General features: G+C 52.8%; 37 protein-coding genes and 5 pseudogenes. 22 read left to right on the top strand and 20 right to left on the bottom strand.

Annotated features, from left to right (window positions below; all coding sequences use genetic code 11):
• Positions 1-128: 128 nt before the first annotated feature.
• Together EVX52_RS08735 and EVX52_RS08740 are read right to left on the bottom strand one after the other, a co-directional pair.
• Positions 129-389 (bottom strand): helix-turn-helix transcriptional regulator, encoded by a 261-nt coding sequence (locus tag EVX52_RS08735; RefSeq protein ID WP_129953371.1) that lies wholly within the window; start codon positions 387-389, stop codon positions 129-131.
• A 574-nt stretch (positions 390-963) separates the two neighbouring features.
• Complete coding sequence (locus EVX52_RS08740; RefSeq protein ID WP_129953370.1) at positions 964-1269, bottom strand: DUF1471 domain-containing protein; 306 nt, start codon at positions 1267-1269, stop codon at positions 964-966.
• A 293-nt stretch (positions 1270-1562) separates the two neighbouring features.
• Between EVX52_RS08740 and EVX52_RS08745 the strand changes: the two are divergent.
• The 5 genes and pseudogenes from EVX52_RS08745 to EVX52_RS08765 all read left to right on the top strand — a co-directional run.
• Positions 1563-1936 (top strand): annotated as a pseudogene (locus EVX52_RS08745) (LysR substrate-binding domain-containing protein); the annotation flags it as partial.
• Between the two features lie 558 nt (positions 1937-2494).
• Positions 2495-2902 carry an H-NS family nucleoid-associated regulatory protein gene (locus EVX52_RS08750; RefSeq protein WP_129991103.1) on the top strand — a complete coding sequence of 136 codons (408 nt, stop codon included), beginning with the start codon at positions 2495-2497 and terminating at the stop codon, positions 2900-2902.
• A 209-nt stretch (positions 2903-3111) separates the two neighbouring features.
• Positions 3112-3645, top strand: a complete 534-nt coding sequence (cybB, locus tag EVX52_RS08755; protein ID WP_129953368.1) for a cytochrome b561 — start codon at positions 3112-3114, stop codon at positions 3643-3645.
• Between the two features lie 161 nt (positions 3646-3806).
• Positions 3807-4267: pseudogene (locus EVX52_RS08760) on the top strand (STM2901 family protein).
• The gene (locus EVX52_RS08765) at positions 4252-4596 is read left to right on the top strand and encodes a DUF1493 family protein (RefSeq protein ID WP_129953367.1); all 345 of its coding nucleotides are present in this window, start codon (positions 4252-4254) and stop codon (positions 4594-4596) included. Before EVX52_RS08760 ends, EVX52_RS08765 begins: the two are co-directional and overlap by 16 nt.
• A 21-nt stretch (positions 4597-4617) precedes the next feature.
• Here EVX52_RS08765 and EVX52_RS08770 read toward each other — a convergent pair.
• Both EVX52_RS08770 and panE read right to left on the bottom strand, forming a co-directional pair.
• Positions 4618-4788 (bottom strand): annotated as a pseudogene (locus EVX52_RS08770) (type VI secretion system tube protein Hcp); the annotation flags it as partial.
• A 301-nt stretch (positions 4789-5089) separates the two neighbouring features.
• On the bottom strand, positions 5090-6013 hold the full coding sequence (gene panE / locus EVX52_RS08775) for a 2-dehydropantoate 2-reductase (RefSeq protein ID WP_129953366.1): 924 nt from the start codon (positions 6011-6013) through the stop codon (positions 5090-5092).
• Between the two features lie 82 nt (positions 6014-6095).
• Here panE and EVX52_RS25535 point away from each other — a divergent pair.
• Positions 6096-6203, top strand: a pseudogene (locus EVX52_RS25535) (Fic family protein); the annotation flags it as partial.
• A 192-nt stretch (positions 6204-6395) separates the two neighbouring features.
• Here the strand turns inward: EVX52_RS25535 and EVX52_RS08785 are convergent.
• From EVX52_RS08785 to rhaS (EVX52_RS08800), 4 genes are all read right to left on the bottom strand, one after another.
• Positions 6396-7358, bottom strand: coding sequence for an ABC transporter permease (locus tag EVX52_RS08785; protein ID WP_129991131.1), 963 nt, complete (start codon positions 7356-7358; stop codon positions 6396-6398).
• 56 nt (positions 7359-7414) lie between these two features.
• Positions 7415-8428, bottom strand: a complete 1014-nt coding sequence (locus tag EVX52_RS08790; protein ID WP_129953365.1) for an ABC transporter permease — start codon at positions 8426-8428, stop codon at positions 7415-7417.
• Positions 8425-9939, bottom strand: a complete 1515-nt coding sequence (locus EVX52_RS08795) for a sugar ABC transporter ATP-binding protein (protein ID WP_129953364.1) — start codon at positions 9937-9939, stop codon at positions 8425-8427. The genes EVX52_RS08790 and EVX52_RS08795 overlap by 4 nt, the downstream gene beginning before the upstream one ends.
• Before the next feature lie 68 nt (positions 9940-10007).
• The gene (gene rhaS, locus EVX52_RS08800; protein ID WP_129953363.1) at positions 10008-11000 is read right to left on the bottom strand and encodes a rhamnose ABC transporter substrate-binding protein; all 993 of its coding nucleotides are present in this window, start codon (positions 10998-11000) and stop codon (positions 10008-10010) included.
• 391 nt (positions 11001-11391) lie between these two features.
• On the opposite strand from rhaS (EVX52_RS08800), the gene rhaS (EVX52_RS08805) reads away from it, so the two are divergent.
• From rhaS (EVX52_RS08805) to EVX52_RS08820, 4 genes are all read left to right on the top strand, one after another.
• Positions 11392-12210, top strand: a complete 819-nt coding sequence (rhaS, locus tag EVX52_RS08805) for an HTH-type transcriptional activator RhaS (protein ID WP_129953362.1) — start codon at positions 11392-11394, stop codon at positions 12208-12210.
• A 187-nt stretch (positions 12211-12397) separates the two neighbouring features.
• Positions 12398-13837, top strand: a complete 1440-nt coding sequence (gene aldA / locus EVX52_RS08810) for an aldehyde dehydrogenase (RefSeq protein ID WP_129953361.1) — start codon at positions 12398-12400, stop codon at positions 13835-13837.
• A gap of 72 nt (positions 13838-13909) precedes the next feature.
• On the top strand, positions 13910-14491 hold the full coding sequence (locus tag EVX52_RS08815) for an LUD domain-containing protein (RefSeq protein WP_129953360.1): 582 nt from the start codon (positions 13910-13912) through the stop codon (positions 14489-14491).
• Between the two features lie 140 nt (positions 14492-14631).
• A complete protein-coding gene (locus EVX52_RS08820; protein WP_129991104.1) occupies positions 14632-15708 on the top strand; it encodes a hypothetical protein in 1077 nt (358 codons plus the stop codon).
• A gap of 19 nt (positions 15709-15727) precedes the next feature.
• Here EVX52_RS08820 and EVX52_RS08825 read toward each other — a convergent pair whose 3' ends face one another.
• Positions 15728-16486 (bottom strand): alpha/beta hydrolase, encoded by a 759-nt coding sequence (locus EVX52_RS08825; RefSeq protein ID WP_129953358.1) that lies wholly within the window; start codon positions 16484-16486, stop codon positions 15728-15730.
• 797 nt (positions 16487-17283) lie between these two features.
• On the opposite strand from EVX52_RS08825, the gene pqqU reads away from it, so the two are divergent.
• Positions 17284-19437 (top strand): TonB-dependent receptor PqqU, encoded by a 2154-nt coding sequence (pqqU, locus tag EVX52_RS08830; protein ID WP_129991105.1) that lies wholly within the window; start codon positions 17284-17286, stop codon positions 19435-19437.
• A gap of 199 nt (positions 19438-19636) precedes the next feature.
• Positions 19637-22036, top strand: coding sequence for a glucose/quinate/shikimate family membrane-bound PQQ-dependent dehydrogenase (locus tag EVX52_RS08835; protein WP_129953356.1), 2400 nt, complete (start codon positions 19637-19639; stop codon positions 22034-22036).
• A gap of 79 nt (positions 22037-22115) precedes the next feature.
• Here EVX52_RS08835 and EVX52_RS08840 read toward each other — a convergent pair whose 3' ends face one another.
• On the bottom strand, positions 22116-22304 hold the full coding sequence (locus EVX52_RS08840; RefSeq protein ID WP_336369507.1) for an SH3 domain-containing protein: 189 nt from the start codon (positions 22302-22304) through the stop codon (positions 22116-22118).
• Positions 22286-22744: an acyltransferase gene (locus tag EVX52_RS08845; protein WP_129953355.1), complete on the bottom strand. Its 459-nt coding sequence runs from the start codon at positions 22742-22744 to the stop codon at positions 22286-22288. The genes EVX52_RS08840 and EVX52_RS08845 overlap by 19 nt, the downstream gene beginning before the upstream one ends.
• A gap of 214 nt (positions 22745-22958) precedes the next feature.
• On the opposite strand from EVX52_RS08845, the gene EVX52_RS08850 reads away from it, so the two are divergent.
• Complete coding sequence (locus tag EVX52_RS08850) at positions 22959-23321, top strand: DUF596 domain-containing protein (RefSeq protein ID WP_129991106.1); 363 nt, start codon at positions 22959-22961, stop codon at positions 23319-23321.
• Between the two features lie 6 nt (positions 23322-23327).
• Here the strand turns inward: EVX52_RS08850 and EVX52_RS08855 are convergent, their stop codons facing one another.
• Positions 23328-23972 carry a hypothetical protein gene (locus EVX52_RS08855; RefSeq protein WP_129991107.1) on the bottom strand — a complete coding sequence of 215 codons (645 nt, stop codon included), beginning with the start codon at positions 23970-23972 and terminating at the stop codon, positions 23328-23330.
• Between the two features lie 137 nt (positions 23973-24109).
• Here EVX52_RS08855 and EVX52_RS08860 point away from each other — a divergent pair, with 137 nt between their 5' ends.
• Positions 24110-24490, top strand: coding sequence for a DUF4440 domain-containing protein (locus tag EVX52_RS08860; RefSeq protein WP_129953352.1), 381 nt, complete (start codon positions 24110-24112; stop codon positions 24488-24490).
• Positions 24491-24496: 6 nt separating this feature from the next.
• Here EVX52_RS08860 and EVX52_RS08865 read toward each other — a convergent pair whose 3' ends face one another.
• Positions 24497-24736 carry a DUF1272 domain-containing protein gene (locus tag EVX52_RS08865; RefSeq protein ID WP_129953351.1) on the bottom strand — a complete coding sequence of 80 codons (240 nt, stop codon included), beginning with the start codon at positions 24734-24736 and terminating at the stop codon, positions 24497-24499.
• Positions 24737-24766: 30 nt separating this feature from the next.
• Positions 24767-26185, bottom strand: a complete 1419-nt coding sequence (locus tag EVX52_RS08870; protein ID WP_129991108.1) for an MFS transporter — start codon at positions 26183-26185, stop codon at positions 24767-24769.
• Between the two features lie 134 nt (positions 26186-26319).
• Between EVX52_RS08870 and EVX52_RS08875 the strand changes: the two genes are divergently transcribed.
• A complete protein-coding gene (locus EVX52_RS08875; protein WP_129953349.1) occupies positions 26320-27228 on the top strand; it encodes a LysR family transcriptional regulator in 909 nt (302 codons plus the stop codon).
• A 78-nt stretch (positions 27229-27306) separates the two neighbouring features.
• On the opposite strand, the gene EVX52_RS08880 is transcribed toward EVX52_RS08875, so the two are convergent.
• Positions 27307-28380: a hypothetical protein gene (locus tag EVX52_RS08880; protein WP_129991109.1), complete on the bottom strand. Its 1074-nt coding sequence runs from the start codon at positions 28378-28380 to the stop codon at positions 27307-27309.
• 162 nt (positions 28381-28542) lie between these two features.
• Complete coding sequence (exoX, locus tag EVX52_RS08885) at positions 28543-29205, bottom strand: exodeoxyribonuclease X (protein ID WP_129953347.1); 663 nt, start codon at positions 29203-29205, stop codon at positions 28543-28545.
• A 388-nt stretch (positions 29206-29593) separates the two neighbouring features.
• On the opposite strand from exoX, the gene EVX52_RS08890 reads away from it, so the two are divergent.
• From EVX52_RS08890 to EVX52_RS08920, 7 genes are all read left to right on the top strand, one after another.
• On the top strand, positions 29594-30748 hold the full coding sequence (locus EVX52_RS08890) for a mandelate racemase family protein (RefSeq protein ID WP_129991110.1): 1155 nt from the start codon (positions 29594-29596) through the stop codon (positions 30746-30748).
• Between the two features lie 98 nt (positions 30749-30846).
• Positions 30847-32442: an ABC transporter substrate-binding protein gene (locus EVX52_RS08895; protein ID WP_129953730.1), complete on the top strand. Its 1596-nt coding sequence runs from the start codon at positions 30847-30849 to the stop codon at positions 32440-32442.
• Positions 32443-32483: 41 nt separating this feature from the next.
• Complete coding sequence (locus EVX52_RS08900) at positions 32484-33500, top strand: ABC transporter permease (RefSeq protein WP_129953729.1); 1017 nt, start codon at positions 32484-32486, stop codon at positions 33498-33500.
• On the top strand, positions 33497-34402 hold the full coding sequence (locus tag EVX52_RS08905) for an ABC transporter permease (protein WP_129953345.1): 906 nt from the start codon (positions 33497-33499) through the stop codon (positions 34400-34402). Before EVX52_RS08900 ends, EVX52_RS08905 begins: the two co-directional genes overlap by 4 nt.
• Positions 34374-35240 carry an ABC transporter ATP-binding protein gene (locus EVX52_RS08910; RefSeq protein WP_129991132.1) on the top strand — a complete coding sequence of 289 codons (867 nt, stop codon included), beginning with the start codon at positions 34374-34376 and terminating at the stop codon, positions 35238-35240. Before EVX52_RS08905 ends, EVX52_RS08910 begins: the two co-directional genes overlap by 29 nt.
• A 24-nt stretch (positions 35241-35264) precedes the next feature.
• Entirely contained in the window at positions 35265-36035 is a 771-nt protein-coding gene (locus EVX52_RS08915; protein WP_129991133.1) for an ABC transporter ATP-binding protein, read from the top strand.
• A gap of 444 nt (positions 36036-36479) precedes the next feature.
• Positions 36480-36731: a hypothetical protein gene (locus EVX52_RS08920; protein WP_129991111.1), complete on the top strand. Its 252-nt coding sequence runs from the start codon at positions 36480-36482 to the stop codon at positions 36729-36731.
• A 105-nt stretch (positions 36732-36836) separates the two neighbouring features.
• On the opposite strand, the gene tssG is transcribed toward EVX52_RS08920, so the two are convergent.
• The 4 genes and pseudogenes from tssG to EVX52_RS25285 form a co-directional block, all read right to left on the bottom strand.
• Positions 36837-37871, bottom strand: a complete 1035-nt coding sequence (tssG, locus tag EVX52_RS08925) for a type VI secretion system baseplate subunit TssG (protein WP_129953343.1) — start codon at positions 37869-37871, stop codon at positions 36837-36839.
• Complete coding sequence (tssF, locus tag EVX52_RS08930) at positions 37871-39646, bottom strand: type VI secretion system baseplate subunit TssF (protein ID WP_129991112.1); 1776 nt, start codon at positions 39644-39646, stop codon at positions 37871-37873. Before tssF ends, tssG begins: the two co-directional genes overlap by 1 nt.
• Positions 39647-39659: 13 nt before the next feature.
• Positions 39660-42758: an ImcF-related family protein gene (locus EVX52_RS08935; RefSeq protein ID WP_129991113.1), complete on the bottom strand. Its 3099-nt coding sequence runs from the start codon at positions 42756-42758 to the stop codon at positions 39660-39662.
• Between the two features lie 2 nt (positions 42759-42760).
• Positions 42761-42957: pseudogene (locus EVX52_RS25285) on the bottom strand (hypothetical protein); the annotation flags it as partial.

Below are 42957 nucleotides of genomic sequence, written 5' to 3' on the forward strand. Positions count from 1 at the left end.
AACTACCTTCCATGCACATCAGCCATAAGCCACTTTGTGATTGATATGGTAAAAGGTCGCGGTGGCAGACTAGCAAATTTTTAAAACGGCCACTAAAAAGGGCGCATTCCGCACCCTGATATCAATTTCTATATTCTGTGCGACGATCTCACCGTCCGCTGAATACGTTCACGGGTCTTGGGATCAAAATACCGGCTTGGCCAGATGGTGCTTGGGTGTATTTCCAGTGCCTGGGCAATCAGGAGCTCGCCTTTCGGCCAGGGTCTTGAAAGTGCGTTAGACAGCGTCGAGGAACTCAGACCGGCAGCACGGGAAACGGCGGCCAGTGTGGTGCCTTTCTTACGCAATGCGGCAATGATATCAGCCTGATGCCAGTCGTGATTATTCATGACGGGTTACTCCTGTTTTTGACAGCGCAGGAACAGCAGGGCAGAAGGGCAGAAACGTAGGGCTATGTGATAGTTTCATCTTTGGATTCTCTGGTTTGTGAATTTAACCACCACCAGAGCTGCGAAACTCTTATTGGTGGTAGCTCAGACAAGGTTCGCAGTACCGGCACAAACCAGAAACCCGGCCAACCCGAAGGTTGCCCTGCCTGAGCCACCATTGGATGTACAAACACGATATCTCTGAGTTTGCAGGTGCAAGGGAGCCCAACACATAATTATGACATATGTGTTTCTGGTGTGGTATTCAGGCTGCGAAACCCGGCAGCGGATTTTGCCGCGGCGCACGCACTATAGCGTAATTGAGTGAGCTAAACCAACGGGTTAACTGCGGAAATGACGGGTGCTTTCCAGAGAAATTTCAGGCGTTGCAGCGGGTTACATGATTGACCCAGATGTAATTTGGTTTCATGCCAAGAGGTTGCAGAAATCCCCATCCGCCGAAAGGTGGGTGGGGGATTATTAATGTCTAAACGCCGCATGCACACGGCATTTTTATAGCGCCCTTCCATACACATCAGCCATAAGCCACTTTGTGATTGATATGGTAAAAGGTTGCGGTGGCAGCCATGACGTGTTGCTGTTCTTTACCTGGTTTGTGCGATTCCACATGGGTAATGTGGTAGCCGACGGCACCGGCATCCAGCGCTTTTTTAACAAATGCGTTATTGAGTTCTTCCATGGAGGTAGCCCAGGACACCGTGGTCACACCGACGGCCTGCAGCGAGGCAATCTCGCGATGTGATAACCCCGGGCGGACCAAAACAGGCTTAACCGCTTTGGGTGAGAATATAGACAAGACATCATTCACTAAGCCTTTCATGGATTTACCCCTCATCAGGTCATTTTTCTAAATCGGATCTTGAGTTGCACCGTTAATGAATAAAGAGGTTAACGCACCTGAAATATTCAGCGGGCAATGCTAATAAATACCTTTTCATGTAATCACCTTTAGCTTTAATTGCTAATTCTTTGTTAATTAATCTCCTGCCACAATTAACGCGAAAGTAAAAGAGGATATTTTCACCTGGTTACAGGTTAGGTATTTTTGAAATGAGTACAAAAAGGGGCACATGTCCCCCCCATGTCTGCGGAATGTGCACTTCACTTTTCATCCACGGTCCTGTGACACGCGGTCAGGATGTTAACGGGGAGATTCTCTATGCATTCCGGTCGAACTGCTCTTATCGCCGTCATTTCGAAAGCTGGTTTGCGGATGATGGCGCTGCACCGGGGAAAATTTACGCAATGGAGTCCTATCACGGCATGCTGGCTTGTGTGATAGCCGGAGGCGGTCTGGCGCTGATGCCACGTAGTATGCTGGAAAGTATGCCGGGCAGCAGCACGGTGAGCATCTGGCCGCTGGCCGATAATTATCGTTTTTGACCACATGGCTGATATGGCGACGCGGCGTGTTAACCCGCAATCTGACAGAATTTGCGGCTCTGGCCCGTCAGCTGACGGTTAACCTTCCGCAACCTGCAAAATAATCTGCCAGTCCAGCGCGAGTTTCAGTACCACGCACGCCGCGCAAACAACAAAAATTGTCTTAAACATGGAGTCAATAAAATCCCTATGTGATGTAAATCACATTTTAATGGGCCGCAGCATAAACTTCATTTCATTTTTTGTGCAGAAAATGCTTTTTGGCGGTTTCGGCAGGGAGTTAGGGTTTATGGCAAGGCGTTATTTAGCGAAATGAATAAGCCAGGTACTAAGGGCCGCGCCAAAAGAAAAGAAGTGACCCTGTTTGTACATAATAGCACCGCATGTTATTCACGCAGCGATACTATTATAAAGAGGGGAAAATTTAGCTTAACAATTTTTTTCTGCTTATTTTGGGCTGCTCAGGGAGGTTTGTGTGGGGAGATTTATTAATCCATCATCTGTTCTTATAAAATAATGCATTAAAATTCAATAAACCGAAGCGACTCACACAGGAATTGTGTAATAAGGTGTAATATTATCCTGACGCAATTGATATCATTATTTGTTTGTGTAGAATCAGAGTGACTAATTTAATGAAACGCCTCTAAAGTGAGCACATCATGGACAATGCATTAAACGTTTTGAATAATATCCGTACACTTCGGGCTCAGGCTCGCGAAATGCCTTTGAGTACCCTGGAAGAAATCCTTGAAAAACTGACCGCCATTGTGGAAGAAACTCGCGAAAATGCAAAAGCGCGCAGTGCACAGCAACAAGAGCGCGACGAAAAATTACTGAAATATCGCGAAATGCTGGCAAACGACGGCATCGCGATTGATGATCTTCTGGGTCATCAGAGTGCGAAAGTCACCACCAAAGCCAAACGCAAGCCACGTCCTGCTCTTTATGAGTACACTGACACTGACGGTTCTAAAAAAACCTGGACTGGTCAGGGTCGTACACCTTCTGCCATTAAAGCAGCACTGGATGCTGGCGCTACACTGGAAAGTTTCCTGATCGCGCGCTAACCGAACGGTTGATGTGCTGAGTTTCTTCTGCCCTGCTTTTTAGCCGGGCAGGAAATGCGGTTCACTGTCAGTTTTTATTTTCTTATTTCCTCTCTTAAACGTTTCACTGTTCTGTTTTTTTACCCTTTCATTGCTATCCCGCATTGTTCTTAATGTAAGCTTAAGTCTTGGGAAGTAAGGTTAACGTATCTTCGTTTACCGGAACTTCTATGCGTAGCCGATACTCCTCTGTGCAAATTGTGATTCACTGGTTGGTGCTGGTTTTAGTCGTTTTTACTTATACTACGATGGATATCAAGGGGGCGTTCGCCAGGGGCTCTCAGGTACGCGAACTATTAACACTGACGCATTACAGTCTGGGTTTTTGCGTATTATTTCTGATGTGTGTACGGGTGTTTGTGCGTGCAATGTATAGCACGCCGCCTGTTAAACCTGCGCCACCCCGCTGGCAACATAATCTTGCGGTGCTAACGCACACGGTGATTTATCTGATGTTTATCGGATTACCCGTACTGGGTATTTTATCGAAATATTACGCCGGTCATGACTGGACAATGTTTAACATCATGATGCCAAAAAGTGTTTTCCCGGATATGGAATTGCAAAGGCAGCTTAAAACAGTGCATATGTGGCTGGCCAATACGGGTTATTACCTGATTGGTTTACACGCTCTGGCGGCGCTCTGGCATCATTATCGTCTGCGTGACAATACACTGGTGCGGATGCTACCGGGGAGAAAATAGCGCAGGGAATGGCGGACATGAAAAACCGTTACGAGATGTTAAGTCAGACGATGTGATTAAAGTGACGCGCCGGGCAGAAAGGGGATTCGGTGTCAGGGAACAATTGTCTGCGTATGAAAGCGGCGGTATTCTAAAACCCCTCTAATCAAAAGGATATTGAAATGGATACGACTGAAGAGCTGAGCGGAACGTACTTTTATCACGGGCATGCCAATCTGAGTGACCAAGAGTTATTTGGTCTAATTTTTATTGAAAGCTTATCAAACCACCTTGGGTTGGATACTACGGCTACAGTTCTCATTATTACAGGGCAGCCTTACATTCCGGTTCCGGGCAAGATGGTAACTGCAATACCGGGAACCAGCGTAGCGTCAAAGCTATCGAGGGCCCTTTTAAAGCAAGCCAAACTGCCCTTTGGCCTTAGAGCGTGGACGCCGGTTGGTAAGTCGTTCAATACCTTGACTATGCGAAAAACCACGAAATGGGCTGCACTGATAGATATGTCCCCTTTGTTGGATATGCAATGGCAGTCATATTAATTCAGCAGGTGGCCGCCGAAACCAGATCAAAATATAATTTAATAGCACGTCCAGAAGATCGTATTGCATGGACGTACTTTTAATGGAAGAAAAAGTCTTATTAATGTTCCGCGAGGAAATACCTGGTTACTACGATTTCGATTTGAAAAGGGAAGTGCCGCTTGAGTTTGATACAGAGCTACAAGATTTTGCTCCGGGTGATGATTTCGTATATGCCCTCGAAGCCTATGAAAAAACCTTTAAAGTGGATCTGTCAGTTGTAAATTGGTCCTTCTACTTTCCTTGGGAAAACCTTCCGTTTTTCACTCGCTGGTTTAAGGTTAAGCGTAAGGACATAGAAAAGACCAGAAAGCCCTTAACGGTAAGAATGTTCGCAGAATCGGCGAAGGCGGGTAAATGGCTTTATGATTAAGGGGTTTTCGCCCCTTTTTAATCATGCAGTTTGGCGATCATTCCACGAATCAGCAAATATAATGTTCCCATCATTATGCTTCCAGGTAATTTTCTCGTAGCGTAAATCAACACTCTCAAGATGGCCCGTGCCGGGACAGTTGCGGGTATCGTACATCATAGGAGAAACGGAAATCACCTTCACCACTTCCAGGTGGTTCCGCTTTTCCCCGTACTGAGATTTGACGTCATACATGATCGGCCCCGCGCCCATTTCCCCGAGCTTTCAAACAGTCCAGAATTGATCACCTCCCCACATGATGGCGGTTTTTTTGTTTTAATGGATGACAGATTGTCTGCGCCATAGATAAGGCAATGTGTGGCAGCTTGAGCATTTCTGCTCTTGGTGCATTTTGGGGGCAATCGTAGGAGTGATGCTGCGCAATAATGGGAAATCACAGATTTTGAATACGCCCGTTCTGCATGTAAAAAATGCGCGAACAGGCGGATGGTAATTAGTTTAATTCTCGGTTTTTCTGATAAACACAAAGGTGCGTATACGCCGCCTGTAATAGTGGAATATTTATCCCCACACGCGTCGCGCGCCCGACCAAATCACCAATAATCTGGTCGGCTTCAATCGGATATCCCTGCGTCATATCGCGGTACATGGAAGAGGTTTGTGGCGAGTTTTTATCAGTGACCGCTTCCCTGACTTTTGCCACGGCCGCCGCGCGTTCCGCGTAGCCAAAGGCTTTCATGGTGGTCAGTGCCTCGGTGACAATAGCCTGCGCGAACTCTGTTCCGCCGGGTGCAGAAGCCACCTGGCCGATGTTTCCGCGCATGGTGCAGGTGATCGCGCCAAAGCTCGACAGCAGCAGCCACTTTTCCCACAAATCGCTGATAATGGTTTCAGAAAGCACCGCGTCGATACCCGCACTCTGGAATGCCTGATCGACTTTCAGAATACGTTCGGTTTTTTCGCCGGAGAGTTCGCCATAAATAATCTGGTGCAAAGGCGTCATCTGATGAATATGTCCTTCAGCATCCAGCGTCGCGTTGATCTTGCACAGACCACCGATTAACGCATGTTCACCGAAACGCAGACTCAGTGTCTCCATATGTTTCATCCCGTTAAGTACCGGCATGACCATCGTATTTTCACCCACTACCGGTGCGATATCTTTCATTGCGGCTTCCAGTCCGAAGCTTTTTACTGTCAGCAAAATCAGATCATACGGGCCGGTCAGCTGAGATGCCTGTATTACATTGGGCTGCACATGGAAATCACCGTGCGGGCTGTGGATCGTGAGCCCGTCCTGTTGTACCGCGCGCGCGCGTTTTTCACGTAAAAGAAATGTCACGTCCTGCCCGGCCTGCGCCAGCCGTGCCCCGAAATATCCGCCGGTCGCGCCAGCGCCCACGACTAAAATCCGCATTTTTTTCCCCATCGTTCAAGACATTCAGAAATCAACCAGTGGGTTTTAAACTACGGGAAGAGGGCAACAGGAAGCAAGAGGGGATGATGTATTAAAAGCACACCGGTTGCTGATGGCGGGACTGGTTGATGCACCCGGACAATTGCGCAGCGGCGATGTGGGCGTTTATCGAGATAATCAGCTTATTCATAAAGACGCCTTTATTACCATTCCAATACTGGCTGAAAAATTGATGGTCAGTCGCAGATCTATCGAACGTAATAGTAAACAACTTCAGGATAGCCATCGGATTGAAAGGGCGGGGCCAACCAAGAAAGAATTCTGGAAAATACTGGGACTCCCCGCCCGCCGCCAGGGAGCCATAACAGAGGATATAACCGGGTTATTTCCCCCGCGCCAGAACCTTGCGGTAAAGCACCGGCAGTGAAATCACCACGATCAACATCACACCGACAATCACTGACATCACAATCCCCGGCACATTCAGCAGGCTGAGGCCGAATGTCAGCAGTCCCATCAGGAACGCGGCAATAATCACGCCGGTCATGCTGCCGGAACCGCCGAGTACACTGACACCACCGAGTACAGCCATGGTAATCACGCTCAGCTCCCAGCCGAGCGCCAGTGTCGGTCGCGTACTGCCGAGGCGCGATGTCAGCAGAACTGCCGCCAGCCCGGACATCACGCCCACCAGCACGAACAACGTCAGGTTGTGTCGCTTGACGTTGATACCGGAATACCAGGCGGCAACCGGATTATTACCGATTGCATAAGTGCGGCGGCCAAAGTTAGTTTTGTGCAGCAGGAAATAAAATACCGCGCCCAGTACCAGGAACAACGCGAATTCAAACGACAACGGCCCCCAGACATAACCCTGACCAAACCACGCAAAACTGGCGGGATATTTATTCAGCGACTGATCACCCAGCAGTACATAGGTAATACCACGGAACAGACTCATGGTCCCGATGGTAATCACGATAGAAGACAGATTCAGCCGTGTCACCAGCAGTCCGTTGATCAGCCCGCACAATAAACCCACGCTGAGCCCCACACCCACCAGCGCCGGTGTGGGTAAACCAGCCTGAGCGCAGAATCCCATGATGGTGGAACTCAGTGCCATGGTGGAAGCTACCGACAGGTCGATCTCGCGGGCGATAATCAGCATCGCCATGGGGAGCACAATGATGGCTTTTTCGGTGAAGTTAAATGTTGCGTCCGACAGGTTCCATATATTGAGGAAATAGGGTGAAGCGAACGCATTCACCACAAACACCAGCAGCGTCACCAGCAGTAAAAAACCTTCCCAGCACATCAGGCGGCGGAAAAACGGCGTGACGGCCATGGTGGTTTTTTCGCCGGAGGCGGAATGTGGCGTGTTGCGTGACGTTAAGGTTTTGTTCATGAGCTTACCCCGGTTTCAGTTCGCACAGGCCGGACGGCAGGCGAGTGGCGCAGAATCAGCCGTCCTTTACGTTTATTGGCACGTTCATTGAGGATGACGGCAATCACAATCACGCCGCCGGAAATCGCCATCTGCCAGAACGGCGACACTTCAATCACCGGCAGGGCATTATTGATGACGCCGAGGAATAGTGCGCCCAGCAGGCAACCGATCACCGAACCGATACCCCCCATGGTGCTGATTCCGCCAATAACGCATGCCGCGACAATTTGTAATTCAAAACCGTTGGCGACATCCACGTAAGCCACGGCAAAGCGTGAGATCCACAGATAGCCGCAGAAACCCGCCAGCGCACCGGAGAGACAGAAGCTGACGAATTGCATTTTGCCCGCGTTGATGCCGGTGTAATACGCTGCGGTGGCATTGCCGCCAGCTGTGTATAGCGCACGTCCGGTACGGCTGTAACGCAGAAAATATGCCACCAGAATCAGTGCGGCAATCGCACACCAGCCCAGTAGCGGCAGGCCGATAAAGGTGGTGCGTGGCAGACTGAGAAAGTCAGGGCTCATCTGGTGAGCGTTGATCCAGCCACCGTTGGAGAGCAGAAAGATAATGCCGCGATAAATGCTCATGGTTCCGAGCGTTACCACAATCGGCGGAATACCGACTTTCCACACCAGCAGACCATTAATCGCGCCCATCACCAGTCCCAGAACAGTGGCCAGTAACACCAGTGACCACACCGGGATATCCGGATGGTGGAAGTTAATCAGTGCGACAATCATGCCGGTCAGCGCCAGATTGGCGGCCATCGATAAATCGATACCTTTGGTCAGCAACACCATCATCTGCCCGAGCGCGAGGATGATTAAAATCGAGGTGTCGTTAAACATCTCAAGCAGGTTTCCGGCACCGACAAACTCCGGCGAACGCGCGCCGACGCTGAGCACCATCAGCACTATCACCACCGCCAGCAGCAGCTCGCGATATTTCAGCAGGTTTCTGATCATGCTGCCTCCTCGCCCGCGCCACTGGCCGCGCTGACAATCCTTTCTGCGGTGGCTTCGCCGGCATTGAATTCTGCGACCATCAGCCCTTCATGCATGACGATAATGCGATCGGCCATGCCCATGACTTCCGGTAATTCGGAAGACACCATAATTACCGCCAGCCCGCGCCCGACCAGCTCAGACATGAACTGATGTACCGCCGCTTTCGATCCGATATCAATACCCTTTGTTGGCTCATCGAGAATGATGATATCCGGTTTGGTCGCCAGCCATTTCGCGATGACCACCTTTTGCTGATTACCGCCGGACAGCGTGCCCACGGCCTGTTTCCAGCTGGACGCTTTCACCTGCAACCGTCTGGCGTAATCATCGGCCAGCGCCCACTCTTTTTTATCATTGAGGACGCCGCGCGGATTAAGCTGGCTGAGTTGCGGCAAACTGATATTCTGGCTGATCGGCAAATCAATGATCGCTCCCTGTTTCTGCCTTTCTTCCGGCACGTACACAATCCCGGCGCGGATGGCCTGCGACGGGCGGGAGAAATGCTGTTCTTTGCCGTTGATGAGGATTTTTCCGCCGTTTGGCTGTGTGACACCAAACAGCGCCTGCATCAGCTCGGTACGTCCCGCCCCCACCAGCCCGTAAAAGCCGAGGATTTCGCCTTTGCGCAGCGAGAAATTAATGCCCGCAAATTCGGTCGGATGGCTCAGGTTTTGCACTTCAAGCACGGTTTCCCCAGGCTCGCAGTTCACTTTCGGGTATGCCTGACTGACTTCACGGCCCACCATCATGGTCACCATCTGCTGCTCGCTGATGTCACTGATTTTGCCGGAGCCGACATAGCTGCCATCGCGCAAAACGGTGTAGTAATCGGAGAGGGTGAAAATCTCGTCGAACTTGTGTGAGATAAACAAAATAGCTTTACCTTCATGTTTCAGGCGTTCGACAATCTGATAAAACTCAATAATTTCGTGCTGAGAAAGGGCGGCGGTGGGTTCGTCGAGAATCACCACCTGGGCATCAAACGACAGTGCGCGGGCGATCGCCACCATGTGGCGTTGCGCGATACTCAGTTCTTTGAGGATAGCGTGAGGGTCAATATTCACTTCAAGTCGCGTCAGGATATCGCGCGCCTGCTGATGCATCGCCTGCCAGTTCAGACGCTTGAAAATGCCGTGATAAAGATAGTGGCCGACAAAGATATTCTCGGTGACAGAAAGTTCGTCAAACAGTACGGTTTCCTGATGGATAGCGGTGATGCCAACTTTGTGGGCGGATTCGGGATTCGGCAGTTTTATCGGAATAGCTTTATAGTGCAACTCCCCTTCCTCCGGCTGATAAATGCCGGTCATGACTTTCACCAGCGTTGATTTTCCCGCGCCGTTTTCGCCAATCAGGGCGGTTACTTTACCCGGATACAAATCCACGTGAACGTTATTTAACGCCCTGACACCCGGAAAGACTTTGCTGATGCCCTGCAATGACAACAGCGGTGTCGCTGAATCACTCATGTTGTTTCCCCAGTCTGACTAAGTACAACAAAACGGCTGACCGGTAATCCGGCCAGCCGCGTTCAGGATCAGAAGATTTTAGAGAATTTATCGATATTACTGGCGTCGTAGACAAAGGGTTCAGCCATAGCACCGCTGCCGTCTGCATCAAGTTTCACTTTACCTAAACGGCCCATGCTGGCTTCCGTCTTAGTGGCGGTGCCTTTCACCAAATCATCAGCCAGATAGGTGGCGGCGTAACCCAGATCTATCGGGTTCCAGATGGCAAAACTTTTCGTTGCACCGGATTTCACTGCGCCTGCCATTTCAGACGGCAGCCCGAGTCCTGTTACGTAAACCTTACCGATTTTGCCCTGATCTTTGACCGCCTGCGCCGCTGCCACGATACCCACGGATGAAGGGGAAATAATCACTTTCAGATCCGGATAGGATTTCAACAGACCAATGGTTTCGCGGTAGCTTTTATCTGACAAATCATCACCATAAGCGACGGTCACCAGATTCACCGAAGGGTATTTCGGCAGCACTTTTTTCATTTCCGCAATCCACAGATTCTGGTTGGTGGAGGTAGGGGTTGCGCTCAGGATCGCGACATCACCTTTCTCCACATTCAGCGCTTTCAGCGCGTCGGCAGCCAGTTTGACGTTGGTTTCACCAATCAATGCATTGTTGGAGGGATTGAGATGGATCTGGCGGCCATCTTTGGCGACACCGGAATCCCAGGACACCACTTTAATGCCGCGCTGCATGGCTTTTTTCAGCACCGGCACCAGTGCATCGGGGTCATTGGCCGAGACGGCGATGGCGTCGACGCCCTGCGCAATCAGGCCATTTAGCACTTCGATTTGCGCTTCGGCGGTGGTCGTTGTCGGGCCGGTATAGATTACTTTTACATCACCCAGTTCTTTGGCAGCCTGCTGAGCGCCGACGTTTGCTGCTTCAAAAAAACCGTTGCCCAGCGACTTTGCCACCAGTGCAATTTTCACTTCTGCCGATGCCGCGCCTGCCAGCAGAATACTGCCCGCCATCAGGGTGAGGCTCAGTACGTGTTTTAATTTCATTGTTTGTACTCCGCATAAAGTTTAACGACTAAAAAATTGCCGACGCGCCAGGCGCATGATCACGACTCTAGGAGGTTGCTGACAGGCTCACCTTTCCGCGAGTGCCAGTTCAGCGCGAACTATGGCAAAGATGCAAAGGTTTAAGCGAACAACCTCACAATTTGATAACAATCTTGTTTCGGTCATGCCAAACGGTCAGAAAAACACACATTACCGGTCTTAGAAAACCGCACTGAAATTGGGCATAAAGCTACGCAGGGTGCCGGATTGCAAAGGATTTAATAAGGAAGGGAATGTTTTGTTCAAAAGCGGCTGGCGGATCACAGTTTCAACCCGATGGACACTCCGGCGCCGACTAAGATATTACGATAATGTTAATAAGGAGTCGGAAATGACCGTGTTACGCAGTAGTGAGTATTTTCTCTCAGGAGATTTCCCGGTCGCTATTGAACCCCGTTATCCGCAGGAAACCTTTCCTGAACATCATCATCAGGATTTCAATGAAATTGTGCTGGTTGAGCATGGCACCGGCACGCACGTTTTTAATGATCAGCCGCTGATCCTGAGTTCGGGCAGTGTGTGTTTTGTACGCCACTGCGACCATCATCTCTATGAAGATACCGACCACCTGCATCTGACCAACGTGCTGTATCGCAGCCCGAATGCGTTTCGTTTTCTCAACGGCGTCGGTGATTTACTGCCGCAGGAAGTGGACGGGGTCTATCCTGCGCACTGGCGCATCAGTCCGAATCAGATAATCCAGGCTAAAATGCTGATTGATTTGCTGGCGCGATCCCCTGCTATGCAATCTCCGCAATCGCAGGCGCAGCAGGAATTATATTTTATGCAGCTGTTATTGTTACTGCGCAAAGGCAGCCGTGAGGTGGGTTATCGCGGGCAGGGCGGTGATCTGAACAATCTGCTGGACTGGTTGAATGAGCATTACAACGAGGACGTCGACTGGCCTGAACTGGCTGCGCGGTTCTCAATGTCGCTGCGCACCTTGCATCGCCAGATGAAACAGCAAACCGGCTGCACACCGCTCAATTACCTCAACCGCCTGCGTCTGCTCAATGCGCGTAACATGCTGCGTTTCAGCGACAGCCCGATAACCGAGATTGCGCACAACTGCGGTTTCTGTGATAGCAATTATTTCTCCACATTGTTTAAACGCGAATTTGGTTATGCCCCCCGAAGTGTGCGCCAGTAGCCCCGTAATTTGCAAAAATGTTATGTCAGTCAGTCCGACCATGACATTTTTGCCATTTCTCAAAATTAAATGGCAACCACGGAAAGGTAATGACTCCCCGGATAGAACAGGCTGTTAAAACTTCACAAAAAAGAGCTTTTTTATTAACAATTCGTTCATCACCTCTATCCGTATTTGGAGACGCTACATGAGCACAGTTCAGAAACGTATGTACATCAACGGCGAGTTCGTCGAAAACACGGGCGGTAAATGGATTGACGTTGTGAATCCGGCGACAGAACACGTGATTTCGCAGATCCCCGAAGGGTCGGCTGAAGATGCTAAAAAAGCCATTGATGCGGCCGAAGCGGCGCAACCGGGCTGGGAAGCCTTGCCTGCAGTAGAACGCGGCGTGTGGCTGCATAAAATCGCCGACGGTATCCGTGAGCGCGAAGCCGAACTGACTGAAACCATTATTGCGGAGGGCGGTAAAACCTACGGCCTGGCGCAAACCGAAGTGCTGTTCACCGCCGATTATCTTGACTACATGGCGGAATGGGCCCGTCGCTATGAAGGGGAAATCATTCAGAGCGACCGGCCAAATGAAAACATCTTTGTGTTCCGCAAAGCCATCGGCGTGACCACCGGTATTTTGCCGTGGAACTTCCCGTTCTTCCTGATCGCCCGTAAAGCAGCACCGGCGCTGATCACGGGTAACACCATCGTGATCAAACCGAGTGAAATCACGCCAAACAATGCGGTGATCTTCGCGGAAATTATTCACAAAATTGGTCTGCCAAAAGGTGTACTGAATATTGTCACCGGCTACGGTCCGACAGTCGGGCAGGAACTGGCGGCGAATCCGAAAGTCGGCATGGTCAGCCTGACCGGCAGCGTAGCAGCAGGCATCGCCACCATGACCGCAGCGGCGCAGAATGTCACCAAAGTCTCGCTGGAACTGGGCGGCAAAGCCCCGGCTATCGTAATGAATGACGCAGACTTGGATCTGGCGGTGAAAGCCATCGTCAGTTCGCGCGTCATCAATACCGGGCAGGTGTGTAACTGCGCGGAACGCGTTTACGTGCAGGAAGGGGTGTATGACGAATTTATTTCCCGCATCAGCGAAGCGATGAAGAAAGTCACATTCGGCAATACCGCTGAGCAAAAAGAGCTGGATATGGGGCCATTGATCAGCGGTGCAGCATTGCAGCGTGTGGAAGAAAAAGTGGCGAAAGCCGTGTCACAGGGCGCAAAAGTATTGCTGGGTGGAAAGCGTCATGGTGATAAAGGTTTCTTCTATCAGCCGACAGTGCTGGTGGATGTAAAGCAGGATATGCCGATTATGCATGAAGAAGTGTTTGGCCCTGTACTGCCGGTTGCCACGTTCAAAACGCTGGATGAGGCGATTGCCATGGCAAACGACAGTGAATACGGGCTGACGTCATCGATTTACACCAGCAACATCAATACGGCGATGAAGGCGCTTAAGCAGCTGAAATTTGGCGAAACGTACATCAACCGCGAAAACTTCGAAGCCATGCAGGGCTTCCACGCGGGCTGGCGTAAGTCGGGTGTCGGCGGCGCCGACGGAAAACACGGTTTGCAGGAATATCTGCAAACACATGTTGCATACCTGCAGTTCCATTAATGAACACACTGTGGCCGGAGCAGGGTAACCTCTCTCTCCGGCTGGCTGACTTTCATCTGACAAGGAAACCCCGTGAGCCGCAATGATTTCCTGACCGGCATTCGTCAGCATAAATTTATGCAAACGCTGTTCCCGTCGCCCGCTGAAAAATCTACTCCGTCAGAAGATTTTGGACGTGCGCTGACCCTGATGGGGGGGATTTGGGATGACACTTTCCTGCGGACGTCGCCACACGGTTATATGACCCTCAACGCCTATCTGCGCGGGTTATATCCGGCAGATTCTCTGTTTTGTTCCGCTACGCCGGAGATTATCGCAGAGAGGAATCTTGACGCCCGGATGCAGGCCGCATCGCTGAAAGATGTCGATGTCGGCGTGGTCCGCGCCTGTTTTGGTGTCGCAGAAACCGGCGCTGTATTTCTCAGTGATCCGCAACTTTGTGTGAATTCCCTCAGTGCGATGGCTAAAAATCTGGTGGTGCTGCTCGACATTAATCACATCATCGAACACCTGCACCTTGCCCACCGCCAGCCGCAGCCATTCAATGCCCGCTACGCGATCCTGGTCACCGGCCCGGCGGCGATGGCCGACAGCGAAAGTGCGCTGATGCTCGGCGCGAAAGGCGTCAAAAGCCTGCGGGTGATCGCGATTTAAGTCAGAAAATCCACGGATCCTGCTGTACTCACCTCGCGTAAAATAACTCCTGTAAATAAAATAAATCCTATCTGATACAATGAGTAAACAGGTGCACAACGGGCGTGTCCTGACTTTTACGGCAAGTGAGTGCGTTAACCATGAGCGTGATACAGAGCCTTATCAAACAAGCATTTGGAACCGGTAACGGCAACGAAGCGGCCACTTTCCTGGCCAGCGCGTGCAACCGTATGAAGGCCATGGATAAAATGACCATTGCCCGTGAAGTAGAGAGCGCACTCAGAGGCGTCAGTTTCAGCCGCGCCGAGTCAGAGAAAACAAAAGTAAAAACTGTTTACAAAGACACCGCCGTCACGCTCGAAAAACTCCTTTCACTGGAAAAACAGGTCCGCAGCCTGACGCATGAACTGGCCGTTGCACGCAACCAAACACATGGCGGCAATACAGAAGACGTTGAGCGGATGAAAGGGGAATTATCACGTCTTAATACGCGAATCAGCGAACTGCTGCGCCAGGCCGATATACAGAAAAAGCAGCACGCCGATGAACTGACCTTGTTGCGCTCACGCCAGCGGGCGACTGGCAATTCCACCTCCGCAGAACTGGACGCCGCAAACCGGCTGATTGCTTATACCGGCAGTCAGATGGCTGCGATGGCGGCAGCGCGCGATACGCTGCAACAGCGTTTAAGCCAGCTGGAAACCGAGTCGGAACGCCAGATGCGTGAAGAAGAGGATAAACGCCACGCTGCTAACCGTCGTGCCGACGGGAATTACGCCCTGCTCGGGCAACAGAAAGAACTGACGGCTGAGGCGAACCGTAAAATCACACAGCTTCGTGCCAGCCTGAAACTCGAAGAGTATGAAGGGCAGAGTGCGAAAAACGAAAAGGCAAAACTGAAGAAGCAAATCGCGGACCTGGAAGAGGAAAACAGCTGTCTGGCCGAGCGTTTGCGTGATAACGAAGAAGACTGTGAGCGTCTCAGCGACGCGCTTGACCGGACAAATCAGGAATTTGCCGCCTACAAGGCGCAAAAGGAACGCCTGACCCGCTGGATCCACGTACCGGGTGCCATGATGGGAATTTCCGTCGTGGCACTGGTATTGTATTCAGATGCCCAACCCGGACATCTGTTTGACAGCCTCGCCCCCGCTGCATTTCTGGGCTGTGTGGTCTATGCCCTATCCCTGATGATCGCGTTTACCCGCAGGGCGTAGAGGAGCACGTTTCCTGCCTTTACTTCACCGCCCCTGTTGCCGCCTGCTCAATCAGTGCGGCCACTTCTTTTGGATGTGATTCATAAACCGAATGGCTGGCACCTGCGATTTCGACGGTGTGGCTGTGCGCGCGTTTGGCGTACATACGTTCTAAATCAGGATTAATGATCTTGTCGGACTTCGCCACCATGTACCAGCTTGGTTTCACTTTCCATGCCGGATCAGGAATGTTTGCCGTGAATACGCTGGCGGACGTCAGCATCTGTGCCTGCGCTTCAAATTCAGCCTGTTTGCGCGGCAGGTCTGCGGCGAAATCAGACGGGAAATTGGCCGGATTGATGTACAGGAAACCGTCTGGCGTTTTCACAAACGGATGCGCAGAGTTCGGGTATTTCTTGCCGTTAATCGCTTCCGTTTCACCGTTATCCAGCGCATGTGCTGCGATGTAAACCAGCCCCGCGACGTGCGGATCATTCCCTGCTTCCGTAATGATAGCGCCGCCGTAGCTGTGACCGACCAGGATCGCCGGACCGTTTTGCCTGTCCAGAATACGTTTGGTGGCGGCGACGTCATCCGGGAAAGACGTCAGTGGCTCCTGCACCAGTGTCACTTTATAGCCGTCATGCGTCAGGATGTCGTACACCGGACGCCAGCCTGAACCGCCGACAAACGCGCCGTGAACCAGCACAATATTTTTCACCGGCGCAGCGTTGGCTGCCTGAGAACCGAACGCCGCTGTGGCGGCAAACAACAATGTTGAAACTAAACGTAAACGCATGGCATGACCTCTTTTACTGTGATCAGAAATGAAACTCAGTGTGTGAGGCCACTTTGAGCGCGGTGCTCTGACAGAGGAATGACGTGCGGATGACAAAAACGTCATAAAGCCGCAGAAGCCGCAGGCCCCGAAAGGCGCTGTGAAAACGTTTCCCCGGCATTATTTGCGGGTATTTTAGGCGTGGCGGGAATTTTCCATTTTATATGTTTTGTAAAGAGGTCGGGTTTCATTATGCGAAACGGATCGTCTGAAAAAACGGCGATGAATATGTCGCCGTCTTAAAAGAATGGTCTATATTTATTCTGTAGCCTGCATTTTCGCGTGGGTTTCGAAAGACGAAGCGGAATTAGCCCACTGAAAGTCTTCTCTGATAAATACGTGTCTGGTGTCTTTTTCGTTTTTCAGAGATATGATAATAATCAAGTGGTTATATATTATGTAATCGTTGCCACCGGGGCGCGGATAAATAACAGGCGAGGGTAGGGCGATTTTTCGAATGAAAGCAGATTCTTATTTTTTGTGGTAATAAAAACGGGTACAGGCGAATAAAACCCCGTATTTTGCGCGGAGATGGAATGTGAAATCGGGCCCAGATGTACACTGCGTGCGGTATTTTGTTAAAAAGTTATATTTGTAAAGTTGCGTATGTACTAACAGGAAGAAAAAATCTATAGTGAGCCCCTTCACGGCTCTCAATCAGATTGGTCGATTTATGTCTACTTCTTATGTCCAAAATTGAGAGATGCGTCGTCTTTTTTTGACTCAACCTTTTAACGTAAAACAAAAGAAATCATAAAGTGAACGCCAAAACCTCTGCTTTTATCATCACGTTTCTGTCATTTTTTAACCCGGTATCTGTCAGTTACGCCCAGTCTTCGACGGCGTTACCGAAAGAGGATGCCGGTGACAGTTCCGGTTCATCAACACTGATGGTCATTAAGCGTGAAAGTACCGGGAAACTCTCCGAACTCGATACGCCGGCTGCGGTCAGCGTCATTGATGGCGACGATTTCAGAAACAGCAAAGCCCAGGTCAATCTTTCTGAAAGCCTCGGCAGCGTCCCCGGTTTACAGGTTCAAAACCGCCAGAACTATGCACAGGATTTGCAACTTTCTGTTCGCGGATTCGGTAGCCGTTCCATGTATGGCGTGCGCGGCGTGCGTATTTACGTTGATGGTATTCCGGCCACCATGCCGGACGGACAGGGGCAAACGTCTAATATTGATCTCAATTCCGTAGACCGCGTTGAAGTGTTGCGCGGGCCGTTTTCGGCACTGTATGGCAATTCTTCAGGCGGCGTGGTTAATGTCGATACCCAAACGGGTTCACAGCCTGCCAAACTGGAAGCGGGTACGTATTTCGGCAGCTATGGATCGTTTCGTAACAGCATTAAAGCCAGCGGCGCAACCGGAGACGGCACGCATGCCGGTGATGTGAATTATCTGATTTCCGGTTCCCGTTTCACCACTGACGGTTACCGCGACCACAGTGGTACGCAGAAAAATCTCGGCAATGGCAAACTGGGCGTGCGTATTGATGATGCCAGTACCCTGACGCTGATGTTTAACAGCGTGTCCGTAGATGCCAATGATCCGGGCGGCCTGACAGAATCTGAATGGCACGATGACCCGAAGCAGGCTAAACGTGCCGATCAGTACAATGCCCGTAAGAGTCTGGATCAGACCCAGGTCGGATTACGCTATCAGCGACAGATGAGCGAAAACGACGAGTTCAGCCTGATGACCTATCACGGCGAGCGTCACACAACGCAATACCAGACGATTCCTGCGGCATCGCAGAAAAATCCGCTGAACGCGGGCGGGGTGATTGTTCTTGAACGTAAATATTCGGGTGTGGATACCCGCTGGAAACATGACGATCAACTAGGTTCTGTGCCGTTCTCGGTCACCGGCGGTCTGGATTATGAAACCATGACTGAACGTCGTTTCGGTTATGAAAATTTCAACAGCGAAGGCGATCTGGGCGTAAAAGGTGACGAGCGTCGTAACGAAAAGAACGTCATGTGGAACCTCGATCCTTATCTGCAAACCACGTGGAACCTGACATCGCGCTGGACGCTGGATGCCGGTGCGCGTTACAGCACGGTCAGTTTCGACTCGCAGGATTATTACATTACCGGCCGCAATCCTGATGACAGCGGTTCGCGCCGTTATCATAAACTGCTGCCGATGGCGTCCCTGAACTATGCCGTAACGCCGGCACTGAACACCTATATTTCTGCCGGTCGTGGTTTTGAAACGCCGACCATTAATGAACTGTCTTACCGTAGTGACGGCCAGTCTGGCCTGAATCTGGGGCTGGAGCCTTCCACCAGTAACACCGTGGAACTGGGCAGCAAATGGCGCGTGGGTAACGGTTTAGTGACCGCAGCCGTATTTCAGACTGATACCGATGATGAGCTGATTGTGGCAAAAAGTGTCGGTGGACGTTCGAGCTACACCAACGCGGGTAAGACCCGTCGCCGTGGTCTGGAATTGTCGTTAGATCAGCAAATTGAAGAGAACTGGCGCGTGAAAATGGCCTGGACGCTACTCGATGCGACCTTCCGCAACGAGACCTGTGGTGCGGGCGATTGCACACCCGCAGGCAACCGTCTGCCTGGAATTGCGCGCAACATGGGCTACGCTTCCCTTGAGTGGGCGCCGCCGGAAGGTTGGCATGCGGGTGCCGATGTGCGCTACATGAGCGACATCGAAGTGAACGACGAAAACAGTGAACAGGCACCGGCTTATACCGTCGCCAGCGTGAATGCGGGATACCGCTTCAACTGGAGTAACGTGACGCTTGATCTGTTTACCCGCGTCGACAATCTGTTTGACAGAAATTATGTCGGTTCTGTGATCGTCAATGAAGGCAATGGGCGTTATTACGAACCTGCGCCTGGCAGGAATTACGGTGGCGGCGCTACGCTTTCTTATAGTTTCGAATAATTTACAGTCCGCAAGCGTTTTACGAACAGTAAGAACGTTCAGTCAGTAACAACACGAACCACGCAGTGTTGCCTGTTACCTGCAATTCCTGACGCAGGCAGCACCTGCAAGGAATGACACCCGGTGAGAACCGGATGTTCTTGAAGATTCAGGTCGTCCCTGAATCGACGATTATAAAAAATCAGTAAGGTCATCAACTATGGAAACGAAAGCCTCGTTATCACGCATCGTCGTCATAATTACCGCTTTGTTCGCCGCGTTAAGCGGGATTTATCTTCTTGTCGGCGGTATCTGGCTGGCAAAATTAGGGGGTTCTCTTTATTACATTATCGCCGGTGTTATTTCGCTGGTGACTGCGTGGCTGCTCTACCGCCGCCGCTCGTCTGCATTATTGCTCTATGCAATCTTCCTGTTCGGCACCACTGTCTGGGCTGTATGGGAAGTGGGCACCGATTTCTGGGCACTGACGCCGCGTCTGGACGTCACCTTCTTCCTGGGGCTGTGGATCCTGCTGCCTGTCGTATATAACCAGATGCTGGCGAAGAATGGCTTCGCCCGTGGCGCGCTGGCCGTTTCTCTGCTGTTCACGGTTATTGTGCTGGGTTACTCCATCTTCAACGACCCGCAGGTTATTAACGGCACCCTCAAAGCGGCGGATTCTGCTCCGGCAAAATCTGATTCCGGCATTCCGGATGGCGACTGGCCGGCGTATGGTCGTACTCAGGGCGGTACCCGTTACTCGCCACTGAGCCAGATCAATGATAAAAACGTCAGCAAGCTTGATGTAGCCTGGACTTTCCGTACCGGTGATCTGAAGACCCCGAACGATCCGGGCGAAATCACTGACGAAGTGACGCCAATCAAAATCGGCGACATGCTTTACCTGTGTACACCGCACCAGAAGCTGTTTGCTCTGGATGCCGCGACGGGTAAGGAGAAGTGGAAGTTCGATCCTGAGCTGAAACCAAACCCAACCTTCCAGCACGTCACCTGTCGCGGTGTGTCTTACCATGAGACCACGCCAGCAGCAGAAGGTAACGCGACTAACGGCGCCGCGCCTGCTGTCTGTTCCCGTCGTATCATTCTGCCTGTCAACGATGGTCGTCTGTTCGCGCTGGATGCCGAAACCGGCGCACGTTGCCCGGCATTTGGTAACAATGGTGAACTGAACCTGCAAGGCAACATGCCTTATGCGACACCAGGCCACTATGAGCCAACTTCACCGCCAATCATCACCAAATCAGTGATTATCGTGGCCGGTGCGGTGACCGATAACTACTCAAACCGCGAGCCTTCCGGCGTGATCCGTGGCTTTGATGTTGAAACCGGTAAACTGCTGTGGGCTTTCGATCCGGGTGCTGCTGAACCGAATAAATTGCCGGCTGATGGCCAGCATTTCACACCAAACTCCCCGAACTCATGGGCACCTGCGGCTTATGATGACAAACTGGATCTGGTTTACCTGCCAATCGGCGTGGCAACGCCGGATATCTGGGGCGGTAACCGCACACCGGAGATGGAACGTTATGCGAGCGGCCTGCTGGCGCTGAATGCGACCACCGGTAAACTGGCCTGGTTCTATCAGACTGTTCACCACGACTTGTGGGATATGGATGTTCCGGCGCAGCCAACTCTGGCTGATATTACTGACAAGAACGGCAACAAAGTTCCTGCGATTTATGTCCCGACCAAAACCGGTAACATCTTCGTGCTGGACCGCCGTGACGGTAAACTGATTGTCGATGCCCCTGAGAAACCTGTTCCGCAAGGTGCAGCGAAAGGTGACCATGTGTCTCCGACTCAGCCATTCTCGAAACTGACCTTCCGTCCTGAAGCTAAGCTGACTGGCAAAGACATGTGGGGTGCGACGATCTACGACCAGCTGATGTGTCGTGTGATCTTCCACAAACTGCGTTATGAAGGCACCTTCACACCGCCATCCGAGCAGGGCACCCTGGTATTCCCGGGCAACCTCGGTATGTTCGAGTGGGGCGGTATTTCTGTGGATACAGACCGTCAGGTGGCTATTGCTAACCCGATCGCCCTGCCATTTGTGTCTAAACTGATCCCGCGCGGTCCGGGCAATCCGATCGAGCCAGATGCGAACGATAAAGGCGGTTCCGGTACCGAGACGGGTATTCAGCCGCAGTACGGCGTGCCATTTGGCGTGACGCTGAACCCGTTCCTGTCTCCGCTGGGCTTCCCATGTAAACAGCCTGCATGGGGTTACATTTCCGGTGTTGACCTGAAAACCAACGATATCGTGTGGAAAAAACGTATCGGTACCGTGCGCGACAGCTCACCATTACCGCTGCCGTTCAAAATGGGTATGCCAATGCTGGGCGCACCGGTTTCTACCGCCGGTAACGTGTTCTTCATCGCGGCAACTGCAGACAACTACCTGCGCGCGTTCAACATGAGCAACGGTGACAAACTGTGGGAAGCACGTCTGCCAGCAGGCGGCCAGGCGACCCCGATGACTTACTCTGTCAATGGCAAACAGTACGTTGTTATCGCAGCAGGCGGTCACGGTTCGTTCGGCACCAAACTGGGCGATTACATCATCGCTTACGCACTGCCAGATGCTGACGCTAAGTAATCAGGTGTCATAAGATCTGAAATTTGAAAGGCCGCGAAAGCGGCCTTTTTTGTCACGACCGCGCGGGTAACTTTAGCCTTCACGCGATGATGTTCCTTACGTTTTCTTCAGGCACCCAGCCTGATTCCCCGGATTTTTTACATGCCCAGAACCAGCCATTGAGCTTTTTCTCCAGCGTGAGGATTTCCCCCGGAACAACCGATAATTCATATGCCGTATATTTTTCAGTGCAAATTCCCACCAGACGAGCTACAACGCCCGCAACCACCGTGCCGGATTTCCCGCATAAACGCCTTTCACCGTGATGTCTTTCGTCACTACGCTTCCTGCACCAATCACTGTGCCATCGCAGATTGTGACGCCCAGAATGGTCGCACCGCTGCCAATGGAAACATCGTTACCCACGTGAATTCTGGCCCATGAGTTTCGTTCCGCATCAGGCCTGCCGGTTTTAAACATATCATTAGCAAACATCACACCGTGGCCGATAAAGCAGTTTTCCCCGACAGTGACATATTCACAAATAAAGGTATGCGACTGGATTTTTGTCCCCCGTCCGATGCTGGTGTTGGCCTGAATTTCCACAAAGGGTCCGACAAAAACGTCGTCATGCAAAGTGCAGTCATACACATTAGCGGGTTCGTAAATCACCACATTCTGGCCTGCTTTTATATTACGGATTTGCACGTTGCGTGAGGCGTAATGCATTTTATTTCTCCTGTCTGAAGTTACCCGAACAATTTCGATGAATATTGCGGGTGATAGACCGATGAGTCTTTAGTTTTTAGATATTGGGAAGTATCGTTCATCATAAAATAGCAAGGAAAACGCGTTATGACAGATATGGACACTGGCCGCAGGATGAATAGCGGAGTGTTTTGCTGTTAATATCCAAATTATTTGAATAATAAAGGCTCCGGTAATGGAAATTAAAACAGTCTGCGATGCCGTTTCAGAAAGTGCCTGCGGGCTTTCAATGGGGGCCGTTTGGCAACATATCAGTGTCGAATGCGCGCACATTCCTGACAACGATGCCTTTCGGGTTGAGGTGTTTTTTACCTTGCTGGAAAGATTGATGAATGAAGGGGAAATCAGACTGGCTTGTAACGGTGAATTTCTTCGCGGAACCCATGCCCGGCAATTACAGCAGTTAAAAGATGCGTGGCCCCGGGGGAATTCAGAGGATGAATTTGACGATCTCGATGATACCGGTTACTGGTTTTTAGCCCGATCACCGGCAGGAATTGTCTGGATCATGCCCGATGGCAGGGAAATCTGGACATAGGTTTCGCTATTTCCGGCAGCTTGTCACTTGCGGATAATTGCGGCAAACCAGCATGAGTTTATCTTTCGGCTCGAAATCTCTGTCTAACATGCATTGCTGGATTTTTGCAGCCTGCATTAGCGTCGGCTCGAAAGGGCGGGAGCCCAGAGGTTCCGGGTAACCACATTCGTACATGACGCTGATGGCGAGGCGATCATTTTCAAGTTCATGTGAAAAATGCAACGAAGCGCCCGCTTTACGCCAGCTGATTCGCTGGGATTCTACGACGCCTGAACCCGGTTTAATCGGATAAAATCCTTTATCAGCAAGAAAAGGCAAAGCATCAAGTTGTTTCTGGCTGAGCGGATGTCCCTGTTGTTTTTCAATGCACGCCGGTGTGCTTTTATGGACATCACAGATATGAAAATCATGCTTATAGGTAAAGCCTTTCCCTTCCATACACTGGTAATACAGCACTGTTTCATTAGCGGTAAAATCAGGTTCCGGCCCCGGAAGCGGAACACCGCATTGTCCCATCGCAACACGCGCGTCATCTATGGTGCTGTCAGGGCGCTGCCACTGGGTTAAATCAGGTGGGGGCGGACAGCCGGTGAGCAGAAAAACCGAGGCGATCAGTGCAGATAACGAAACCAGAGAAGTGGTGCGGGGCATAAAAATCCTTTTTAATAATAATGTTATGGAATTCTTTAACTCCCTTTATGCGGCGGGAGTAGCAGGAGAAGGATAACTTTAGTTCAGTTTCAGGAAACAGACGCGTTTATATATATCCTGAAGTAAGGAGAAGACCGATGACCGTTGTTTTGGATGAAATTAAGGCACTGGAATGCAGTCTCCATGGTGTCCGGCGGAAAGACAAATTATGGCTGGAAAAGGTTTTGCATCCGGATTTCAGGGAAATCACGCGTTCGGGGGTGATGGTTGACCGGCAACAAACAGTGGCGGCGCTGACTGCTGAAACGCAGGATTTAAGGCTTGAAGCAGAGGGTTTTCAGCTACAGACGCTTAATGAAAGTTGTGTGATCCTGACGTATAAAACCTTTCTGAACAGAGGCAACGAAAACCGCCGTTACACGTTACGCGCATCTTGCTGGACGAATGCCGGAGGAACTGGCTGGCAGATGATTTTTCATCAGGGCACGCCAGCAGCTGAAACGCTGGCGTGCGGATAACGTTCACTAAGAAGCACAGCCCTCAGGCTTAAAGACCCGCGTGGTGGAGGCCGGATTATTTGCCAGTTTGTTCGCCGGTCTGCGCGGACGGGCAACCAGTTCTCCGCCGCAGTTGGGGCATATCCCGTGAAGTTTGTCTTCGGCACAGGATACACAGAATGTGCATTCGAATGAGCAAATCCTTGCGTCGGCGGAAGGCAGCAGGTCGGTGTTACAACACTCACAGTTAGGTCTCAGTTCCAGCATAGAATTTATCCTTCAACAGTATATTTACGTTCAGCCATTCTGCGGGTGACCGGCAGCATTTCGCAAGCGGCTGATGCTGATCACACTTGCCAGAACGGTTGCCATCACCGCCACCCATAAACTGACCTGTATTGCCTGGGCTTCCTGCAACACACTCCTGGCTGAATAAATTGTCAGGATAACGCCGACGCAGGCGGCACCGAGACACTGGCCGAAGGTGCGCATAATGGCCAGTACGCCGGAGGCATAACCGCTGTTTTCCCGCGACGCATTGGAAAGCATTTCACGGTTATTCGGGCTCTGGAAACAGCCGAAGCCCAGTCCGCAGATAAAGCTTCTCAGACCGATATCCCAGACCTGTGGATGTGCGGGGAGTTGCGCAAGTAACAATAACCCCACCGCAAATACTGCCAGACCCACAGTAGAAATAATGGCTGCGGGATAGCGGTCGGCGAGGCGTCCTGCATGCGGTGCCGCCAGAATGATCCCCAGCGGCCAGGGCGTGAAAAGCAATGCGGAAACAAAGGCGCTGTAACCGTACACGCTCTGGAACAGGAACGGCAGCGCGACAAAAGTAATCCCCTGGCTGACGAAAGAGGCCAAAGAGGTAAACGCCGCCAGCGTGAACCGTGCAGAGGCAAACATGCCGAGCGGCAGCAGCGGTTTCGGCGCGCGGCGCTGACGCCAGACAAAGGCCACGCCTGTGATGATTGCTGTCAGGCCATAGGTTATGGCGGTAGCAAGTTCGTCATTTCCCGGACGCGCAAAGGATTCAGCGGCCATAATCAGCGCGCCCAGGGCCACCGCCGATAAAATTGCACCCGCCGTATCAAACGGCTGTGGCGTGCCGGACGGATTTGATGGCACTACGCGCAGCGCAATAACGACGGCAATAATGCCGAGTGGGATATTAATGGCGAACAGCCATTGCCAGCTCATCGCGGAAAGTATTGTGCCGCCCAGCACCGGCGCGACGGCGGTGCTGGTGGCAATTATCAGGGCATTCAGCCCCAGTATTCGCCCGAGCAGACGGTTGGGGAACACGGAACGGAAAATCGCCGGGCCGATACTCAGCGTGGCTGCCGCACCGATGCCCTGAAGCACCCGCATCATAATCAGCATATCGGGGGATGTTGACAGCACACAGCCCAGAGAGGACAGGGTAAATACTGTCAGCCCGGCGGCAAACTGCCGGCGAAAGCCGATGTGGCTGGCCAGCGCGGCGAAGATTGCCAGCGTCATGGACGCCGACAGCAGATAACCGTTCGACACCCACACCGCTGCGCCTGCTGAAATATCCAGTGCCCGTGCGATTTGCGGCAGCGCGATGTTGACCATTGAGCCGTCGAATACTGCCATCGTTGCCATGATCATCACAGCGGCCATCGCGAATCCGCGTTCGCGGCCCGGTAATCCTTCATCGCCTGGTTTATCGGAAAATAATTCCATTACGCATTCGCCTTATTGATATTGAGTTTTGCAACTATACCGGCAGGTAATAAAGTGCGGAAGACGCAGCATCTGCATTAAATACCTGCACCAAACGCCTTCTCTCATTTTTATCGCTGCGCTAGTATGGCGGGATGAATGAACCCGATCTGAACTTACTTATTGCCCTCGATGTGCTCCTGACTGAAGGAAGTGTCGTCGGTGCTGCCCGCCGTTTGGGATTAAGTGCCTCCGCCATGAGCCGCACACTCAGCCGCCTGCGGGCTACCACCGGCGATCCACTGCTGGTGCGCGCCGGGCGAAATATGGTACTGACGCCTTATGCTGAAGAAATACGCCAGCGTACGCAAAATGCGGCCTTTGAGGCGCGCGCCCTGTTGCGGCCTTCTTCCGCTGATTTCAACGTATCCCGGCTTGAGCGTACTTTCCTGATCCGCTCCAACGATGGTTTTGTGGTGTCGTTTGGTGCCGCGATGATCAGCGCCGCTGCGCAGGCTGCCCCTTCCGTATGTTTACGATTTATGTCCAAACCGGAAAAAAACTCAAATGCATTGCGGGAAGGACGGGTCGATCTTGAGATCGGCGTTTTAGGCGAAATGGGGCCGGAAATTCTTTTACAGACGTTATTCCGCGACAGGTTTATGGGGGTGGTCAGAAAAGACCACCCGCTGGCAGCAGGGAAGGGGATTACCGCCCAGGCGTATGTGTCGTTCGGACACGTTGTCGTTTCACGCCGTAACAACACATTTGGCCCGGTAGATGACGCGCTGGCCGAGGTTGGCCTGACACGTAAAATTGCCGCTGTTGTGCCGGGTTTCTCCGCCGCTCTGGCGATTGCGCGAAATTCCGATCTGGTGGCGCTGATCCCCGCCTCATTTCTAATTTCCGAACCTGACGGGCTGTATGCTTTCGAGTTGCCGTTAAAAACCCGCGAAATCACCATTTCCCAGATGTGGCATCCCCGCTCAGATGTTGATCCGGCGCACCGCTGGCTGCGGCAACTGGTGCTGAGTGTATGCCGGGCGAGCATGAAAAAGGAATAAAAAATCTACCCTGCCAATGAACAGGATGTAGCCATGAATGCTCCGGTTTCCGTTAACAGAAGATTCCCGGATGAAATATCAGTTTTTTACAGCAGCCTTAATATCATTTTGGAAAGCCTCCCCTTTAGATAAAAGACTTTCTTTCATAAGGTCTTCGGCACTTTTTACTGCTACAAGCATGTAATAAGGGGGCGTGTCGGTGCATTTGAGTCGTGAAAAGGCGTATTCATAATTCCGGGGTATGGCCATTCTGTAATCACCTGGTCCCACAGTCATAAATAGAGCATCAGGCCTGCCTGGGATTATCATGTAATGTTTGTTGCAATAGAACGTTGTCCGCGAATCGAGAGGCATTGTTCTGTGGAATACATATTTCATGACAATGTTAGTGTTAACAGTATACGCAATGAAAAATATGTAACCGATACTAAAGCATGTCAGGAATATAGTGGATGTTTGTTGCTTAGGTACAATATACCTTCCAAAACGCTGCCGTTTTTCTTTGAGGTTCAACGACATGAGAGGTAAAGTAATGAATACAAAAAGTGCGCTAAACATGAGGCTGTAGAGTAGGGCGGCGTAACCTAATACACTGACTTTATTGACTGTTTGCTCATAGGGTATATCACTTGTCTCCATCATTATACTTCTGGCCAGAAAATAACAATAGGTGGAAATCAATATCCAGGAAAATTTCAAAACGTTTGTGGAAAATTTTATGATTAATTTATATCTTTCGTCGAGATGTGATATCAGATAATAAAGTGAAAAGTACATGTTCAACAACGTCACGACACTGAGTGTCCCTATCGTTGTCGCGGATGCGGAATGCCAAAATTTTATTACGACGCAAGTGATGAAAAAAAAGCACATTGAGCTGAGGCTCAATAAACTGATTGTTTCATTTTGAGTATAGAAAAACCTGGCCTTCCGTGGCTGTTTTTTAACAAACTTTCTGGTAAATAACGCCCGGATCTTAGGCCCTGTAATTTTTTCCCAAAAAAGATAAGTTAAACAAGCCAGAACACCTGTTATTGCAATGATATTGAATAAATAATTATTTTTCGGTGTTATGACCAAAACAGAAAGATAAATAAGAATGACTTGCAAACGAAAAGCTAAAGTTAAAAGCGATTCTTTGGATTTTTGCATTGAACGGATTAACTCCCTCTATAGTTTGTGCCGGGTTAAGGTTTACGGCAGAATTTGCTAAATTCAATCGTTCAGCGGCGGTTTTGACCGCTATCAACCGGCTACCTCAGGTTAGGGTAACCGGCCGTGAGCAGATGCCGGGAAATATCATAAATTCAGAGGTTATTGCCCTTCCAGATAATGCTTTAGTGTCATGCGTAAATCGGGGGTGAGTTCTTTGATGTTGTTCAGCATCCAGCGCAAATACATCGGGTCGTCTTCGGCGATTTCGGCAATTTTCCTGCCGCGATATTTGCCGAACATCATGGTGCTGACTAAAGCAGGGCGCCCGGTAATGGTCACCATTTCTTCCGGTGTCCAGCCTGATTCATCCATGATGCGGATAAGTAACGCGGCGGTGATGTAGCAGTCAAACAGCGCGCGGTGATGATGCAGATCCGCAGGCGTTGCCACTTGCAACTTGAGAGATTTGTAGAGCGCCATGTTGCTGTATTTAATTCCCGGCCATAAACGGCGCGCCAGTTTCACGGTGCAGATCCAGTCGCCCTGCATTTCAGGCAACATGCGTTGGTCAAAACTGGCGTTGTGGGCCACATAATATTGGCTGCCGTGATAACGTGGAATGATCTCCTCAATCCACGGTTTATCGGCCACCATGGCCTCGGTAATTTTGTGGATGGCCATCGCCTGATGGCTTATAGGACGGTCGGGCCTCACCAGATCACTCATCGGGTTGACGATTTTTCCGTCTTCAATATCGACCGAGGCCACCTCCACGACGCCGCCTTGTAATCCACAAGTTTCGGTATCAATAACGCGCAACATATCCCACTCCGGCTGTTCACCAAGCACTTTCTAAAAACACTAGCCTAACGGATTGGCTTCATTGTGCCCACTTTTCTCCTCACAAAGTGAAGACCGGGATATTCCCCTACACCCCATCCGACTATTTCCTGTACAGATCACATTTTACCTTACTTTCGTGAAAATGCTCACAGTCTCCCGTGCATATGCCCAAACTTACCCGGAAATTTTCGGCTTTTAGCCGTGGAAATGCGCCCGTAAAGTGGCTAACTTCGATAATGAAACACCATTTTATTATTGTTGGATTGCGATTTTATAGCAGGGTGAGTGCGCTCATGCTGCTCAATGAATGCGCAGTTACGGAGCGCTCTGAAGAGCGTCAACTCTCTCAGTAATGGCAGGTATCGCTGTGAAAATAAGTTCTGTTGAAGTCTCTGTATTTACTTATCCGACCCGTCGCGTTTCTGACAGTGCGGGTCATTCTCATCCGGGTGAAGAAAGTCAGGCGAAAATGGCCATGTTAACGATCACCACTGACGAAGGCGATTGTGGGTATTCGTTCGCGCCGCCGGAAGTGGTGCGTCCGCACGTGGTGAATGCCTTTTTCAGAAAAGTGTTGATTGGGCAGAACCCGTTCGACCGCGAACGGCTCTGGCAAGATCTGGTGCACTGGCAGCGTGGCAGTGCGCATCAGCTGACCGAGCGGGCGCTGTCGTTTGTCGAGCAGGCGTTGTGGGATCTTATCGGTCGCAAACTGAATATGCCGGTGCATAAACTGCTGGGCGGATTCCGCGAAAAAGTCCCGGCGTACGGCAGCACCATGTGTGGCGATGAACTGAAGGGCGGGCTGTCGACGCCGGATGAATTCGGGCAGTTTGCCGAAAAACTGGTGGCGCGCGGTTATCAGGCCATCAAACTGCATACCTGGATGCCGCCGGTGGCGTTTGCACCGGATCCGAAAATGGACATCAAAGCCTGCGCCGCCGTGCGTGAGGCGGTCGGGCCGGATATCGAACTGATGCTCGACGGCTATCACTGGTACAGCCGCAGTCAGGCGCTGACCATCGGTAAGGCGCTGGAAAAACTCAATTTCGCGTGGTTCGAAGAACCGATGGAAGAGGAGAGCATGGCGTCCTACGCGTGGCTGGCAGAAAATCTGGCTATCGATGTGATCGGGCCGGAAAGTCTGGGTGGCAAGCATCACAGCCGTGCGGACTGGGTGAAAGCCGGTGCCTGCGACATCTTACGTGCCGGTGCCAACGGCGTCGGTGGCATATCGCCGTGCATGAAAGTCGCCAGTCTGGCGGAAGCGTTCGGTATGGATTGCGAAGTGCACGGCAACGGCGCAGCCAGTCTGGCGGTGGTCGGCGCCATCCGTAACTGTCGCTGGTACGAACGCGGCCTGTTGCATCCGTTCCTGGAATATGAAGAGCCTGCGGCGTATCTCAACAGCATTGTTGACCCGATGGATGAACACGGCTTCGTGCATCTTTCTGATCGCCCCGGCCTGGGTGAGGACATTAATTTTGATTACATAGAAACCCATACCGTCAGCCGCGACTGACCTGCGGGCAGAAAAATAATAAACCTCTGACTCTACCCGGAAGGTACATCATGAACTCTGGCAAACCGTGGGGCGCGTGGCTTTTCGCGCTCCTGCTGATGACGTCTGGCTGGACGGCGCAGGCAAAAACGCCGCCCGACCAACTGATCATCGGCATGAACATGAATAACCTGTTAACGCTCGATCCGGCTGCGATGACCGGCAATGACATTGTCGGCATCGTGGTCAATCTCTACGACCCGTTGATTGAGCTTGATCCGCAAGAACTCACCAACGTACGACCGGCGCTGGCGACCTCGTGGGAGGTCAACGACGCCCGTAACCTCATTACGTTTCATCTGCGCGATGGAGTGAAATTCCACTCCGGCAATCCGGTCACCGCGAACGATGTGGTGTGGTCGATGCGCCGCATTTTGCATCTCAATCTGGCACAGGCCTCGGTGTGGAAATCCTACGGCTTCAGTAAAAAGAATGTCGATGAGATGGTGCGTTCGCCGTCTCCCGGTGTCGTCGAAATTCAGTTACCTAAACCCAATGACCCGAAACTGGTGATTTACTCACTGGCGGCGCTCGGCAGCGTGGTAGCGCTGGACAGCAAAACCGTGCAGGCGCATGAAGTGAACGGCGACTGGGGCAACCGCTGGCTGACCACTAACGAAGCCGGTTCCGGGCCATTTCGCCTCGACAACTGGCAGGCAAAAGACGTGCTGAACATGAGCCGTAATCCGCACTACTGGCGCGGTGAACCGAAACTGTCGCGTGTGGTATTCCGTCATTTTCAGGAATCCCAAACCCTGCGCCTGATGATTGAAAAAGGCGATCTGGATATTGCCAATAACATGGCGGTATCCGATGTGAAAGCGCTGAGCCACGACCCGGCCATGCAGGTCGATCAGGTGAAAAAAGGCACTATTTATTACGTGGCGATGAGCATGAAAGAGCCGCATTTCGCTAACCCGAAAGTGCGCGAAGCGGTGCGCTATCTGATTGATTATCAGGGTATCGGCAAGGCGCTGATGAACGGTTATGGCATTGTGCATCAGCGTCCGATTCAGGTCGGTATGCCTGCAACACTGCCGGATCCGGGCTATACGCTGGATATCCCGCGCGCCAAAACCTTGCTGGCGGAAGCCGGTTATCCTGACGGTTTTGACACCACGCTGCGGGTGCTGGCCGATCAGCCGTTCCTTAATATCGCGATTGCGGTGCAGTCTACGCTGATGCAGGCGGGGATCCGCGCCAAAATCGTTACCGGGACCGGCAACCAGATTTACGGCGCGATGCGTGAGCGCAAGTTCGACATGCTGGTCGGGCGCGGCGGCAGCGGCGTGGAACCGCATCCGCATTCCAGCCTGCGTGCGCTGGTCTACAACCCGGATAACAATGATGCCGCGCGGCTGACCAATTTTCAGGGCTGGCGCACCGGTTTCTATGACAAACAGCTGAATACGGATATCGATCAGGCGCTGCTTGAACGTGACCCTGAGAAACAGAAACAGGATTACTTCGCCATTCAGGAACGTTACGACGCGCTGATCCCGGCGCTGGTGCCGCTCTCACAGATGGTCGACTCCATCGTGGTGCGCAGGGACGTGAAAAACTATCTGCCCCATCCTTCCGCGACCACGTTCCTGCGTGACGTTTATAAAGACAATGCCACCGATGTTCCGCCAGCCGGAGGTAAAAAGTTATGACCATGCAAATTCCTGCTCCTGTTTCAAAGCCAACGGTGCGGATGACCTTTCCCGCCGGACGCATCGGTAAGCGGCTGGTGCAGGTGGCAGTCACGTTGTTCGGCCTGCTGCTGCTGACGTTTTTTATTGGTCGCGTAATGCCAGTGGATCCGGTACTGGCAATTGTCGGACCGGACGCTGACCACAGTACCTATCAGCAGGTTTATCATCAGCTTGGTTTTGATAAACCGTTATGGACGCAGTTCGGCATTTACCTTTCCGGGCTGGCGCACGGTGATTTAGGGAATGCGCTACTGACCGGTAAACCCGTGACCCAGGACATTCTGCGGGTCTTCCCGGCCACCATGGAACTGGCGACGCTGGCGATCCTTCTCGGCGCGGGTGTGGGTATTCCGCTCGGTGTGCTGGCGGCGGCAAAACGTAACAGCCTCGCGGATTATGGGGTGCGTATCATCAGTCTGGCCGGTTATTCCACCCCGATATTCTGGGTCGGCATGATGGGCTTACTGGTGTTTTACGCCTGGCTGGGCTGGGTCGGCGGTGCCGGACGGGTAGATTTCAGCCTTGACGGACAGGTCACGCGCCACAGCGGCTTTATGCTGATCGACGCGCTGATCGCCGGAAACTGGGAAGTGTTTCGCAACGCGCTCAATCACCTGATTCTGCCGGCGTCACTGCTCGGTTTTCACTCGTTAGCCTACATCAGCCGCATGACCCGCAGCTTTATGCTGGCGCAGCTTTCGCAGGAATTCATTATCACCGCCCGTGTGAAAGGACTGAGCGAATGGCATGTGCTGTGGAACCATGCGTTTCGCAACATCCTGGTTCAGCTGTTAACCGTGGTTGCGCTGGCATACGGCTCGCTGCTCGAAGGCGCAGTGCTGATCGAAACCGTGTTCTCCTGGCCAGGTTTTGGTTCGTATCTCACCAGCAGCCTGATGCTGGGCGACATGAATGCGGTGATGGGTTGCGTACTGGTGGTGGGCATGATTTTCGTGGTGCTGAATTTGCTCTCCGACCTGCTATATCAGGTCTTTGATCCGAGGACAAAAGTATGACGATTTCCCTCGATTCCGTCACGCTCAGCGCGGGCGACGAAAAACGCCAGCGTGTGAAACGGACGCTTGGCCGCGCAGGCCATTTCCTGTGGCAGATGGCGCGTAATCCGCTGACTGCTATCGGTGGTGCGATAATACTGATGCTGATGATTGTGGCGGTTTTCGCACCGTGGATTGTATCGTTTCATCCGCTGGTACAGGATTTAAACAATGCGCTCAGCCCGCCGTCGGCGGTGCACTGGTTTGGCACAGATGAGTTTGGTCGCGATATCTTCAGCCGTCTGGTGTATGGCTCGCGCATCACGCTGTATATCGTGCTGCTGGTGTCGGTCACCGTCGGGCCGCTTGGTTTGCTGCTGGGCGTCACCGCCGGGTATTTTGGTGGCAAAACCGACATGGTACTGATGCGCGTTACCGACATCTTTATCTCCTTTCCGAGTCTGGTACTGGCACTGGCGTTTGTCGCCGCCCTCGGGCCGGGGCTGGAACATGTGGTGATCGCCATTACGCTTACCGCCTGGCCGCCGATTGCCCGTCTGGCGCGAGCCGAAACGCTCTCTCTTCGGCAAGCCGATTTTATTTCGGCGGTGCGTTTGCAGGGCGCGAGCCCGGTGCGGGTGTTGTGGCGTCATATTGTGCCGCTGTGCCTGCCGTCTGTGATTATCCGTATCACTATGAATATGGCGGGGATTATCCTGACCGCTGCGGGTCTGGGCTTCCTCGGCCTCGGTGCACAGCCGCCGGATCCGGAGTGGGGCGCTATGATTTCCAGTGGCCGTGCTTACATGATGGAGTGCTGGTGGGTAGCGACGATCCCCGGTCTGGCGATCCTGATTAACAGCCTGGCGTTCAACTTTTTAGGAGATGGCTTACGTGACATTCTCGATCCCCGAAATGACTGACGCTCCGGCGTTACTCGACGTGCAGGACCTGCACGTCAGCTTTGTGAATGGCCGTCAGATCACGCAGGCGGTACGCGGTGTTTCCTTTCAGCTCGGGCGCGAAAAACTGGCGATTGTCGGTGAATCCGGCTCGGGTAAATCCACCATTGGTCGTGCGTTGCTGCATCTGCATCCGTCTAAAGCGCGTATTACCGCCAATAAAATGCAGTTTGCCGATGTGGATTTACTGCACGCCAGCCCGTCGCAGATGCGGCAGGTACGCGGCAAGCGGATTTCAATGATTATGCAGGATCCGAAATACTCGCTGAATCCAGTGTTGCGCGTGGGTGACCAGATTGCCGAGGCGTGGCGTTCGCACCACAAATGCTCCTATAACGATGCCAAAAACAAAGTACTGAACATGCTCGACGTGGTGCGTATCCGCGACCCGGAACGCGTGTACGGCTTGTATCCGCACGAGATTTCCGGCGGTCAGGGACAACGTATCATGATCGCGATGATGCTGATCACAGACCCTGAAATGGTGATTGCCGATGAGCCCACCTCGGCGCTTGATGTCTCCGTGCGTTTACAGGTGCTGGCGCTGCTTGATGACCTGGTGAATACCCGGGGGCTGGGACTGATATTTATCAGTCATGATATCAATCTGGTGCGCAGTTTCTGCGACCGCGTGCTGGTGATGTATGCCGGACGTATTGTCGAATCAATTGCCGCCACCGATCTGGATAACGCGCAGCATCCGTACACCCGTGGCCTGCTTGACGCGCTGCCGGATATGGATAACCGCCGTTACCCGCTGCCGGTGATGCAGCGTCAGGCCAGCTGGCTGACCGATTAAGGAGCACCAATGCAACAGAAAATCATGATCGACGTGCGCAACCTGAACCTGACTTTTGGTGAAGGTGCGAAAAGCGCGCAGGTGCTGACAGATGTGGACATTGCCGTGCGCGAGGGTGAGATTTTCGGGCTGGTGGGTGAATCCGGTTCGGGCAAAACAACGGTGCTGAAATGTCTGGCAGGGTTGTTTACTCACTGGAAGGGGGAATTGGAAATCGACGGTCAGCAGCTTGAACACCGCATTGGCCGGGAGCGCTGCAAACTGGTGCAGATGGTATTTCAGGATCCGTACGGTTCACTTCATCCGCGTCACACCATCGGCGACATTCTGGAAGAGCCGCTGCAAATCCACCGCATCGATCAGCGGGAGCAGCGGATCAATACCATACTGGACAAAGTCGGTCTGAACCGCGCTTTCCGCAGCCGTTATCCGCATCAGCTTTCCGGCGGTCAGCGCCAGCGGGTGGCGATTGCGCGGGCGCTGATCCTTAAACCCCGCGTATTATTGCTCGACGAACCGACTTCTGCGCTGGATGTCTCCGTACAGGCGGAAATCCTTAATTTACTGTTCGATCTTCAAAAAGAGGAAGGGTTGACGTATCTGATGGTGACGCATGATCTGGGCGTTATCGCCCATCTATGCCAGCGTGTCGCGGTGATGAAATACGGAAAAATCCGCGAAACGCTGGACACTGGCGCCCTGCTGCGCGGCGATATCCGTGATGATTACACCCGCACGCTGGTCGATGCCAGCCGTGATTACAGCCGCGAAATGGCAGCGAAAGTGATGTTATAAGGTGGGGTGAGGATAAAGGTCGCTGTAACGCCAATGGTGCAGCGGCCTTTTTACTTTTTATTCCTGATCCTGCCCAACGTAATTCCCGGCCATAAACGGTGCGTCAGTTTCACGGTGCAGGAGTTGCGCCACTCACGTCAGCAAAATTTGTTTCAAGATGTAATTTATCCGCGTAAATGAGAAATTCACATTAGCAAAGAGGGGGCAAAAATTATTAAGAATGGTCTTAATCATCGGGTATTCATTCTTTTTAAAGTAAAATGAATTCAATGTAATGAAAGGAACTTCTGTACTAAGATAATGCTTAATGTACCTGAAAATAAAAATGTGTCTTTGAGTTTTGCTTTAGAAAGGGATGGGTTGGTATAAAAAATCATAATTATCATCATCGTACGTTTGCCAGATGCCTGCTATCTTAGTTAAAAAAACTGTTGGGGCGAAGGCATGAAACTGCTGAAAAATGTATATGAATACCGTGACTGGATGATTAAAGACTATCTGCATCTTGATGATACATTCCCCTCGGTTTTCGAACCTGACGAGATTGAAATAGATATTTTGCGGCAGGCACCAAAAGAATTTCCGTGCCTTGTGCAACTTGTAGAAGATGAGTCCGGTAATTACCCACAGTTTTTTCAATTTATATACCGATCGCAGGTAGAAGAATGGGCCCGGCTCTTCGGTATTGTTCGTTAGAGAAAATCTTTATTTCAACGGGCTACCTGCGGCGGTGTTTTAATGCTTAACTTTACCGGCCAGTTAAACAGCGAACCATTCACTTTTCGCAAAGCGATTAAACCATTAACACCTTCTTTCATTCCTGATCCTGCCCAGCTTCATCGTCACCTCTTTCGGCATTTTATCCAGATTATCTTCCCGCAACCCCATCACCACGTTGTAGCCTGCCATTAGCATGGGATCGCCCAGGCGTGGTAATGGGGCGAGTTTTATCGGGATAGTCAGTGCCAGGCTGACATCATAATCACACCCCAGATAGACACGTAGCAGGGTGAACACATCTTCACGCAGTTGTCCGCCGGGCAGCCAGCCTTTGGCCTCAATGGGGTCTTCAGTAAACATCTCCACACCGATGCAGTAATTGGCATCGGAGGTTTCACTGCCGAGGACCAGATGATCGCCCAGCCGTTGTTGTTCTGAAAAAGAGAACCTTGCCCGTTTTCCGGCGGGCATCCGCGTGACCTTGTGAGGCTTCACGATTACGTGAGTGTTGGGTGCCTGCGAGCGGATCACACTGACAATCCCTTCCGCCGTGCGGGTGGTTCTGACCAGCGGCTGCAGTAACGCCAGCAATCGCGAGGCGGGTACGTCGTTACTGTCGGTGATACCGGTCAGGGCCATCAGACTGCGCGAGGTTTTGTCGGTACCGCCGTCCTCAAAGGTGGCGGGGTAGCTGTACTTTCGCCAGATGCGGTAAAACTGCGTCATCATCCGGTGGTTGAAGATATCTAAAAAGGCCTCCAGCGCCTCATGGCCTTCGCGCTTTTGGGCGATGTCATCGATGTAGCCGGTTGGCAGCGGCGAGTCCACGCCGTACAGCCCCATGAAGGTAGTGCGCGCCGACGGCGGCGCGTCCGGGCGTTCCGCACTCGTGTCCACTGCTTTAAGCTCGCTGACCGGAAAACCCATGCCCGGATGCGGACGAAAACGCACCGCGTCGTTTTTCGGCGAGAAGGTGCTGCCAAGAGGTTTATTATCCGATAGCTGTTTTTCCAGCAACTGGCAAAAACGGTAGAAATTAAAGGCGTGCGCCCGGTCGTTACCGTCTTCGTCCCGCCAGAATTCTTCCAGACGTTTTTCGTTATCTTCCGTTTTCATCAGAATAAAACCCGTGTCAGTCGTCGTTCAGGCCATATCCATTGCTTCCCGGACTGACTGAACGTCACCGTCAGCTGAATGAATCTTCGGATATCGGCGTACTGGGTGTAGAACTGCTCGAGTATCTCGCAAAATAGCAGGGCATCGCCCTGGCCACAGAACTGATGTTCATCCAACGTTACGCGGATAGCCACGCCGTGCCAGCCTTCGGCAGGATAGTGAGAGGGCGTATACTCTACGTGCGTGATACCCGTAATGCGGCGCGCGTTGTCCGGGTCATGCGTCCAGTCCAGCAGGCTGAGCGCGTGACGCAGCGTGTCGATTTCCATCAGACCGGCGATGGCCTGCGGATGCAGCAGCGATAACACCTGCCACTGATAAAGTTCAGCGGTTGGCGGGTAATACGGCATGGAAGGACGCGAGCGGGTGGCACACTTCAACTCAAGGTTGCTCAGCGCAGTTTCGCCGTCGAAGACGCTTTCCTGCAACGTCATGCGTGGCCAGGCACTGTTGGTGCAGGTCATGTTCAGGCGCATTTTCAGGCCGTTCTGCGCCTCGTGCGTACGGCCTCCGAGCATTAAAATGGTCTCAAAAAGCCCGGACGTTCCCCGGTACATGCGGGTGTGGTAATAACGGTCGGGCCAGTTTTTTGCATACTGGAGCATGCCGCCTTTCTCACGGAACTGGCTGTAAGGCACGTAGCTGAATTCTGTGTTGTCCTCGGTCACTTGTGCGACATCATTGACCGCATAGATTTCGGTGTGTCCGTCGCTGAGCCGGTGCGGCCGCAGACGGTAATCACTGATCGCGGTGGTCACGGTCAGCGGCTGGGCCAGCAGGCGGAACAGGTTGATCACCGGTACGCAGTGCAGGCGGATAGCGTCCGGAGGGACGGCCAAATCGTACGGCCAGCGTTCGCTGAGCGTTACCTCGACATCAAACGAGGGGGTGTCCGCCGGAAAGGTCAGGGTTTCCAGTCCGCGCAGCTGCATAAAGAAATATCGCCCGGGTGAAGTGAAATACTCCAGCCACGGGCGCACTTCGCCGCACAGGGCCGGGCTGTCGCTCTCCGGCCACTGTGAGGCATCATTTTCTGTCTGCCAGCGTGGTATAAACTGCACGTCCACCGGCGTCAGCCCGGTCGATTCCTGCCAGAACCTCACACTCACCCGTTTCACCTGACGGCTGAGAGCCAGATACAAAGCCGACTGCAGCACACGGTCGCCGTTCAGGTACAGGCTGATGTTCTGCCAGTCGGCGCGGCGGATTTCAGTGAGGGCGGGCAGGGTGAAGCGCAGTTTCAGCGCCTGCTGGCCTTCTGGCAGGGTGAATAACGAGACGTTATCAAGGGCAAACGGATGCACTGTCAGGTCGCGGGTCGTGCGGTAGACACAGCGCTGACGGTCATTACCCGGCTGCCGGGTAAGCACTTCGCTTTCAGCAGGCAATACCTCCTTACGCAGGTGCAGCTCCGGCTCTGCCGGTGTCAGTTCGACAATCGCGGTGGAGGGCAGGGTGCGGTTGATCACCGGCAGCAGGTGCGAGAGCAGCGGCTCGGTCAGTTCGGGAATATCATCATCAATCTTCTGCCGCAGCTTGGCCATCATCAGCGAAAAGCCCTGAAACAACCGTTCGACGGAGTCATCGCGCGGAACCGGACTGCCGTCTAACCCCAGTGCGCGTCCCAGTTCCGGGAATTCTTTCGCAAACTCCAGCCCGGCGTCCTTCAGATAGCGCATTTCGCCGTCAAAATATTTTAAGAAATCGTCTTCCATGTCGGTGCCTGTGTTATCGGAAAATAGTATTGGGTAACCTGAAGCCGCTGAGGTTCAGCAGACTGACCGGGTCGTTGCCGGCGGTAAAGGCCAGTCGGTAGTTAAGAGGCAGGCCGTCTTCAGCGGTCCAGACCACCTGATAATGCGTGTCGTCCACCGGCGTAATCTTGGCCATCTTCAGTAACCGGTAAAACGCCCAGGTGCCAGGTGTATCAAAACAGAGCCGCGCACCGGCGCGGACGCTGGTCCACATCAGCGATGCACCGGGAGCCCAGGTATCGCCAGGCCACTGAATATCCTGCCAGAACGGCATCTGATTGAAGTACACCAGCTTCTGGCCGTCGATAATCAGCTCGGTCTGCACCACGTCTCTGGCTGTGCCCGCCTCCAGCCTGAAGCGAAAACCCCAGCCCGTATCGTTAAGCATGTGACCTAAGCGGTCGAGTTGATTCAGCTTGTTCACAAAGGATGAATTGACCGACAGCCCCGGCGGCAGCTTATCCGCCTTCTGCCAGCGGTTGTCTTTGTACTCCAGCACGCCGTTCAGGTGTTCACGGATAAAACCGGCAATCAGGCCGGTCTGCGGATTGATAAAATCGTTCAGTGCGGCCAGCGAGGCGTCGTTCGGGCTGTCGGCGAACGGGAAGGTATTATCAAACTCTTTATGCCAGGCCGCGACAATCTCCTGCTGCCACTGCGCATCCATACCTATTACGCCGGCGGTCATCACCTCTTTCCAGGTCTGGCTGAGCGGCGCTAAAAACAGCGCCTGCGCCATCGGCTGCCAGCCGTTGCCCAGCTGAACGCGCAGACGGGCGGGTAACTCAGAAACCGTGTTATCAATCTGCGTACCGCGAAATACCGACTGCGAGAGTGCCGCCGTGCCGCCGGTGGCCGCCGACAGGTTGCGCATCTTGTCGCGCAGTGTGGCCGTTTGTGACCGCCAGCCTGACAGCGTAATGCCGGCCCCTTTACCGGCACCGGTTGTCATCGAGACGATGCCGCCAAATACCGGCTTCAGGGCCGGGTTCATCGCATGGCGTCGCTCGTTCGGGCTGCCCGCCAGCCCCTGCCACGCCAGCTGTTTCATCAGCGCTATCTGTGGCGACCGGCTGACGTCGGCGGCCAGCGTCAGTTGCTCCACCTGATTAGCTGTCGTATGCGCCTTCATCTGGTTGAGCGTTTTCTGCCATGTGGTGCCGTATTCGGCAAAATAGCGTGCCGTTAACCGTTCCCCAAGCGCGGCAGGTGAGCGCGAGGCTTCCACCGGCTGCCCCGGCCCGGCCAGCACCCAGCCGACCTGTTCCTCCCGCCGGGTGACCAGCGCGGCAATCTCCGGCGCGATTGCCCCTTCATACGCCTGGCGGGTAAAGCTGCCTGGTACGTCGGCGTCGAGGGTAAACATTCCGCCCGAGTCCTGACCGTTAAGCAGCTGCGTCAGCGACAAATCCGCGAAGTTGCGGGAGGTGCGGTAAATCAGGGAACCATAAAGTTTTTGCTCCGCGTCCGCGCCGCTCATGGCGTTCAGCAAGGCCGCCCGCGCCTGCGCGACCACCGCGTTGTCAGGCTGGATTTTCCAGTCAGGATGCCCGGCGAACTGCGCGGCAAAGAAGGCGATATCCTGCGGTTCGATGTTCTTCAACAACGGCTTCAGCTGCTGCGCAAAATAACGCTGCGCGTCACTGTCTGCGGTTTTATCGGGATGAGCCAGCATCAGGTAGGTTTTCAGCTGGTCATAGTCAGGGGTTGCTGACGTGAGCAATGCGCTAAGTTGATGCTGTGCCGGTTGCACAATAAGCCGCTGAGCCAGCGTGTTATATTGCGGCCAGAGTGCGGGCAGTAAGCGGTACGTAACATCCAGTCCAAAACGGCGGTACAACGGCGTCCCTTCCTGTTGCTGAGCCAGCAGGGTTTGCATGGTGTGTTGCAACGCAGAGAGCACGGCAGGTGAGGGAGAGGTGTTCGCCTGCTTAACCTGCTCCGCGCTGCCGGTCACCAGCCGGTAGTTGCTGATGCCGGATACTGTCGTACCGATGGCCAGAACCAGCATCGCGGCGGCGCTACTCCACTGCGCCACTGTTCGCGCCGTTACGCCGACCGGATGACCGGCGCGGCGATGAATACCCGCAGACAACTCCCGCCAGACCGGAGAATCCGCGCGCTCATGCGGGCTGTACGCCCGTAGCGTCAGCGCCGGTGAAAACGCCACGCCGTACAGCGGCAGCTGAAAATAGCCACTGAGCAGCGGTTTGAATGCATCTGCCCAACCGGACAGGCGGGCTTGTAAATCACTGACCAGTTGCAGCAAAAACGTGTGACGCATATTTTCACTGATTTGTGCCATGCCCTGCGCGCGCAGCTCCGGGAGCAGGGACTCCACGGAAGACAATAAAGACGCCGGCGTCAGCCTTTTGTGCTCCAATACACCGATCAGCTTTACCGCACGTTCAGGCTGCGGCCAGCTCAGTTCACGCCGGTCCAGCAGATACACCGGCAGTTCCCAGCGCAACTGATGGCGGACGATTTTATAACCGCGAAGTACCGCGTCTGCCTGCTCCGTCTGGGTATAGTGCGCCTCATGGCTCACCCAAATCAGCGCATCGGCAGGGGCGTGAGGGCGCAGACGGCGCAATGCATGAAGGTCTGCCGGATTGCCGCCCGCCGCCAGCGCTCCGCCCCATAGCAGAAGGGTATTGCCGACCGTCATCCAGCCGGATTCTGTCAGCCCCGGTGCAACCGCTTCGACATCGGTCGGTTCGCCCATTACCAGCAGCCAGGGGAGTTTGCGCTTCCAGCGCAGGCCGTAGCGATGCCTGAGGGCAGATCTCAACCGGCCAACATCAATGGACGGCTGAACAGGCCGCTCCGATTCTGTACCTGCCGGTGCGACTTTGGGGCGCACAGGAACCCGCCAGCTGGCCGACGTGGTGACGAGGGTAAATGACAGGGCAATAAGCGCGACAATCAGCGTGATGATCAGAACGGTCATTAAAATGCCGGAGTGCTTTGAGGACGAAGAAAACACGCCGTATTGCCGGATCACACTGATAACCGCAACTGCAACGGCCAGCAGCAGGAACAATATTCCCAGACGTGTAATGATTTTCTTCACAATCAGCTTCCTTGCTGCGCAGAACGGATAAAGTGCGGTTCAAGCAGACGATTCAATATGATCCGCAGGCCCACGGCGCTGCCAATCATCGTGACGACCAGCGTCAGGATCAGCGTGATTGTGCCCCGGAAAGAAAACAGCCAGTCCGGGAAGGCATGGCCGAGGGACCAGAACAACACCAGATTGAACAGCAGTGAAG

The organism is Rahnella sp. CFA14(1/10) (assembly GCF_004195095.1).
GTDB lineage: Bacteria > Pseudomonadota > Gammaproteobacteria > Enterobacterales > Enterobacteriaceae > Rahnella > Rahnella perminowiae.

Coding starts and splice junctions, on each gene's coding strand:
- EVX52_RS08735 (WP_129953371.1), bottom strand. CDS start 389: ATGAATAATCACGACTGGCATCAGGCTGATATCATTGCCGCATTGCGT.
- EVX52_RS08740 (WP_129953370.1), bottom strand. CDS start 1,269: ATGAAAGGCTTAGTGAATGATGTCTTGTCTATATTCTCACCCAAAGCG.
- EVX52_RS08750 (WP_129991103.1), top strand. CDS start 2,495: ATGGACAATGCATTAAACGTTTTGAATAATATCCGTACACTTCGGGCT.
- cybB (WP_129953368.1), top strand. CDS start 3,112: ATGCGTAGCCGATACTCCTCTGTGCAAATTGTGATTCACTGGTTGGTG.
- EVX52_RS08765 (WP_129953367.1), top strand. CDS start 4,252: ATGGACGTACTTTTAATGGAAGAAAAAGTCTTATTAATGTTCCGCGAG.
- panE (WP_129953366.1), bottom strand. CDS start 6,013: ATGCGGATTTTAGTCGTGGGCGCTGGCGCGACCGGCGGATATTTCGGG.
- EVX52_RS08785 (WP_129991131.1), bottom strand. CDS start 7,358: ATGGCCGTCACGCCGTTTTTCCGCCGCCTGATGTGCTGGGAAGGTTTT.
- EVX52_RS08790 (WP_129953365.1), bottom strand. CDS start 8,428: ATGATCAGAAACCTGCTGAAATATCGCGAGCTGCTGCTGGCGGTGGTG.
- EVX52_RS08795 (WP_129953364.1), bottom strand. CDS start 9,939: ATGAGTGATTCAGCGACACCGCTGTTGTCATTGCAGGGCATCAGCAAA.
- rhaS (WP_129953363.1), bottom strand. CDS start 11,000: ATGAAATTAAAACACGTACTGAGCCTCACCCTGATGGCGGGCAGTATT.
- rhaS (WP_129953362.1), top strand. CDS start 11,392: ATGACCGTGTTACGCAGTAGTGAGTATTTTCTCTCAGGAGATTTCCCG.
- aldA (WP_129953361.1), top strand. CDS start 12,398: ATGAGCACAGTTCAGAAACGTATGTACATCAACGGCGAGTTCGTCGAA.
- EVX52_RS08820 (WP_129991104.1), top strand. CDS start 14,632: ATGAGCGTGATACAGAGCCTTATCAAACAAGCATTTGGAACCGGTAAC.
- EVX52_RS08825 (WP_129953358.1), bottom strand. CDS start 16,486: ATGCGTTTACGTTTAGTTTCAACATTGTTGTTTGCCGCCACAGCGGCG.
- EVX52_RS08835 (WP_129953356.1), top strand. CDS start 19,637: ATGGAAACGAAAGCCTCGTTATCACGCATCGTCGTCATAATTACCGCT.
- EVX52_RS08845 (WP_129953355.1), bottom strand. CDS start 22,744: ATGCATTACGCCTCACGCAACGTGCAAATCCGTAATATAAAAGCAGGC.
- EVX52_RS08850 (WP_129991106.1), top strand. CDS start 22,959: ATGGAAATTAAAACAGTCTGCGATGCCGTTTCAGAAAGTGCCTGCGGG.
- EVX52_RS08855 (WP_129991107.1), bottom strand. CDS start 23,972: ATGCCCCGCACCACTTCTCTGGTTTCGTTATCTGCACTGATCGCCTCG.
- EVX52_RS08860 (WP_129953352.1), top strand. CDS start 24,110: ATGACCGTTGTTTTGGATGAAATTAAGGCACTGGAATGCAGTCTCCAT.
- EVX52_RS08865 (WP_129953351.1), bottom strand. CDS start 24,736: ATGCTGGAACTGAGACCTAACTGTGAGTGTTGTAACACCGACCTGCTG.
- EVX52_RS08870 (WP_129991108.1), bottom strand. CDS start 26,185: ATGGAATTATTTTCCGATAAACCAGGCGATGAAGGATTACCGGGCCGC.
- EVX52_RS08875 (WP_129953349.1), top strand. CDS start 26,320: ATGAATGAACCCGATCTGAACTTACTTATTGCCCTCGATGTGCTCCTG.
- EVX52_RS08880 (WP_129991109.1), bottom strand. CDS start 28,380: ATGCAAAAATCCAAAGAATCGCTTTTAACTTTAGCTTTTCGTTTGCAA.
- exoX (WP_129953347.1), bottom strand. CDS start 29,205: ATGTTGCGCGTTATTGATACCGAAACTTGTGGATTACAAGGCGGCGTC.
- EVX52_RS08895 (WP_129953730.1), top strand. CDS start 30,847: ATGACGTCTGGCTGGACGGCGCAGGCAAAAACGCCGCCCGACCAACTG.
- EVX52_RS08900 (WP_129953729.1), top strand. CDS start 32,484: ATGACCTTTCCCGCCGGACGCATCGGTAAGCGGCTGGTGCAGGTGGCA.
- EVX52_RS08905 (WP_129953345.1), top strand. CDS start 33,497: ATGACGATTTCCCTCGATTCCGTCACGCTCAGCGCGGGCGACGAAAAA.
- EVX52_RS08915 (WP_129991133.1), top strand. CDS start 35,265: ATGATCGACGTGCGCAACCTGAACCTGACTTTTGGTGAAGGTGCGAAA.
- EVX52_RS08920 (WP_129991111.1), top strand. CDS start 36,480: ATGAAACTGCTGAAAAATGTATATGAATACCGTGACTGGATGATTAAA.
- tssG (WP_129953343.1), bottom strand. CDS start 37,871: ATGAAAACGGAAGATAACGAAAAACGTCTGGAAGAATTCTGGCGGGAC.
- tssF (WP_129991112.1), bottom strand. CDS start 39,646: ATGGAAGACGATTTCTTAAAATATTTTGACGGCGAAATGCGCTATCTG.